Origin of the sequence: Thalassospira sp., from assembly GCF_048059015.1 — a bacterium.
Lineage (GTDB): Bacteria > Pseudomonadota > Alphaproteobacteria > Rhodospirillales > Thalassospiraceae > Thalassospira.
On record NZ_JBLLNT010000001.1, the window covers coordinates 57,672 to 114,181 of the forward strand.

The window sequence follows — 56,510 nt, forward strand, 5'->3', positions numbered from 1 at the left end:
GAAGGAAAACACCGGCCCCAAGGGGACGAAGTTCCCCATTGGGTAGATGGACGCCTGTTGCCAGGTAGATGGTCAGTCTATGTCCGTTTGACCATGCCGATGTTATCGACGTGCCTATATGTTGCGTAAACAACGATGCTGACAATCAGCGGTATAAGCCCGGTCGAGTATAGGTTTGGTACACCGCGCACCTAGCGAATTCGTAGAAACCGTGTGATTGGGTTTGGACGATTTTGAGGGGTGCTGCCGACGAGACTGGTGCTCAGTAGCAGTCATAAAGCCGCCCTACCCTATATTAAGGTACTGTCTCGGGGCGGAAACGGTCCCTTAAGGTTGAGACGTTTTTGGTTCGAAGTCGCAAATGTAGGCGGCCGCCCGTGAGGCCAGTGAGGCTGCACGGGAGAGTGCAGTGGGATCTGCGGTGAGACAGTGGAGCCAGCTGGCCAGATAACCGGCGTGATCTTCGCGTGGCGTCAATGTGATATCGAGATCGGCGCATAAGAACGCCGCGCCCAGCTCTGCGACGAGTTCTTCGATGGCGTAGCTGGTGATGTCACGATCGCACCGATGTGCTGCACCGGTCCAGTGTACGAATTCATGTAACTTCACCGCGTAGTAGCTCTCTTGGTCGAAAAAGCGCGTCTGTTCGGGCATGACGATGAGGTCCTGCGTGCGGTTGTAGAAGGCTCGGTCACCTCGATGTTCGACCTGGGCTTGGGTTTCATTCAGTAGAGATTCAACGCGGTCAATTGGGGTAAATGAGGTTGCTGTGGGGGCTTGGGGGAGCGTGTATCCCTCGACTTGTTCAGCGGCAAAGACACGACTGGTTCGGGCAATCATGAAGCGGTCGCGTTCTTCCGCGTCTTCAGTGGATGCGCGTTCGATGGGTTTATAGAAGAGGATCGGTACGCCACTTTCACCCCGCTGGACTTGGGCGCCGAGGGTTTGCCACTGTTTATAGGTTGCCCACTGGCCACTGCTGTAACCGAATTCATCGGCCGCCGCCCACAAGGTGAGGACGTTGATGCCACTATATCGGGCGTGGGTGTGTGCGTTGATGGGACGGTGTGAGACGCCATCTCGATACCAGGGGCAGTCCGCCAGTGTTGCACCGGCTTCGATCAGTGCGATGAGGTGTTGTGTGATTCGGCTATGACTTGGGTGTGAAGGGGCAGACATCAGATCCTCTCGGGCAGTTGTTGATGGCCATCCCAAGGGCTCGGGATGAGAGCCGGTCAGGGCGATTGCGCGGGCCGGGAGTTGGGGGCCCCCGACGGACTACACGAGCCTTGACGGGTGAGCAGACCGGGTCACGGTGTTGGACAGCAAGATTCAACGGCCGAAGGAACGTCGACCCCGAGGTTCACGCCTACTGCTTCGACGAAGATCACGACAACCGGGACGACGAGGCTGTCCTCACTGACGACTTAAGACGCAACGCGTGGCGCTGTCAGGGTCGACCTGCATCACATCGTTTTGGTCGACAAGAGGCGACAAGACGCACGACGAAGGGTTGCGAAAATACGTGGATTTATGTCGTATAAGTGGTCGTTAGGCGGCGACGAACTGCACGACGAAAGATCATAAGTAACTGTTTTTAATAGATATTTCCTTCGATATTTGCGTGTAAACGGCTTGCAGAAATAGTAGGATTTTGTCAGGATCCGCGATGAGCCAGTACCCTGGATGATGGTGTATGGATAAAGCCGCTGCAATACGCGCACAAGCCAAAGGTGAATTGGTGTATTGCGAGGCCGTGCCAGCGGTCATGTCTCATGGCTGGAATCTCCAGGTGGTCTATGAGGATGGCCGACGTGAACTCATCTTGGGGGCACGTGACGTTAAACCAAAATGGTTTGGCGATGCGATGACCATGTTGCGATTCGTACAATCACTGGGTTTTGACAACGTCAAAGTCCACGTGACGGGAGAGACGGTTGTGCCCCAGCGGCGCAAAGCGTCTTAGGTGTAACCAGGTTAATCGTCGAAGAAGGAGGTATGGCGAGCCAGATTGTATTGAAGCCCTGATTTTTCAGGATCCAAAAATGCGAACACCGCGTGTAGCGACGCGGTGTTCAGGGATCACCGAAGCGACCCTAGATTAGCAAGGCCGGTAAGCACTGCTTTATCTGAGCTAATGCTAGAGGACGGACACCTATTCTGCAAGCGTGGTAGCGCACATTTGCCTGGTGTTCTATTGCCTGTGATCCCCTGTACCAGAGGGGAACATCCATGACGGATATCACCATTGGGGACCCAACGCGTCCCTCCGGACTGCGCGGCATGTCGAGTGTGGCGCAACTCATGTCAGTCCAGGCTGACACTTTTGATGGCATCGGCGGTACGCGCAAAGGCGCGCTCTTGGCGACGTTTAAACAAGCCGCTCCAGCATTGGGGTTATCCGACAATGCCATGTTGTTGATCGATCAACTCATGGCCTTTTCTAAAGAGTGCGATTGGGAAGAAGGGCGGCGGCCGATCGTATGGCCGTCAAATGATTTCCTGCAAGATGCGCTGGGTAAAAGCCTGAGGAGCATTCAGTACGCGCGACGTGAATTGGAAGATGCGGGTGTTGTGGTCATGCGAGACAGCCCACAGGGGCGTCGCTATGGTCATCGTGGACCCGATGGTCACATTAAGGTGGCTTACGGCTTCGATCTATCTCCGCTCGCGCTACGACAAGGGGAATGGCAGGGTGTGGCAGACGACATCAAACAAGTGCGGCGGGAGCGACAAGCGCTTAAACGGCGTCGTACGATCGCGCTCAAAGCCACGCGCCAGATTATCGCAACCGCCTTAGAGATTGGCTTAGATGTGGCGGAGTGGACGCGTATGGGCGAGCAGAATGAACGCTTGATCGCAGGTACGCACCGGCAGCGGGATTTGTCGTTGTTACGCCCTCTGGTTGACCGTCTTGAACACCTAAAGGCAGATGCGGAGGCGTACTTTCTCGAGCAAGTGGCAGCACTCGATCATTTAGATGATGAACAAGAACATGCATCTCAGGGTGCAGAAGATTGCACCCTTAATACAACTACAACCGATCTTAAATCTAATGAATTAGATACCGTAGATTCTCGTAAAGAAGTTAACCAAATAAGTGGTAGCGAGGTGGAACCAGCGAGTAGTAGCTCCCCTCCTCCCGACGCCATCACGGATACGGTGGAGGACACCTTGGTGAAATACCAAATCAAACCGCAAATGGTGATCGGTTTATCCGAGTGGATGAATGAGCTCGGGCCTAAGGATCGGGCGGCGACGTGGGATGACGTCGTCCATGCCGGAACCCGGCTGAGGAAATTGACGGGTATTTCCGATGATGCTTGGCGCGATGCGGTGGACACTATCGGTGTGGCCGCGGCTTCAACAGCGGTCGCCATTGTCATGGCCAAACGCAGCGAGATTAAGAAACCCGGTGGTTATTTCCGTGGCATGGTGGAGAAAGCCAAAGTGGGTCAGTTGAATCTGGGTCCGACTGTTTATGGTCTGCTGGATAAGGACCGTTTAGGGGGCCAACCGGGTGAGGTGACGGTGTAGACTGACGTGGCTTTATTGAGCGGGACATCCTGCATCGCTGCCCTGGCAGCATTTAAGGCACCGCTGATTTATCAGCATATCGGTACAACGGACATTGGGTCTTGCCGAGCCCTCCTGGAAACAGGGTCCACTTGTCTAACCCCGCTGGGATTCATACTCCCAGTGGGGGTTGTGATTACTCAGCGGTTTCACCGAAAGGAGCAAACCATGAGTAATCTAGAAGACTTTGTTGCCGTCCAATGGACGTGCAGAACGATTGTGAGTTCGGACGTGGACTTGCAGATTCGCAGCATGGGGGGTCAAGTCGATCACCCAACGCTCCTCCAGCGTGCTGCAGAAGCAGTCGCGTCCTGTGCGCGCTATGAGCGTGACTTGAATCAAGTTGAGTTTTCGGCAACGTTCGAAAACTCGATGGGTCGCGAGGCGATTGGGTTGTGTGTTCGTTTCGATCTCACGCCAACGCCGCTGGTGGTCCTCTCACTCGGTCATGCCACAGAAGCAGCGTCGCCGTTGAGTGCTGGCGATTGTGTCGGGGATGGTCATCGAACGATGGTCATTAAATCTCAGGCGGTGCGGCATGAGCACGCATAAACCCACAAGCCGTGCCCGCTCGCTTAAACAACGAGCCGCATGGCTTGCCAATCGAAAGCTGGTGGCGGAGATCAAGCAGATCGAAGCTGAAACGGCGTTGATGCGAAAGCGTTATCGATTGGAGGTGGCTAAGGTCATGATTGCGGTGGGCGGATTATCCGCCACCGTGGTCACGGTCCTTAACGCACTCTTGGGTCCGTAAGGAGCAGATGAATGGATCGACACATCAAAGATGGAGGCTGGTTGGCGGATCTGACGTTTTATTCGGGCCTCGTTACCGGTTCACTGGTGATTGGGCTCGTTTTTTACGGTCTGTTTCAATTGGGGCTATCAACATAGTCGTTCGGAGGGGGTCTCTTTTCGGAGAGGCGCCCTCCCCTCCCCTTTTTTTGACAGTATTGGGCGCTCGTCAGTGGTGATTCCACCCCTTAATAATATAGTTAGTTTTATAACAAGAAAACAAACGCAGCCGCAGAGGAGGCCAGTCAGATAAAAATCGACCGACAAAAACCATTTTTGGGAGTCAAAATACAAAAAAACCAAAAAATGTAGACTTCGGCGAAAAAATGGTATATTTATGGCCGCACGGAAACGATGACAGGATGGGGCCATGGCCGAATCTACGGAGTTTCATGACGAACCCGTAATTGACAATGCAGTGTACCAGCAAAATGGGGTGGGTTTAGACGAACTCAATGACCTGGTCGATCGCTGTCAAGATACCCTCAGTGCCCTACGTTCTTTGGGCATGACCCCCAACAGCGAAAAGCGCCTCATGAAGCACTATCGTGCGCGCAAAGTGGCCGAAATGGTGGGCTTTTCGCGCACCAAGATCACCAAAGCCATCGATGATTTAGGATTGGAGCAAGACCTCGACCCGGAAACACATCGTCCGCTCGGTTACACCTTAACGCAGGTGAACCAAATCCGTGATGCGCTGGATGCACGTCCCGGTCGGCGGGTAGACGAAGCCCCTGTACGGCTGGCCGTGCAATCGTTTAAGGGTGGGGTGGCGAAGTCGGTGACCACGGTCTATATCGCTCAGTATCTGGCTGAAAAGGGCTATCGGGTGCTGGTGGTGGATTGTGACCCCCAGGCCTCTGCCACACAATCTTTTGGCTATGTGCCGGATCATGAGTTTTCCGAGCGGCATACGCTCTCCCCTGCCCTGCATGGCGAGGAAGACTCCCTGGACTATGCCATCATTCCGACCTACTTCGATGGCATCGACTTGGTGCCCAGTTGTTTGGCGCTAAATGAAGTGGATTTTGCGATCTATGATGCTGTCGCGCGGGCAGACACAGCCGAGCGCGACGCGTTTTATCATTTGGTCGAAGATGCCATCGTCACGGTCCAAGATCGATACGATGTGGTCTTGATGGACAGTGCTCCGAATCTGAGCATGATGTCGATTAACATTTTAGTGGCCGCCAACGCGGTGGTGGTCCCTGCCCCACCGGCCATCTACGATTTCTCCTCCACGAGCCAATACCTGCAGATGGTCTCAAAAGTGATGACCGGGATCGCGCCCGGGAAACGCTATGAATTTCTGAAGGTGATGCCGTCTAAGGTGGATCGCACCAAATCCAAGATGCTCGACTTTCTGAATATCATGCAGGACAAATTTGGCAATTTCTTGCTGGCTAAGCCCTTCTTGTACGCCAGTGCCATTCCGGATACCGCGTCGTATTTTCAGACCGTGTTTGATCAGTCGAAACCGGATTCACGTGTCCTCGGCATGCTCAACGCGGTGTTGGGTGAGATTGAGGTGGAAATTTGCAAGACCTGGCCCAGTCGGCACGAGTCGTTACGTGAGCGGGGAGTACTGCTATGAGTCCATCGCTGAGTGAGCGCCTCGCCGAACAAGAATCGAAAGCCAAAGAAAAGCCCGCTGAGACCCGCGCATCAATTGCCATCCCCACCGTGGATGTGGCCACGCATGGCACGCAATTGGGGGTCATGAAAACGCATAAGTACACAGAATTCGACGTGGCGCGATTGCGTCAGTGGAAATACCACAACCGGTCAGCCGGGTGGTTAGAACGTGATGAGCAACGCATGCTGGAAGCCTCGATCAAAAAACATGGGCAACACACGCTTGGCTTAGTGCGTCGCGTAGACGGCGAGGCGGGCATTGATGGCGAAATCATCTTTGGCTACCGACGTTCACAAGCCTGCTTGGCGAACGGTCTCCAGTTCAAGGCTAAAGTGGTCCCAGCGGATACACCCGATATTGAGTGCATGGAACTCATGCACACGGAAAACGCAGAGTCTGAAGATGTCAGCGAGCTCGAAAACGCGGTGATTTACGCGCGCTTACTGAAAGATGGGGTGTATCGGAGTCAACGAGACCTGGCCGCCTCCCTGAACGTCTCCCAGCCGTATATCAATCGTTTGATGAGCACCACAGCCATCTTTGACTATGACTGGCTCACGCCCGTTGTGATGCCGCTCCTACCGGATGTCAGCGTCCGCACGGCCAGCGCGTTAGCCGCTGGGTTAAAAGATCCGCAGACGCAGCGCTCCATGCGTGAGGCAGCGAGGCGAATCGTCCAAGACGGCGTTGAGGTGACTGCAGGCACCTTGCAGCGTGAACTGATTCCACCGACCAAGGGTCGAAGACAACGTAAGAAACAAAAAGATGTCTTGAGGAAAGTAGGGCGCAACAACGTCGTTTTGTTAGAACACGACGATGCGGGTAACGTGTCACTGACCGTGAAACCGTACGAGCAATCTGCGGACGAACGTACGCAATTGCTTACAGACATCATGAAGGCATTGGATCAACATATTAAAAAATAGGGACATCAATAGGGGGAGCTCGGAGAGGATCACATCCGAGATGGATAATGAGCTGGTGGGGGAGCCAACAAGACACTGAGATCGATCGGGCTCGCCCTGAGCACGACCCTCTGCATGATGTGTGGAAACTGACCGCACTCCCCCGATCGGAATTTGATTCGACTTACGTAGATTTATGGACTCGAACTACGAGTGTCGTCGACCGCGATCCCGCGGTTGATACCGAGACATTCAATACCGAATTAATGACTTCGACGCGTGCAACCATGCGTGTTCGTCAAAGCCAGATCCTTCCCCGACGTATTGCTACCGAAGAAGCCACCCGATTGTCCGAATTAATGACGTTCGTCGTGGCCTTCGCCTTGGTGTTGTATCGTGTGCGCGACATGGATTCGGTGGGTAAACCGCTGCTGGATTGGGGCTTGGACACCCTACTCTGTGACACGTCGTGCCGGTGGATTCTGGATGAACCGGTGGCCTATGAAGAACTACAGCGATTTTGTGACGGTGATGGGGACAGTGAGATCAGGGCACTGATCGAGCTGGCAGAGTCACGTCTGAGCACGTTACGAGCACCGGCGCCCGTGGCGGCGGCTTCTGCAGTGAAACCCAATCAGATGCCGGTGAACGCGCGCAAAGCCAAAGGCTGGCGCTTTGTCGCGTGGCTGCGGGCTGAGCTCGAAGCGGGGCACTTAACCGTGAATGAACCGAGCAGCCTGGTGCACACGTTACCCGGTGGAGAGGCGTTTCTGGTCGTACCGGTCCTGTTCGAGCAGTTTGCGCAGATCGAAGGTGAACCAGCGAAACGAATCCAAAACCAAGTGGCGCGGCTGGGGCTCCATCGCGTGGTCGAGGGCCACAACTTATTTACAGCGAATCTAAACGGTAAAACCGTTCGAGGGTTGATTTTAGGGACCGGTGCGGGGCTATGGACACACGTCCCTGCCCCAAACCATGTATTGCGTATGCGAGGGTCATGCGCAAGCTAGGGAGGTAATAATGGCGGATGGTGCGGATTTTCAACTCGACACCCTACTTTTTCTGAATCGATGTGTGCGCAATGGCCGTACGGATATCCTCGAAGATCTGGGGGTGGATGTCGAAACCATGCGATTAATCCATCAAATACCTGCACAAGGCATGGCATCGCCTAGGCGCATGCCGAAAATCGTTCGGAGTCTAGACATCGATCTTGACGCGCTCACGGAATTTAGTCGACAAGCGTGTTTGTTTCAGCAAGCGGAAGAGGTCATAGCGCGTTTATTGCAAGCCGGTGCAACCCAAAGATTGCTGAACCATTTTTTGGTTTGACCAAGCAAGATGTGTCCAATCGTCGCAAGTTGCTCAATATTGAATCGACCGTGGGTCGCCCAGCCATTCGACAGTCCACGTGTCGCCCTGATCAAGACCTGGTGTTGTTGGATCTGGTGGGTCAGCATATGCGCGTACACCCGCTGGATGAACGTCAGAGCGCACTGCACCAATGTGAAGCGTTACTGCGCACAGCGGAATACACGGATCTGTCGGTGGCGGTGGTTTGGGAAACGGTAGAGCAGGCGATTGTGCGTGGTGAATTCGCGTGGGACGGATAGAGGTCTGAGCCACCCCATACCGTCTTTTCGGACTCTGATAACCATGGTTATCAAGATGAAGCGGGCCGGTCGCTGGGGTTTGATAACCGTGGTAATCAAACTGGCAAACCTGGTGTCTCTACCCCCTTCATCCCGGATTTGATAACCATGGTTATCAGAAGCTTTTCAGGCTTAGGAGCTGCACCTTATTCTAATCCTCAGCTGCCGCACCCTAGATATCACTCATGCGCCGTGTCTGCGAATACTCCAGGAATTAATTGGAGCAAGTTCTCCTGTTTGGGCGCCTGCCCAAGGTACCTACGGATTTGCAGATACTTTACCAAGGGAGCCAGGATTTTATGCAACGCGCGCGTGCGATCTTGATACCCACGGATATCAAGCGTGCCAGATAGTCGATGCCCGAGGCTGGAGCGAGGGCCATTGTGACCTGTTGTGCGTCGCCATGCTGAGCAATTCCGGTGCTTTTGATAACCATGGTTATCAAAGAAAATAAGATCGCTTTACGATCGCCTGTCACTGCGTTCGCGTAGCGAAAATAAGTAGTGACAGGCGGGCATCCGCCTGTAAATAAAAGGCTATCAGCTATTTCTTAGAGTGATCGTTAGGTGACACCCAAAAAGCAATGTGCTAGGCTCGCGACCGCTGACTGCTGCTGATAGCTGCCTTTCGCGCGCAATTTGCGCGCGGGCAATGGGAGAGCGTCCATTGAGCTGACTCGACAGCATGAGGCGCAGAGCGGTGCGTCGTAGGTCTGACCTACATCGGGATCACTCCCATTGCATCCATGCTCTGCATGTCCGATCACGGTTGGGCGGCAGTTGTGAATCTGCCCATGGGGTTGAGTGCCTCATGGGCGCTCAACGTGCATTCATCTGGCGTTGAGAAAGGAGCAACAAATGCCACGTCGTCAGGCGTAACTGACATTGCACGTCACCGTGCACGTTCCGCCAAACCCTAGGGTGTTGGCTGACAAAGCAACGACCGCTACCCACAGGATATGTCGTTGTTGCCGGAAGACCGGCGACATAAAACGCTGTAGCCGTAACGTGCCTTCGGGGACGGGTTCGACAAGCTTGCTTGCGAATCGGCTATAAACACTGACCGCAGTTATGCCCACAGATGACTCCGGCCAACAACGGAACGAACAGGTGAACGGAGTGCCTTCGACGACGACAGGACGACGAAGGTGGACCAATGCACAGACAGACCCGAACGATTGTTCGGGTGCGGTGAATGTTCATGCGAGCATTGAATTTTGAGTTGATGAAACTCAACCAAAAGAACCGGGATGGGTCGTATGCCACGCGCGACGCCCGCAGTCGTATTTTGGCGCAGGCCGCCAATGAACTGCATGATCTTGGTTATCGTGGTCTCAAAGCGCGCGGTTTGAAGAGCAAACATGTCGAAGCATTGGTGCGGCAGTGGCAAGAGCAAGAGCTCTCCATTGGCACCATCAAGAACCGGATGGCGCACATTCGATGGTGGGCAGAGAAGGTGGGCAAACCGGGTGTGGTCCGAAAGGACAACGAAGCGTACGGTATTATGAAGCGCACTTACGTCACCAATGACGACAAAAGTCGGCGTTTGGGCGCGATCGTCCACCAGGTTCGCGACCCCTATGTGGCGATGTCATTGCGCCTTCAAGAAGCGTTCGGGTTTCGTCGAGAAGAAGCCATCAAGTTTCAGCCGACCTATGCCGATCGAGGCAATGTGGTGTGTCTGAAGGAAACCTGGACAAAAGGCGGTAAGGCGCGTGACGTCCCTGTGGTCAATGCACAACAGCGTACAGTCTTGGACGAAGCCCGCTTGTTGGCCGGGCGAGGCTCGCTCATTGCGCCAGATCGAACCTATGTGCAGCAGCTGCGGATCTACGAAGCCAACACCAGTGCGGTGGGGTTGAGCCGCATGCATGGTTTACGTCATGCCTATGCACAAGACCGGTACCAAACCCTGACCGGGTGGTCGTGTCCGGCCGTTGGCGGACCGCGCCGTCGCACATTGGCGGGTCCGATGGTGGACGAAGATCGCCAAGCCCGTTTACAAATCTCTCGAGAGCTTGGCCATGAGCGCTTAGAAGTGGTGGCCGTGTATTTAGGCAGCTGAAGGGCGCCGGGGCGACAGATGAGGCGGTGCGCGGTAGAATACGTGTCACGTGACACATATTTAGACAATGCCAGAGCCCCAAGTACAAAAGATGGGTCTAGAGCGGCTGGTGGTCAGCGCCGCTCGCCCGGACGGCGTGACATTAACGCCCAGTCGCGAGCTTCTAGCCAGCGTGCGACAGGTTGGGGTCGTCGTCCCGCTGGTGGTTCGATCCACGCACGCAGGCCGGTACGAAATCCTCAGTGACCCCCAGGTTTGGGTTGCGGCGGGTCGAGTCGGCCTGACGGAAGTGCCGGTGGTGGTGCGAGACGATTTTCCAGAGTCTCGCATCCGTCGCATTGTGGCCTTGCACTACACCGATGGTCGTCGCAATCCGATGCTTGAGGCCGAGGAATTTGCGGCGGAACTGGCCGATCAGGGCGAGACCAGTCACGGGGGGGTCAGTCAACTGGCGCGACGGCTGGGCCTGAGTCGAAGCTATGTTGCGCATGCCTTGCGACTGTTGCTCTTGCCGGTTTGGATCCAGGACAAAGTTCGGTCCGGTCGATTGAGTGGCGGTCATGCACGGGCCTTGGTGTCTGTGCCTGAAGCAGGGCAACGCCAGCTCGTGCACGACGTTGAGGTGGAACGGTTATCGGTGCGTGCCACCGAACAACGGGCGAAAGGGTTGCGTGAAGCGAATGCCCCTGAAGCGAGCGAATCCACAGACGACCCAGACACGCGCCGGTTACAGGCGGAAATGACAGAGTTGATTGGCTCGCCGTTCCGGCTTGCCGGTGGCAAAGTCGTGATCGATTACTTCGACGATTTAGATGTTTTACAAGGGATCTTAGTGCGGTTAGGATATATCGCAAAATAAACGTAAAATATACGTAAATAGTCCGTGAAAATTAGACGATTAGTCAATCTTTTGGCGCTTTACGAACACCACTAAGTGACTGATTATCCTAGCAATGTGCAGTTCTGCGCTAGGGACAATCTCCTACAACCGCCCAAAAAACTGCGTTTTAACGCCCAGCGGGTCCGTAGTTCATAGGCTATCTCATTGAATTTTAACGTAAACCTAGGCGTAAAAATCGTGTTGACGGTTTGTAACCTTTAATTTTGCGAATGTGTTGTAACGTGATCGACCCTCGCCATTTTTGGGGTGTTCGACATGAGGAAGGGATTGGGTGTATTGCAACAGGCGCCAGCGTGCCCGAATTGCGAAACGGGTTCGTTGTGGCGTACGACGAGCCTCCAAGCACCCTTCGGCAGCAAAAGCTGGGTGTGTTCAAACAATCCTCGGTGCGGCTATGTCGCGGACGATCATAACGGCGCGCCGCTGTCGCACTATGACTGCCCCCGCTGTGCTCGACCCCTCCAACTGATTCAATCGCTCAAGCGCACAAAGTGGCGCTGTAGCGGTTGGTTTCAGGACGACGAATGTACGGCTATTTTTGATGACCGAGGGGGCGTGCCGGTTTGGGTGGCTGAAAAGACTGCGAAATCGGCCACCGTCTTGCGACCCCGGCGCATGGATCGGAGTTCACTCGGGTGAGCGGACGTAGATTCCTTCTATTGGTTGTATCGTTAACGGCGGTGTCTGCGCTGGGTCAGGAGTTGCGCGAGTCGACGCGCACGGAGCATGCCTTTCAGGATCTCTCTCCGCAGGCTCGACAATGGCAGCTGACGGAACCGCAGTGGCGTCGATATCAAGAACTGATGTCTGGCGTGCGCGGTCTTTGGACACCCAACGCAGATCCCTTGTTGGTATTGGGGGCACATGCCAAGACGGCGCAAGAGCGGCGTCACTTTGCTGACCTGTATGTTGCGCGGGAATTCGAACGCGTGGAAGGGGAGCTGGCCTTCCAGCGAGCGGTGACCGCGGCGTGGGCGCGCAACTATCCTCAGCACAACCGAATCAACCCAATCGCCCAGGTCCATCCACGTCAGGATGCGATCAAGGCCTTGCTCGAACAAGGCCAAGTACAGCGCTATGGCATCGTGGTGGACTCGAACTGCTCGGCCTGCGACGACGTTGTGCGCGCATTTATTGCCAAAGCCACCCAGGGGCAGCATCCACCGGTCGATTTTTTCGTCCGAGACACCGGCGGCGACGGTCAAGTACTCACACGGTGGGCCACCGCGCGCGGCGTCCCGGTGGAAGCGACCGTGCAGGGCCGCATTACGCTCAACCACGGACACGATTACACCGGTGCGGTGCCACAGACGTTTGTCTTACAGGGGGATGGCCAGTGGCGATCGCTCGACTAGTCGTGTTGGCATGCTTGTTACTCATGGCGCGCAACGTCGCGGCAGAGTCTGTGTCGCGATTGATTGGCCAGGTGAGTGACTATTGCCGTGTACCGGCGGGGCTCCTGTATGCCGTCGCTCGAGTTGAAAGTGGTCGTTGGGTCGCCGGTTCGGTGCAGCCTTGGCCATGGACTTTGAATGTCGCCGGGGAAGCTCGTTATTTTGAATCGCGTGAAGCCCAATTCACGGCGCTCATGCAGGCGCTGCAAGCCGGGGAAGGGGTCGATATTGGTCCCATGCAACTCAATTGGCGATGGCAATTCCATCGATTGATCTCACCATGGCTGGTCACCGATCCGGTGTTTAACTTGGTCACGGGCTGCAAGATTCTCCGTGAGCTCTTCGATCACCCAGATTCAAAAGGGTCCTGGCATTGGGCCATCGGTAAATACCATCGTCGGTCAGATGCACCTAAGCATGTGGCCGCCGCCAATCGATATGCCGATCGCGTGGTGACGCTCTGGTCGGGGTCGGAATCGTGAGGCCTTGGGTATGGGGGCTGTGGATGCTCGCGGTGCCCGCCTGGGGGAGTCATCAGGGTGGTCCACCAAATGACCTGCTTGTGTTGTTCGACTCGGGCCAAACCATCTCAAGTACCCCCTACCTTAAGAAGATCAATGACGCCGTCGCAGAAAAAGAAGCCGCGCTCGCGCGCGCGCAAGCGCAATGGGTCGCGCCGGACATCAGTCAGATGCAGTTGAGCGAGCGAGATCTTTTCCCACTTCGAACGACTTTAAAACCCGGGGCGCCTGTGGAAATCACGGTGGCGGGGCTTACACAGACGCTCTATGTGATCGGAATGGATGCCCAATCGCTCGGATGGCTGACACAACAGTTCCCGCAACTGAAAGCGCGTGGTGCCGTGGGTGTGGTGGTCGCTGCCGAAGATCCAGAGGCCTTTGTCCGATTGCGGGCTGAACTTTTGTCTCACGGACTGCTGTTGGACATTGGGGTAGGGGATGCCATGGCCGAAGCCTATGGCTTGTCCAGTTATCCCGCATTGTTGGTGGCCCCATGATTCAATCGCATCCGATTGAAGCCTTGCTGCGTCCACCGGTGGAGTTGATGTGTGGTGTGGTCGCCATGGGCTGCGGCGTCATGGCGGCGCTGGGACCACAATATTTCATGATCACGCCAAGTGTGGGGGTGGGTGCCGGGGTTTGTTTGTTGCTCTTTGGCGGTTGGTGGATCGGCAAAGGCCTGCACATTGTTCGCTACCAACGGAATTTGCGTCGGTTACCCCATTTCGGCATGACCCCGAAGCGCATTCCAATCAGTAAACGATGGTTGTATCTGGGTCGAGGCTTTGCTTGGGGTGAGCGCCACACGCAACGGTTACACGACACGCGGCGGTCCAAGTTTCGCCGATTCGTACAACCCAACGCCTTATGGCGGTGGGTGCGCGCGAACGAACCGCAATGGCAAGACACCTGGCTTTTCAAACTGACGTCTTGGGACCATTGGCTGAATCCTGTTCGACCACTGCCTGCAGTGGGCGGCACCCCCCATTTGCACGGTGTGGAACTGCGCGAGTCGGACCTTCATATGCCATTGGCGGACCGGACAGGCCATACGTTGGTCTTGGGTACCACGCGGGTCGGCAAAACGCGTGCACTGGAAGTCATGGTGACCCAGGACATTCGTCGCGGTGAAACGGTGATTGTTATTGATCCGAAAGGCGATGCAGATCTGTTGCGCAGTGTCTATACCGCCTGTGAGTTGAGTGGGCGGGTGGGGGACTTTCAACTCTTCCATCTCGGTTATCCAGAAATTTCGTCCCGTTACAACGGCGTGGGTCAATTCAATCGCATCACGGAAGTGTCGACACGGGTGTCCTCTCAACTGAGCGGCGAGGGCCAAAGCGCGGTGTTCCGCGAGTTTGTCTGGCGGTTCACTAACATCGTCGCTAAGGCGGTGGTTGCCTTAGGCCAACGACCCGATTATCGGACCATCCTTCGACACGTCACCAACATTGATGATCTCTTTGTGCGTTATGCCGAGGCGTTTTTCGACAACGATGAAGCATCTCTAGTGCGTGTCGCGGATATTGAGGCCACGGTCAATCCCGAGCGGCAACCGCGGTTTTTGCAGGGACGCCCCAAACGGCTGATCGCGTTTGAAAGCCTCATTGCAGAAACGGGACGCACGGATGACGTGTTAGAAGGACTGCGTTCTGCCTTTAAGTACGAAAAATCCTATTTCGACAAGATTGTCGCGTCTCTGTTGCCGCTCTTAGAAAAGCTGACGACGGGGCGCGCTGCAGAACTTTTAAGTCCGGACTATTTGGATCTGGAAGATCCTCGTCCCATCTTCGACTGGCGGCAAGTCGTCAATCAATCGAGCGTGGTCTATATCGGTCTGGATGCGCTGACGGATTCTGCGGTGGCCTCTGCGGTCGGCAATTCAATGTTTGCCGACCTCGTGTCCTATGCCGGGGAACGATACAAGCATGGCGATGGACATGGCTTTCGGGCCGAACACGACGATCACCAGCAGCCGATCGTCGTGCACCTGGACGAATTTGCCGAACTTATGGGCGATGAGTTTATTCCCATGATTAATAAAGGGGGTGCGGCCAACCTACAAATCACGGCGTACTCCCAAACCTATGCGGATATCCACGCGGGGATTGGCTCGGATGCAAAAGCGAAGCAAGTGGCGGGTAACTTCAACAACCTCATCATGTTTCGGGTCAAGGACATCGAGACGGCGTCAATTTTGACCGATCAGTTGCCCGAAGTGAGTGTGCATGACATTACATTGATTGCGGGCTACAACGATTCCAGCGACCCCAACACAGATATCGATTTCACTTCGCGGCATGAGGATCGAATCACCTCGAGTCGTACCCCAATGGTGGAAGCGCATGATGTGGTGCGCCTGCCGAAAGGGCAGGCCTTCGCGCTGTTGGAAGGTGGCACCTTATATAAGCTTCGTTTGCCATTACCGGCACAGCCGCGGACCGGCTCCTTTCATACCGCGTTTGAACGCATTACCGAGGACATGGAGGAGCGGTATCGCACCAGCAGTCATTGGTGGATGGCGGACGGCAGTGCCCGCGAGGGGGTGAGCTAGTTGTGGCTACGCTCGCCGACCAACATCCCGCCAATGCTCATACGCATGAGGGCGCACCTCGCCGTCGCGCTTGGCCGATGCGCTTGCTGGGATTTCTGCTTCTGTCGCTGTGTGTCTCGATACTGATGGAATGGATCGGCATGGCGTTTGTGTATGACCAGCCGTCCGCGACGCATTCTGAAGCAATGGTGATTCAAGAGGTCACCTACCTACACGCAGATTTTCGGGAGGCCGCGTTTGGTAGCGACCCCGCCGAACTGATCACATGGGTGGCCGGTCAGGCCTACTACTACGTCATGGTCTGGACGCACCTCGAACGAGGATTGGCGTGGTTGGCGCAGCAGATCGGGTTTCAGCCCTATTTCATGGCGGTCATGAATATGGTGCAGCTGTTCTTTATTCGGGTGGGCATTTTAACCTTTTCCCTCCCGGTCTTTGTGCTGTTCGCCATCGTGGGGGTAACGACGGGGTTGTCCATGCGTGACATTCGTCGTTGGAGTGGTGGGCGCGAGTTTGGCGGGGTATATCACATTGCCAAACGTTTTGCGCCAAAGGCGTTGCTGGTGGCGTGGTTTGTCTATCTCACCGTCCCGATTTCGATGCATCCCAATTTCATCATTTTGCCGTGCGCCGTTTTGTTTGGCGTCAATCTCCTAATCGTCACCGCCAGTTTTAAGAAGTATCTATGAAGGGAGCGGCGAAGAGAGCAGCGCTGTGGACCCTATTACTCGGCATTGGGTGTTTCACACCCACCTGGGCGGCCGACAACGAAATGTTCAGTGAACAGCGCAGTGCGTTTCAGTCGGCCAATGCCGGGTCTGCGCAGTTTGACCACACAGATTCCATCGCACTCATCAGTGCCACAGTCGTGGTGTTAGCCATGATGTGGTTTGCCTGGGTGGTACTCAATGCTTACAGGGCGTGGGGGGCAGGTGTGTCCGAGGGGATGGATGCAGGCAGCCAGGTACTTCGTGCCCTGTTTGTCATGCTCATCACGATGCTGATCGTAAGTTACTAACCATGACTCAAAAGGAGTTCAACATGAAACAACGTCTGATTCGTCGATTCGCAGGAGCATTCGCGCTCCTGGGCATCTACCAGACCTCGTTTGCTGCATTGCCGACAACGGCACCGCCCTCACGCGGTGATGGTGGGGGAAACTTCATCACGCTGCTACAGAACTATGCGTTCGACATTGCCATCTTCGGTGGATTGGCGGTGGCTGCGGTGCTGTTTTTTGTCGTGTCAAAAAACGTCATCGGAACGTACTCGGAAATCTCAGATGGTCGTGCGACCTGGGGTGCGCTGGGTATGCAGTCGGTGGTCGGGGTGTTGTTGTTGGTGTTCATCATCTTCCTGATGGCACAAGCAGCGACGGTGCTTTAGGTCTGTTGGCGTGAGCTCCGAAATCGAATTCATTCCAGACCGACTCAATCAAGAGCCGGTGATCTTTATTGGAATGACCGATTCGGAGCTCCGCTTAGGCGCCGTGGTGTCCGTCTGTTTTTGGTTGCCGGTGTGTTTGGTGTTAGCGGCCTTGTTAGGACAAGCGATCTTGGGGATTGCGGCAGGTGTAGTCTTGGCGTTAGCCAGTATGTGGTGGATGGGGCGCAAGCTGCGTGTCCTCAAGCGTGGGAAACCGCAAGGATTTCATGTGCTCGCGATTACCGCGTTTTTTGAAGATGCGGGCTTAAAAAGCAAAACCATGATTAGAGAAAGCCGCAGCTGGGATGTGCGGAGGACAAAACGATGAGTACGAAATACGAAAATTTGTTGGCCGGTAAGAACGAAACGATTCGCGCCCTATGGGCAGCTGTATTTATTGGATTTGGACTGGCCGTCGTTATGGGTGTGGGCTGGATGTTGGCACCCAGCCAACTGCGCATTCATGTGCCGCCAGATCTCAGCCACGGCGCCGTGTTGCGCGTGGATGAAGCGGGGCAGTCCAATGTGTATGCCTTTGCTTACTACATTTGGCAGCAGCTGTACCGATGGCCGAAGGATGGTGAGACCGATTATGAAGACCGTATTCATATGCTGCGTCATTACCTGACACCGGGGTGTTTTCAAGATCGCCTCGATGATTTTTCGACCCGTCGACAGCGCCGAGAACTGAATGGACGAGAGCGAGCCGTCTGGGAAATACCAGGCCGAGGATTTAGCCCGGAGCGGGTCGTACCGCTGGGCAATGGCAGTTGGCGAGTGTATTTGGATTTATTGATCGAAGAAACGATGTTGGGGGAGCCGATCAAAACGCGCGCGGTGAATTATCCGTTGAGCGTGGTCCGTTACAACATTGATCCAGAACACAATGCGTTTGGGATGGCCCTGGACTGCTTGGCAGATACCCCGATGGCGATTGAGTTAAGCGAGGGGCAGGAGCAAGTGTTATGAGGGGATTTCGATGGTGCGTGGTCGTGGGCGCGTTGGTGTCGAGCCAAGTCACCTGGGCCATTCAAACGGTGTCTTGGGACAAAACGGCGATCGAAGTGGAATTGACCGTCGGTGTCGAGCAGATGGTGCAATTCGAGGGTGCGGCGGATGTCGGGGTCAGCGGGGCGATGGCGAGCCCTGATGTATTCCGTCACTTATTTGTCGGTAATACCGCGTATTGGACCGCGCTACAGCCGTTTGAGACGCATCGGGTACAGATACGACTGCACGAAAGCGGTGAGTTTGTGCTGTTTGATGTGCGAGCGATTACCCGACAACAGCCACCGAAGTCCGTGGAGCCGCTGCGTGTGGTCACCGCGTCCCTGAACGCCGTCGCAGATGAGCCGGTGGTCAGTCGTCAAGCCGCCACGCCAAATCGGCAGTCGGCAACGATGTTTGATCTCATTCGTTACGCCGCCCAGGTCGACCATTCGCCACAAAGGGTCGTCGAGCCCGTCGCTGGCGTCCGGCATTTGGACGTCTTGGTGACCTCAGAACTCAGTCGGCTGTACAACCACCCCGACGCGCCCAAGGTCGATATGTTCGCGGTCAGTGGTTGGTCGGGGACCGATTTATATGTCACCACGATCGAGATTCACAATCGTACCGCAGACGCCATCGTGATTGATCCGAGCCGGTTGCAGCACACTGTACGTAAACCCATGAATGGGGCATCCCACCACTTTATTGCCAGCGCGATGGTTCGACCGACTTTGGCCCCGCGGGGTGAAACGGGGGATCGCACTCGGGTCTACATCGTGACGGACAAACCGTTTTCAGCGGTTGTGGACTTATAGGAGCGATTATGCCGTCAAACATCATCATCAAAGTGATTGTCGGGGTGGTCATTCTCGGCGTCATCATGGTTTGGGTGTTCAATCGAGACGCCGGTGAGGCGGTTCCCTCGAGTGAGCCGGCGGCGCGCGTGGGCGGTCAACCGTTAGACGAAGAGACATTGGCCGCGATCGGCGTAGAAGGAGATACCCCAGAGGATGTCGTTCGCACATTAGTGTCGAATGTACGTGAGCAAAACCGACGCTATGAGGAACTTGCGACGGTGAATGAGCAGTTACGCGCAGACAACGCCGCGCTGCTCAATATGCAGGACACGATTTGGCAACGTTTGAGCAGCGATGTGCGGGGGCTCACCAATACGCTCGCGCGTGATCAGCAGGCGGAATTGGTGACGACGCGCAATGAGATGCAGCGCTTGTTGGATCAAGCACGGACCCAGTCCCACGTGGTGAATTCCGCAACCGTCCCCGTTATTGATACATCAGGGATCACCTGGTTGTCGCCGTTAGACGGGGGCGGGGAAGACAGTGCGTCTACAGCAGGACGCTTTAACGTGCCCTGGTCTGATGAGTCGTCGGTGCCTTCCTCTTTGTCATCTTTGGGTGGCGGAGGTAGCGCGGATGAATATCTGACACCCGCGTATACGATCGCGAAAAATTCTACGTTGGTCGGCGCGACCGCCTTTACCGCGTTGATCGGCCGAGTCCCGGTGGGCGACAACGTGGTGGACCCATACACCTTCAAGGTGCTCATTGGCCGCGACAACCTCATTGCGAATGGCCAAGAGGTACCCGAATTTGCATATGCCGTGGTCAGCGGCAAAGCCGTGGGTGATTGGACGCTCGGGTGTGTGTCAGGGGATGTATTTTCGATGACGTTTGTTTTTCCAGACGGGCGCATCACGACAATTCCAGAACCTAAGGACATCCGTGATGGGGCGACCAACACGCCAGATTTGAAGATTGGGGAATTGTCGGATGATGTCGGCAACCCGTGCGTGGTGGGGAAAAAGATCAGTAACGCGCGGAAATATTTAGTGCAACGCGTGGGTGCGGTGGCGGCTGGTGCAGCGGCTCGAGCGGCCGCCGCTGCAGAAACAACCACCACGCTCAACTCTGTCGGCGGCATCGGGGTCGGTGGGACCACCATTGTGACCGGCGATAAGAGTGAGTTCGTGTTGGATGAAACGTTAGCGGGCGCCGCCCTCGAAGCAGCGCAATGGATTAGAGACCGTCAAGCGTTGGAGTTTGATGCGATCTATGTCGAACCGGGGGCCAAGGTGGCCATTCATGTCACAGAGGAGTTGCGCATTGACTACAACGAAGTGGGTCGAAAAACGCATCACGCAGGTTTTTTTCAGAGAGGAGCGTTTCGTGAATTGGATTAACTGGATGAAGGGACTGGGCGTCGTGATGGTGGCAGGCCTACTACTTGGCTGTGCTCAGACTGGCAGCAACGGCAGCCCGCTCCCCACGGATGGTAAGAAGATGGTCGACATCTACTATGGTGCGGCGGGGTTGGATGAGAAAGCAGTGAACCCAGATGAGCGGGTCGAGACGTTGTGTCGAGGCTTGGAGACGCGGGAAGCGCGTCGATCGTGTCAGCAGCGTGCGGAAGGAATGGGTCTGGTAGTCGATGAAGCAGCGCTACTGAGCGATGCCCCGCTCGGTGAAAAAGTGGTGGGCACACAACCGCCGCCACTCTATGTGGATTACAACCGCACCGCCGAGAACGAGGTGCGCAATCTGTTTCCGAGATTGCCGAACCCAGACATTGGGATCTACATCTATCCGCACTTGGCCACGAAACAGGAGGTTCCGATTCCCGGCTACGCCACGGTGATTCCGTTGTATCAGAAAGTACAGTACGCGCTCCCCGGTGAATCGACCGAACCGTTGGTACCGTAACGATGGCAGAACAATCTTTCTCGATTTTAGATGCCTTTCGCCTGAACCGACGTACATCTGATTCCGCGGTTGACTTGGACGATGTGGTGATTCTGGAACCGGCGCCACGGACGAAAAGAAAAGGCGCGCCTCGATCGGTAAGTCGACACTTATACCGGCCGGATCGATCGTTTGTGGATCTGTTGCCTTGGGTAGAGGCATTGGAAGGTGAGCGCGCCATTTTGCTCGAGGATGGTCGGTCGGTGGGCGCAGTGTTCGATGTGCAAGCCCGCGGCACTGAAGGCCGTACCGAAGAGTTTCTGGTGGATGTCCGCAATGGTTTGGCGGAAGCGCTCGGTGATGTCTTTGATGAACACGACAGTGCCCCGTGGGTGATTCAGACCTACACATTCGATGAACTGGACTTGTCTGCATTTGTGGACGAGGTCGAGGCCTACATCAAACCCAACCTTCGTGAGACGCCCTATACCCAAGCGTATATGGATGTGTTTCGACGTCACTACGAAGGGGTATGCCGCCCGGATGGGCTGTTCGAGGATCGGGTGGTGACCCATGAAATGTGGTCGGGACGAAAACAACGGACCTATATCGTTATCTATCGACGTTATCCGGCCAATTGGCGTCCGGCGGAATTTGAAGCGGAAATCACCCCGCTTGAAGCCCTAAACGAGGTCTGTGAAAAGTACTTTAACGCGGTAGGTCCGTTAGGGATTCGCCACCGTCGTCTGACCGGGGCTGAGTTTCACCGCTGGATGACACGATGGTTCAACGCCTACACCGATCAATCGATCACGGATCCCATCGCCTTTTCGAATTTGGTAGAGACAGAAGACGGGGGACTTCCGTTTGGCGATGAGTTTGCGGAGTCCATGTTGTTCTCGCATCCCCGCTCCGATCAGGCGGCGAGTGCCTGGTGTTTTGACCAGACGGTGAGTCGGTGCATCGCCGTGGAGGGCATACGTAAACGACCGCGCATTGGGCATACGACCGCGGAAGTGCGTACGGGAGATGCGATTCATACCATGATGGATCAGATGCCGGAGGGGACTGTCATGGTCTCCACGGTTGTGGTGGTGCCACAAGATTCTGTCGAGGCTCACATTGAGCAGGTGGGTCGGGCGGCGAAAGGGGACTCAGTCGAGGCGACACGCACCCGCGAAGATTGTGAAACCACAAAACAAATCATGGGGGATCGGCACAAGATGTATCGCGCAAGTTATGCGTTTTACATTCGCGGGCGATCCTTACGCGAACTTAATCAACAGACGAACGAAGCGCGAGCTGTTCTGTTGCGGTATGGCTATCGAGCGATTGCACCCCAGGATGACGTGCGCGCCTTAGATCGATGGTTGGTCTATCTGCCGATGAACTACAACCCCAACCACGATCGAGCCGAAGGTTGGCGTAACACGCAGCTGATGTGGGTTGAGCACATCGCCAATATGAGTGCCTTGATGGGTCGCTCGATCGGCACTGGGCACCCCGGGATTTGTCAATTCAATCGAGGCGGTGAACCGCTGATCTTCGATCCGTTAAACAAAGAAGATCGAGTTAAGAACGCCCACATGATGTTGATTGGCCCGACGGGTGCTGGGAAGTCTGCATCACTGGTGGGGATATTGAGTCACGTGATGGCCACGCGCCGTCCGCGCCTGTTCATTATAGAAGCCGGAAACTCGTTTGGCTTACTCGCGGATTGGTTTCGGTCGTGTGGCTTGACGGTTACTGAGGCTTCGATGAAACCGGGTTCGGCACCGCCACTACCCACGTTTGCGGATGCCGCACAGTTACTGAACCGGTCAGAGGATGATTTTGAGCTATCTGATGCGGCGGAATCCGACAACGACACCGATGACGATGAGGATGTGGAACGTGACATTCTGGGTGAAATGGAAATCATCGCCACGCTGATGATCACCGGGGGGGAAGAACGAGAAGCCGCGCTCTTACGTCGTGCAGATCGACGGGTTATTCGGGATGCCATTCTTTTAGGGGCGCGCAAGGCGGCCGCCAAGGATGAAGTGGTGCTGACAACGCATGTCCGTGAAGCCTTTTATGAGATCGCACAAGATGAAATTCGGCCGCACGAAGCGCGCCAGCGTATCCGTGATATGGGCGATGCCATTGGGCTTTTTTGTGATGGGTTTTCCGGCGCCGTGTTTAACCGTCCTGGGGAAGTCTGGCCGGAGGCCGACGTGACCCTGATTGACTTGGCGCATTTTGCACGGGAAGGCTATGAAGCGCATTTGGCCATCGCGGTGATCTCCTTGCTCAACACCATTAACAACATCGCGGAACGAGACCAACACACGGCCAGGGAGATTGTGGTCACCATTGACGAGGCGCATGTGATTACGACGAATCCGTTGCTCTCTCCTTATCTCGTCAAGATCGTGAAGATGTGGCGCAAACTCGGGGCATGGCTGTGGTTGGCCACGCAAAATCTGGATGACTTTCCCGGTTCGGCGAAAAAGCTCCTCAACATGATTGAGTGGTGGGTGTGTTTGGTGATGCCCAAGGAGGAGGTCGATCAAATCCAGCGGTTTAAACAGCTCACCGATGAACAAATGGAAATGCTCCGATCCGCCTCTAAAGCAGACCGTCAGTATACGGAAGGTGTCGTTTTGGCGAAGAATCTCGATGTGTTGTTTCGCGCAGTGCCACCCTCTCTCATTCTAGCGCTGGCGATGACAGAAAAGCATGAAAAGGCAGAACGTCTTGGGCTGATGGAGTCCGATGGCTTATCCGAAGTGGAAGCCGCCCATCGTGTCGCTGCCTCGATTGATGTCGCTCGGGGGATCGCATGAAGGGGTTAGGTCTGATCGTGGTGTGTGTGTCCATAGTGCTTGTCGCTGAATCTGTTTGGTCCGAGTCGATCGAGGACGTGGTGGTGTTTACCACAAGCGCCTTTCCTATTCAGGACCCGAGCCAGCGAGCGTCGCAGGTGTATGAACTGGATGCGACGGTCGGGTCGTTGGCTGCATTGGGTGAAAACTTGCCGAAGGATCCGCAACGTGCGCACGCAGAAGTGATGCGCCGACTGAATGATGAAACCTGGCGAGACCGATTTACCGCCGTGCAACACGCCTTGGAGGGCGTGTCAGAAGCCTGGATGCACAATATTCAACGACTGCCTGCCGTGTTGGTCAACGATCGTTATCTGATCTATGGGGTCACCGATATTGATCGGGCGCTGGCTTGGGTGGAAGCCCGATGAAAGTGTTCGGTGGACTACTTGTCTGGTTGATGAGTTCTGTCGTGCAGGCCGCCATACCACTGGGGGAGACCACCAGTGGACCCCAGATACTGACACAGAGCGCCAACTTTTTGTGTCTTCAGTATCGTCCGGTGGGCGCGTGTTTGTGGATGACCTGTACCCCGTTTGGGTGTGACTTTGATTGGTCGGTCAAAATTCGGCACAACATCCCAGATGCGGTGGTCACCGCCTATCACGTCACCGGTGGCAGTCCGTGGATAGAAACCCGGGGCTATGCATCGCCCAATCCGCTCGCCCAGGATGGTGGTACAAATTCCGAAGGTGCCACGGTCATCAATGAAACCGCCCTGCGGTTTAAAAATGTCGATGTCATTGGATCCCCTGGCACGGCTTGGATCGAGGCACTCCAGCAGACGGGTTACTTCTGCAATCCAACGACCACGCCTTATCAGCCATATTTTCTAAGCACGCTGGATCCCAATTGGCGTTCGCCGTTGATCGAAACCCCATGGACCTTGCGTCATATCTTGCGTTACGTGCGGTCGGGTTTGTTAGGTGGGTCCACTTGGGGCCCGGTGTATCCCAGAGTTGGATTTGTGCACACGGGGCATGACTACAAAGCGGGTGCGGTGGCCGCGCAACGGGCAGCCGATATCGTCACGCGTCGTCTACAACCGCATGTGTACTGGCCGATGCTCAATCGGGGTCGTGCGGGCCAATGGCCGCCGGGTGAGGTCATTGAAGGTGATGCGGATACCCATCTTTGGCAGCAGTTGATTCCAGCCGCGCAAGCGACCTCATGTCGTGTGTTTGCCGACCAAGGAGACCAAGCGTCAGGCCCGTTCGATCCGTTTTCCAACCGGCTCTCTCAGAACACCGGCTATGCGTTCAATTTGTGGCGGCCCTATCGCTGTTGTGAGCGAGAGGGCGCCTCACTGATTTTTCATTTTGGGGAGTAGCATGAAATTTTCCAAGATTGTGTTGATAATTTTGTTATGTGTGTTGGCCAGTGAGCGATCATGGGCGGATACCGAACTCTTGTATCGATTGGGTGGTGGGGTGCCGATCGGGTCCGGACCGACGAATCGGGCGCAGACGCTCACGGTGGGTGCTGGGGTTAGCTGGAATGCGGATCTGACCTGCGGGAACTTTGACATCAACACCAGCATTCAGAATCAGTTAAATGGGGTGACCGGTGCCTTTCAGAACATGATGTCGAACATCATCAATGCGGCGTCAGGGGTGGTGGCCTCGCTGCCAGCGTTGGTCATTCAGCGACTGAACCCTGCACTCTATGATCTGTTGCAAAATGGCATGCTGCAGGCCTCCGAAGAGTTTCATTTAGCCGAAGTCTCCTGCGAGAACATTGTCGAAAAGATGGGCGATACCGTTGAACAGGAAGGTTGGGCGGGATTAGCAGAAGCGCAGTGGTGGCGGGCCGAGTCCAATGCGGGGACCGACATTCTGGAAGCCAAGGACAATGCCGAGACGGCGGGTCTAGATAACGGCGTGACATGGGTGGCCGGATCGCAGGCTGGCGGTGCTGGACAAGGGGCGATTGATTTGCACGCCGATACATCGGTGGCGGGTATGAACTTAATTTTGGGGCGGGCCGCCGATGATGTGAGTGCGATACCCGATGGCGTGTGTGCTGGTGCGCGCATCTGCGAAACCTGGACGTCCCCGCCGCTCATGGCGGCATGGTTGGTGGACGTGATTGGGGAAACCCAGATTCAGACCTGTCAGGGTTGCGCCAAAATGACAACACGCGCCGGGATGGGTTTACAACGCAAGTACGATCAAGAACGGCAAGTGATTTTGAATGCGTTAACCCCGGTCGTCACCGCAGGCACCAACCCGAATCAGGCCACGTTGGATGCGTTTGCTGGCGGTGAGGGGTTTGTGCTGACCCGTGAAGTGATCGAAGCCATCCGACAGGAAGACCGACCAGGTCCCATCATCGAACGATTGTCTGCAGAGCTTGCGATGAGCCGCACGATGGAGCGCGCCATGATGGTCAGGCGCGCGATGCTCGCGGGCATGAAAGAACCCAACATCGCAAACAATGAAATCGCGCTCGCCTCGCTGACGGCGTCGGTCGATGAACTCAACACGGAAATCGAAAACATGGTGTTTGAGTTAGAGGTGAACCGATTGCTGGCATCTAACACCACGGTGCAGCTGCTGGCGCGGGCACGGGTTCGTCAACAATCGCCAGTGATCGAGCGCTTGCCCAGCAATGACATTCGGGAAGGAGCGACGAACTAGTCATGGTCGAACCGCAATCGCTGATGACACGACAGACTCGTTCGGGGCGCTGGCTGCGTCGATTTGTCTGGGCGCTTATGTTTGTGGGGTTGCTCATTATGCTGTTTGCGCTCGTGTTGCCGAATGCAGAGTTCGTGTTCGGTGCGCAATCGGTGCTCGCCAACTATGCGATGGGGCTTATGGTGCTGCGATTAGCGGTGATTGGTGTGGTGTGGATGTATTGGGCGCACATTTGTCGATGGCTGTATCAAGATCGAGCGGCGCCACGTGACTACTTGATGAAGCGCCGCCACTTCTTTCTGGGCGTCTTCTTAGCCATTGAGTTGCTCTTAATACAGAATGTGCTGGGGCGCTTGTGGAGTGTTGTGGCAGGGGGGCCAAGCTAGTGGGTGTCTCCAGCTATTTTGAGTTTGTCACCACGCTCTTTGGGTGGATCGTGTACGACGCTTTTTGGCGAGTGTTGGCCGACTCCGGCATTGTCTACATCCCCTTTCTCATCATCCTCTTTACCAACGTAGTAAGTAGCCGTCGAGCCGGTGACGACGAAGGCAGTGCGGCCGTTCAGTCGTTGAAAAAGTCTGAAACGGACATCGTCTTGGCCATTGCCGTGTTGTTTCTCGCCGCAGTACCGTTTAGCTCGGTTAACTTGGCCGAGATGCAGTACGTCCGACCGCAACTCGATTGCGCGGTACGAGATGCGATCGCCAACGGTGAACCCGGTGTGGTGAGTGGGGCCAATACCAACACCACGTTTGATGAAACCTTACAGACCCTCAGTGGGCGCCAAGGGCGTATTCCCATTTGGTGGGGATTTGTCCACGTCCTCACGAAATCGGTGGTGTCGGCCAGTATTGCTGGTATTCCCTGTACGGGGGATGTGGCGGCGGTAGAACTGCGGCTAGAGAATGACCACATTGAGGATCCGCGTCTGCAGAAAGAGCTCAACGAGTTCATGATGGATTGCTACATGCCCTCGGTGTCTCAGTTCTACCGATTGGATCAAGGGGTGCTCACGCAACCGGAGCTCGACTCCATTGGCTATCTGGGGTCGAGTTACTTTGTCAACACAGCGGCGTACTACCCCACGTTTTACTCCAAGAAAGCCCGTCCCGGTTGGGCGTTTGATCCGGTACGCGATGCCGGGTATGAATTTGAACAAGCCGATGGCGGTCACCCGACGTGTGATCAATGGTGGGGGAGTGCGGCGAATGGGTTGCGTACGCGACTGTACGCCTCAATCGATCAAGAGACCCGTGAAGAGTACGTATCGTCACCCAATGCGTTGATTCGCTTATTTTATCCCGCACTGAATCAAGCGCAACGCGAAGATGTGCTCTTAAGAAAATTTCTAGCGATTAAGAACACGCAATCGAATGTGTCGGGCTTTAACAACCATGCGGTGTCGTATGAACCTGCTTTTGGTGAGGTCTATCGGGCTAACCGTCAGGATGGACTCGGCATGTTTCGTTCGTTTGATCTCGCGACAGGTGACTTGGTCGCGGACATGGGTACGAATGCCATGGCGGGATTAGGGACGTTGATCAGTGCACCGGGTCACATTGCCGCGGGTGTTGCGGCCAGGGAAGGCTCTACGATTTTCCTTTCCCTCATCCTATTGGTGTTTGTCTCGGTGCTCCCGTTTTTGATGGTGTTTTCGCTCTATCGCTTGCAGAAGCTCATGACCTTTACGGTGGTGTTCTTTGGGTTGCACTTCTTTTATGTGTTGTGGGGTCTCGCATTCTGGATCGACAACCACATCATCACGGCGCTCTTAGATGGTGGCTTTGAACCGATCTACAACCCCATTCAGCAAACAATTGTGGTGTGGTCCCAACGCTTGCTCTATCTCGCGTTCCCTGTGTTTTGGATTTCCGCCGTAGCGTGGACAGGCGTCTACATTGGTGGTGGTGCGACCCAGGCAATGGGATCGATCGGCGGCGCTTCAACCCAAGCGATGCAGGCTGGCGGAAGTATGGTGGGTAGTGCGGCGACGACTGTTGCCAGCAAGGGTGCGGCTCGTGGACTGCGGGCGGTTAAGAAATGAACTTAGTCGCGCAAATGCGGGGGCGGGTCCGCAATGTCGATCCCATGAGGCTCGAAGTGGGGCTCCAATTTGTCCAAACGCGTGCCCTCATGGTGACCCACAAACAATTCTTCATCGCCGGTAGCGTTCTCGGACGATGCATCCAACTCTTTTTGCGCCGCGCCACCCAGCGCTTCCAGAAAATCTGCCAACCAATTTCGAAACGACATGACGGGCCTCCGTCGCGTTATTGCCTCTTCATAGTATCACGGGAGGCAAAAACCGCACATGAGGCCCATCGAGGTACTCGATGGTGTGATCCAGATCACACGTTGGGGTCGGTGTAAGGAGTACACAACGATGGCACAGACGGATCTGACCCGTTACTTCTTAAGCCAGCAACTCACGGCGCTGGGTGTGAGTCGGTATGAGTTTTGCTTGGTGGATGCCAACTCTGGGCGGGCAGAGCGACACTTATGGTCGGCGTCCCATGCCTTGTCGCGTTTGGGCTGGTTGAAACATCGCAATGCTAACGAGTGGCACATTTATTTACGTCCTGAAGCGCGAGAGCCGATCGTGCTGGTCGATGATTTATCGGAAGCTGGGGTTGAATCCATGCGCGCAGATGGTCTTGGGGCGCTATGTGTGGTTGAAAGTAGCCCTAACAATTTCCAGGCTTGGGTTCGCATTGCCGAGTCTCCGATCCCGCATGAACTGGTGACGGGCATCGGTGAGGTGCTGGCCACCCGATATGATGCGGACTTACGGGCGAAATCCTTTAGACAGCCAGGCCGCGCAGTGGGCTTTACGAACGTAAAACCAAAACACAAACAGGACAACGGCCTGTTTCCTTTCGTCCGTCTGACAGAAGCCAGCGGTTTGAGGGCAGAACATCCAGAGGCGTTGGTGGATGCGGCCCGGACGCTCCTGCAAAAACGGCGTGCCAGTCGGGCACAAGTCCGGAATCGTTACCTCAAGCGCAGTAAGCGCGTGGGGTTAGAAGACCCGAGATCGTTCTTTGAGAATGCGGTGGCTTACATTTGCCAACAATATGGAGCGGACACCGATCTCAGTCGAGCGGACGCTGCGGCCGCACGCCGAATGCTCACTCAAGGTTACGCGCCCGCAGATGTGGCGGATGCCATGCTGCGTTCGAGCGCCATACACGAGCGTCGAGGTTGTCGAGCGGCCGACTATGTCGATCGAACGGTGGCCTGGGCGGTGGACCATGTGGGTTAAAAAGAAGGGGAGTAAAACTCCCCTAGATGTTGCGGCTCTAACGTTTCCGACTTACAGCGCGGGTTTCGCTTTCACGAGGGTGCGCCTGCGGAGGCAAGATCACCAATGGACCGGAAACGGATACCCCGTTGGTAATGTGGACATGAAAGCCCTCACCCCGATCTCGAGGAATGGCAATACCCACTTTGGTATGTGCCTTCCGTTTTTCCAGCTGCCCTTCTGCAATGAGTTCGTCAACGACAAACACCTCCAGATAGCTCGATTGGTTATCAGACATGTCGATCTCCTAAGTGATGATCGACCCGTCAGAGCACACGTCCCATCGAGGGCAAAAGCCCTGATAGGTCGTGTTAAACAACGTGCTTATGCAGCAAGCTGCGATCCGATTAACTCGGAAATAAGCCTGTGTACGGTGGCACATCGTTTTAGATATATCAACAAAAATACTGGGTTTCTGTGTTATGACAGAAACTAACAATATAAATAAGTGGTGCTTTGAGGTACGCTGCGGCGTGTGTGGTGGTGACTATGTCTTTAAACAACCCTGGTGGGCGTACGGCGGTTCTAAAACCTCGACCGATCTGACGTGGGGGTATCTCGTACACTGTGCCAAGGGGCACTTTCATTGGTATCGAGCGGCGTTAACTGCCGCAGAGATTGAGGTTGGACGGGCGCGATTTCGCGAGATTCACGGGCAATCTGTCCCTGAGCAGGCGCCGGGGCTTGTGCAAGAGCGGTGGTCTGCATGAATACGCACGTGGATGCCGTGATAACAGAATGTGATCGGACCATGCGCACGTCGAAGGCAGGGGTCGCTGCGGCGCGAGGGGTCGCTCACCCCAATGTGTTATTGTTGGTCGAAGGGGTGATCAGTATCTCCCTTCAACTCCTCGTGATGCGCCAACTGGTCCCCTTCGTCGGCAGTTCGATCAACGTGACCAGTATTGTGATCACCGTGTTTCTGGCAGCCTTGGCCATCGGTTATTGGGCGGGTGGACGCAGTGCACAACCGAGTCATCACATCAATCGCAATCTGATGGGGTTGTGTTTGAGTCTACCGGTGTTTTTTAGCTATCCCTTTGTCGAAGGGTTTTTCAACATCGGATATGCCCTGCACTTACCGCCGCTGGTGGTGGCCACGCTTTATTGTCTGTTGTGTTTGAGTCCGGTGGTGTATCTCCTGGGTCAATTTGTGGTCTTACTTGTGAACTTCAAAGCGGGCGAGGGGGCTGCTGCCAAGGCGGGGGATACGTTTTATGTGAGCACCGTTGGCAATGTGGTCGGTGGCTTGCTGACCACACTCGTGATCATGTACTACTTTGGCATGGCGGTTGCGCTCGCGTTTATGACAGCCCTGGTGTGCTTGTGTGTTTGGATGTCGAGTTTGGATCGTGTGCAAAAAGGGTCAGTGATTTTCCTGGCCTTTAGCACGGCGTTCGTCGGGGTCCTCTATGAACATTTGTCGTTCCTACGCACCACAGCCTATGCAAACTACTATGTGGTACCGGCAGAGGATTCCCGTTTCCTGGTCGTTAACGGCCAGAACGCCAGCCGGTCGGACGTGGACGGTCGGGGACATGGATACATCGAATGGATGGAGGATCGCCTTGAGAGCCTGTCAACCTCTGGGGAGCCGTTACAAGTTCTGGTGTTGGGTGCGGGGGGATTTACCTTAGGCCAAGGGCGTGACTTAAATGTCACCTGGCACTTTGTGGATGTAGATGCGCATTTGCCGGACATGGCCGAGGTGTTTTTGCAGAACCCTGTCGACGATGAACGCTTCAGTGCGACTGATGCGCGGGCTTGGTTAGCACAGACTTCGGCGCGATTTGATGTGGTGGTCGTGGATGTCTTTAGTCATCGGACTTCGGTGCCGGATCATCTACTGACGTACCAGTTCTTTGAGTTGATTCGAACTCGACTGAAAACGGATGGGCGCCTACTCATGAACGTGATTGTTCGAGATGAGCCTTCGCGATTTGCGCGGGGGTTTGAAAATACGGTGCGGTACGTGTTTGGCGATTGTGAGCGTACGCGTCTTGAGAGTTCAACACCGTTCCATAATCGCTTGTTTGATTGTGGCAGGAGTGCTTGGGATGGCTATCACCAGGTCTACAGCGACCACAATACCCGAGGATTGGTGGACGGATCGGAACGTTGACGCGTGCGAGGTGTGTTGTCGATTAGTCGGATGGAAAAAGTTTGGTGATCGAAACGTCTAGGGCTTTGGCCAGTTTGACCACTTCACCGTCTGTCACTCGCCGACTTTGGGACTCAATTTTGGCGTAGGTGCCACGGCTGATCGACCAGTCGAGCAGGTTACATTTTGCGGTAATGACATCCTGTGTCATTCCTTTGGATAGACGAATGGCTTTAACTTGCGGCCCAACTACATTCACAAAGTGCTCCGAAGATGGAGCTAGATTTTGGCAGTCGGACGTGGAAATAATGCTCCGTTAACGGAGCAACACAGAGAAAAGATGATCGAAAGCAAAGAGGTTGATCGAGCGCTGAAACGTGCAGTGATACATGATGGAGAGCACGATTTATTGGGCGCATACCGACTCGTTGACTGTGCATTGCGGAACAATCGAGCGGTGAATGTACGGGAATTGGAGAGTCTAGAACGCGTTCAAGCGATTATGGGTTTGGTCATCTACGCGGCGTTGAAAGCCATCCCGACCGAAGAATTGGATCCGCAGATGCAGGCAGCCGCACAAGCAATCCAACAACATGGACTGACTCGATTTGTCCACGCCGCCGGAAACCAGACCGGTTAAACCTAGTTATCTCGGAGATCCGTAGCCGCCGTCCATGACGAGTGTTTGTCCGGTGGTGAAATTGGATTCATCACTGGCGAGATAGACCGCAAGGTGCGCCAATTCGTCGATGGTGCCGAATCGACCGAGCATCTGTCTTGCTGTGGCGGCGCGGCGCGCACCCTCCGCATCCCCCGTGGCATCAAATTGTTTTCTCGTATTGGGTGTCTCGATGACGCCAGGGCAGATGGTATTGCATCTAATACCGTGTGCGCCGTAGTCAACGGCGATGGACTTCGACAATCCAACCAGTGATGCGTTTGCGGCGCTGAAAGCACATCGATTTTGGATGCCGACGGTGTGACCGGCGATGGAACTGACCAAGGTGACGGCACCGCCTCCAGAATAGATCAAGGTGGGTAAGAACGTACGTATGATATGAAACGCGGTATGAACTATACGCGAGAACATCGTTGTCCAATTATCGGGATCGCAGGCCAACAAGGTACCGATTTCGATATGCTGGGCGGTGTTGATGAACATAGCGTGCAGGGGTGTGATGGCGTCTGCCAAGGCTTTTAGCGAATGCTCATCGCCTAGGTCGATCTCATGAATGTCGACACCCTCGATGGCTGTCGATTCGGATTTGTTGAAAGTCAAAGCGATCACGTGCGCGCCTTCGTTGCGAAAACGTGTACAGACCTGCCGCGTGATGGGATCGACTGGGTCCACTACGAGGATGTGTTTTCCATTCAGTCTGGATGAGAGTGTCGACATGTCCGTGTCCTTAATAGATCCGCGGGCCGCTCGGAAGTGTTGGCCTTCTGATTAGTTCGCTTCCTTCTCGGTCAGCGATTTTACTGATAAATGGAAAGAGCGATAGGCTGGCATTATTGGCTGCGTTGCCTCACATGTTTGCGAATTACGCGCTCGGCTTTGCTTAAACCGGTTCTTGCGTTTGCGAGAGGTTTAGCTTACGGATATATATCTTTAAAAAATAGAATGGCTAGAGTTGAAGGGCACTTTACGGGTGCCAGCTGATAAAACACACTCAGACAACGAACAATGTAATTCAGCGTCGGGCACATCTCCCGGTTTAGTAAACAGCCAATGTCTACCTCCCGAAAGTTTGCTCGAAGCTCAGGATTCATAATCCTGAGGTCGGGAGTTCAAGTCTCCCCCTAGCTACCATTTAAAAGGACCCTCTGGGTTATTACCTACTAACTTACATATATCTCGCTACCATGGTGCTACTGCGAGACCCGTTTGTTTACTCAAACATTTGTAAGACTTTCCTCGAGAACTTGCTATCGGTTCAGGTAGGCGTCACGGCAGAATTGTAAGGTTTCCAAAAAGAGTTTCACCAGTGGTGTCTCTTTCGCTTCCGTTTTGAATAGGCAGGCACTGCGCCATTCAGCACAAGGGAGCCCAAGCACTTCTCTAAGGCTTCCCGAATCTAATTCTGTACGAAACACTTCGCGTGGACCGCCGCATATGTAGTCCGTGCTAAGGGCGACTTTCTTCAGAAGAGTGTAGTTATCAGAAACGAGGCGAGGGCGATCTGACGAACGCTCAATGGACGTTGCCATCGTACCCTGTAGAGGTGGTGATGCGTAGGGGTAGTCGAAGAAGTTAGGTTCATTAGCCTTCAGGATCGGGTGTTTCTTGCGAACGACGTTGATCGTCCGTTCTTGAATAAGGTCGATGGACTGGATGCCATCCTCCTCAAGTGTGCCCGCCTCGGTCCCGAAAGGACCAGCAATGACATCGAGATGCCCCGACTTCAACTGGTCGATCAACACTGTAGCGTGTTCGGTGAGTACGGATACGCGCACATTGCCCGTGTGTTGCCTGAGTCGGATCAAAACGTCCGGTAGGAGCACCTGTTCAATAATTGGTCCGACCCCGATACGCAGTTCGCCTTGGTCGTGCATCAGGATACGTTCAACATGACGCTCTATACCGGCGATCTGGCTCTTCATCGGACTCGCGCTTTCTATTAAGTAGAGAGCAATAGGTGTTGGCGTGAGCCCCTTTGAACCTCGATGGAACAAAGTGGCGCCGAGTTGAGTCTCTAACCGGGCGAGACGCTTGGTGAGCGTAGGCTGCGAGATGTGCAGTTCATCAGCCGCTTTCGTGAGGCTGCCCATTACACAAATTGATTCGACCATTGTAATGTCTGAGATATCAATCACGGGCGGCTCCTTTACCAACTATTCCAAAAGTTTAGCGAACCACCCAAATCAATTCATTTCATTTCCATCCGTATGGTTCGTAGGATCGCTGTAAATAGAGAGCGATACGTTAGGAGTGTTCATGGTTGACGAGTCACGCATGCAGATTTGGGGGGCGGGTACCACGCGTACGTTTCGCCCCATCTGGGTGGCGGAGGAATTAGGGTTGGATTACGAGCTCTTACCCATCGGACCGAGGACCGGAGAAACCCAAACTCTGGAATACACCACCCTTAACCCGAAACAAAAGGTGCCTTACTTCAAAGACGGCCATGTTCGTTTGTCGGAAAGCATCGCAATCAGCCGCTATCTCATCGAGCGCTATGGCAGCTGGGCAACACTTTCCGCTCCAGATTGTATTGAAGCACGCGCGAAAGAAGATGAATGGGTCTGCTACCTATACGGTGAACTGGATGAAACCAGTCTCTATGTGATGCGTCGTCATGGCGACTTAAAGTCAATTTATGGTGAGGCACCGGCAGCAGTGTCCTCAGCCAAGACGTACGCTGAGAAACACTTCGCAGTTGTCGATCAACACATCCAGAAATCAGAATTTGTTTTGGGAGATCGATTGGGGCTCGCCGATATTGTTCTGATGTCTTGCTTGGATTGGGCCAAGGCCTACGGTTTCGAGTTGCCTGATGGATTAATGTCATATAAATCTCGACTCAGCGAGCGACCCGCGTATCGACGCGCAATTTCCATTAATTACAAACAATCATAGGAACGCCAACATGGGAGCATTGAACAACGTTAAGGTGGTGGATCTCACCAGTATGGTTTCTGGACCAGTGGCTGCTGGTATGTTGGCTGACCAAGGTGCGACGGTCATAAAGGTCGAACCACTTCGCGGTGAGCAGATGCGGTTCTTGGGACCATCACAGATCGGTACGCCGCCGACGTTTTATTCTTGTAATCGTGGAAAGCAGTCCATTGCGGTTGACCTTAAGGCAGAGGCAGGCAAAGAGATTCTTTGGCGCTTGATCAAGGAAGCAGATGTACTCATTCAGAATTTTAGGCCGGGTGCGATGGCTCGTATGGGCTTTAGTGATGAGGACATTCGAGCCGCAAACGACAAGATCATCTATGTGTCGATCAGTGGTTTTGGCGATTCTGGGCCATATGCGGACCAGAGGGTTTACGATCCTGTAATACAAGCATTGTCAGGCGCGACGGATATTCAATCCGATCGACAGACGGGTAAGCCAACCATGTTTCGTGTGATTGTGGCAGACAAAGTCGCATCGCTGACAGCGGCGCAGGCGATTTCCAGTGCTCTCTATCATCGCGAACGGACTGGGGAAGGCCAAGACATAAAGCTCTCGATGTTAGATGCAATGCTGTCTTTCTTCTGGCCAGAAGCGATGGGTGGGTTGACCTTTGCGGACAATGAATGGGATCCCTCGTCCGTAGCAGCTTCGATGGATTTAGTTTTTGAAGCCCAAGATGGCTACATCACAGCAGGGGCTATTTCGGACAAAGAGTGGGCAGGGATGTGTCGCGCGCTCGATCGAGAGGACCTAATTGAGGATGAACGATTTGCCACGGCTCGTGGTCGCGGTATCAATGGCGACGAACGTAAACGCATTACCGGTGAAGAAATTGCGAAGTGGCCTAGAGACGAGATCTTAGGACGGATGCGTGAGCATGAAGTGCCCAGCGCACCGCTCCTAAAGCGCATGGAACTCATGTACAACGATCAAATTCTCGCCAGCGAGTCGATATCGCGTGTTGAGCACGAAGGATTTGGTGAGGTTCGTCAAGCCGCACCTGCAGCCCGTTTTAGTAAGACACCCAGTGAGATTCAAGGGCCAGCACCAACATTAGGACAGCAAACCGATGGGATCTTAACAAGCTTGGGTTACTCAGAAGCAGAGCGAGTGCAGTTGCTCGATCAAGGCATTGTTAAACAGTAAGGCATAAGACAACTAGGGAGACTGAAATGAAACCAGTGTGTTTAGTAATCGGCGCGGGAGCCGGGATTGGAGGAACTGTCGGTAAGAAATTCGCCGCGGAGGGATACCATTCAGTCCTTTGTCGTCGTAGTGATGAAGAAGGACTCCAAAAGCTTGTTGCCGACATACAAGCTGACGGCGGAGAAGCTACAGGTTATTTGTTGAACGCGATCGATGAGGGTGCACTTGAAGAGCGAATTCGACTTGTTGAAGAAGAGATTGGACCGATTGAGGTTGTGCTCTTTAACCTCGGTGCGCAAATCGGGAATCGTCCGCTTGAGGAACTGAGTTACAAGCACTTCGAGTTAGGGTGGCGCATGGCGACGTTTGCGCTGTTCCGAATTGCGAAAGAATTGTTCCCAAGGATGGAAGAGCGTGGTGGTGGTACGTTTTTGGTCACCTCAGCCACCGCAGCTGTACGCGGTAATGCAGGGCAGCATTCACACGCAGCCGCGATGGGAGGGCGTCGAATGTTGTGCCAGACGCTTAATGCAGAATATGCGCCGAACGGAATTCACGTCGCCCATATTCTAGTAGATGGAGCAGTTGATGCGCCTGATACCTTAGGAAAAATGTTGGGAGAGGAAGCGTTCCAGAAGTTACGCGAGGAACGTGGTCAAGAACATGACGGTTTAATGCTGCCAGAAAAGATGGCTGAGACTTACTACCATGTTTCACAACAGCATCGGTCTGCATGGACACACGAACTGGACCTTCGCTCCTTCTCCGATTTGGCTTGGTGGAATCACAGATAGGAAACCGGTATGACTACCAAGATTGAATTTCTATACGACTTTGGGAGTCCGAATGCGTATTTGAGCCATTGTGTGATCCCCGAAATTGAGGCTCGCCACGATGTTGAGTTTGAGTACATCCCAATTCTTTTAGGCGGCATTTTTAAAGCGACCAACAATGTGTCCCCCGCTGTATCGCTGCAGAACATTCCGAATAAAGCTGCCTATATGCACTTAGAAACTGAACGGTGGCTTGCTCGATATCCAGTGGAGACGTTTGAGAGAAATCCACACTTCCCTGTGAATACGTTGATGATCATGCGTGGCGCAACCTACGCGCGAGATAAAGATTTCTATCGTGATTACGTCGATGCCATGTTTACTGCAATGTGGGCTAGTGGGAAGAAGATGGACGACCCAGAGGTTGTGGTTCAGACGCTGAATGAAAGCTCGCTTCCTACTGACGATATAGTTAATGGTGTGCAGGATCCCGATGTAAAGGGTGCATTGATTGCTACGACAGATGAAGCAGTAAACCGTGGTGCCTTTGGCTCGCCAACGTTCTTTATTGAAGGTGACATGTACTTTGGTAAGGAAACGCTGCGCGATATCGAAGAGCGATTAGGATAAGCGCGACCGTGAGTGAATCAAAAGATGTCGCTCTGATTCTTGCAGCCGGTGACGGGATTGGTGCCGCAATCGTTGAGCGATTTGCTGTAGGTGGTTATCACACGATCATCGTGCGTCGTGAAGCCGAAAAGTCTCTGCCTCAGATAGAGGCACTAGAAGCGCAAGGTTGCCGTCTGACGGCGCTCAGTGCAGATGTTCGAGATGAAGACAGTGTCTCGGCCTTATTCGAAGAGGTGGAACGCAAGATCGGCGCGATAGAAGTCTGCGTATATAACGGTGGTGCAAATACCCAAGCGCTATTGGAGGATACGACCGGGAAGCTTTTTAGCAAAGTTTGGGAGCTGTGTTGTTTCGGCGGATTCTTAGCTGTTCGAGAGTCTGCCAAAGTGATGAAACCCCGTCAGCGCGGCACGATCATCATTTCAGGCGCGACGTCTAGTATACGGGGAAAAGAAGGATTGACGGCTTTCTCTAGTGGCAAATTTGGTTTGCGTTCTATTGCCCAATCTGCGGCAAAAGAACTCGCTCCGGATAAGATTCATGTCGCTCATGTGATGATCAATGGCGCCATATTTTCTGAGGATATTGGTCGTCTGTACCGGGAACGTAGCGATGTAGACATCAATGAGCTGGATCGAGATCGCTTCATCGACGCGCAAGCGCTCGCAGAGGCCTATTGGTATCTGTCCCAACAACCTCCGACATGCTGGACGCATGAGTTGGATATCCGTACTTATCGTGAGCGTTGGTAGTGGCGTGATTCATCGCGTTTGATTAGGAGACTATATGACTAAAACAGTATTGATTTTGGGGGCTGGGACGCCGGACGGTGTTGGTGGTGCCCTAGCAAAGCGCTTTGCAGCTGAAGGTCGCCATGTGGTCGTGTCTGGTCGCACCGAAGAAAAGGTTCGAGCAACAGCGGAGGCTGTTGCTTCTGATGGCGGCAGAGCTGAGGCTTTTAAGGCGGACGTGACCTCACAAGATGAATTGGAAGCGCTCTTCGAGCATGTAAGCAATCTAAATCAGCCGCTTGACTGCGTGATATTCAATGCCGGTAACAATCATCCGATTCCCTTCAGCAAGCTGAGTCCTGAAGAATTTGAGCAGTATTGGCGAGTCGGATGTATGGGTGGTTTTCTCGTCGCTAAGCTCGCGCTACCGATCCTGGCTGAGCAGGGGGAAGGGTCATTGTTGTTTACCGGCGCATCAGCGTCGCTAAGGGGCCGGCCTATGTTTTCGCACTTTGCTTCTTCGAAGGCAGGATTACGCAACCTGGCGCAAGCGCTTGCACGAGAATTTGGTCCGCAGGGAGTGCACGTGGCGCATGTTGTCGTTGATGGCGTCATCAATGGTGAGCAAGTACGCGGACGATTTGCAGAATACCTGGATCAACTTGGTGAAGACGGTGCGCTAGATCCTGAAGCGATTGCGGATGCATTCTGGTGGCTTCACAACCAACCCCGATCCGCGTGGACCCATGAATTGGATGTGCGTCCATTCAAAGAAAACTGGTAACAGCACCTTGCTACTAACAAAACACACGAACAAAACTAAGGAATAATGATGATTAAGCTCTACGGCCTCCGAATGAGTAACTACTACGGTCTGACGAAAGCGCTACTGATCGAGAAAGGTATTGACTTTGAAGAGGTGAAGGCGCCACCGTCACAAGAGGAAGACTACTTGGCGCGATCGCCAATGGGTAAGATGCCGTCAATCGAGGTAGACGGTCAGTTTCTTTCGGAATCCATCGCCATCTTCAATTATCTGGAGCAGTTAGTCCCTGGCCTGTTGCCGAAAGATTCTTTTGCGGCTGCGAAGGCCATGGAACTCGTGTGTCACCTAAAGCTCGATGTTGAACTGGTTGCTCGGCGTTGTTTGCCTGAGTTGTTGTTTAATAAGCCGGTGAGTGACGAGACCAAAAAAGAAGTAAGTCGCGATTTGGTTAAAGGGATGAAAGCCGTAAATCGTCTAGCGGTTTGTGACCCCTATGCGTGTGGCAGTGAGCTTAGTATTGCGGACTTCTATGTATTCTTTTGTCTTGGGCTGGCGACGCGCTTGGCTGAAGTGGCTGGTGTTGAACTTATGAAGGACAGCCCAGAGCTCGTTGCTTTGCTGCAAAGGCTTTCGGATCATCCGAGTATTGCGCAGGTCACCGCAGAAGCGGCAATTTAGATAAGGGGGCGGGCAATCATCTGTAGGATGAAGGTGAGCGCCCCGTCCATCGCCTAAACGCTTTGCGGAAGTTGGAGATGTCTTGGTACCCGCAACGAGACGCGATCTCTTCAATGCGCATATTGGTATTTCTTAGATACTCAACTGCTACGGATTTCCGAATATTGTCAGAAAGCGTTTGATAGCTAATGCCTTCGTCCTTGAGCTTTCGATAGAACGTACGGGTTGAAAGATTCAGCGATTGCGCCACTGAGATCGCGTCGAAGGACCCCGATTCGAGACTGCGCGCGCAAGCCCTTAGCACCTCCTTTTGGAAAGCGCTTTTACCACCACTGCTCTTAACAAACTGGTCGCAGTATGTTTCGCATAACCTTGCGGTTGCGGGATCGGCATGGGCACAAGGTTCGTCTAGGACTCTGGCGTCGAACGCCCATTCCATAGCGTCGCTATTGAAAGTGATAGGGCACCCAAAAATTTTCTTATATAGGCTGGCGTGTCGCGGTGCTGGATAAGGAAAGGTCATATAGGTGGATGGAAACTGACGGCCAAGAATCAACGAGAAAACTCGGGTTTGAGAGCTTCTCCAAAACTCTGCGACAAACGGAAGCATGTCGCCAAGAGATTGTGGGTTGTGGGATCGCCATACGCCAGTTCTGCCATCGATGTCCAACGAAATCCGGAACACTGATCCTGACATGGAGAAAAACTCTCCGCCCAGTCGCCATGCATCTTGCAGCGTTTCACTTGTTGCGAGGGCGTAGCCATAGGCACCATAGTTTTCGATTTCTTGCCGCTGCCCAGCATGTAGCGCCGATTTTGGGTCTTTGGCATGCGCATAAGCTGATCTAAGAAGGGCGACTCGCTCGTGATAGTTGAGATCGCTGGTTGCATGGTCAATGCCCGTGTCTTTGAGTAGATCGTTCTTTGAAATGCCGTGCGAAGCGAGTTCATCGAAAAGAGCGCGTAGCCCGTATTTCTCAAGCGATGGCAATTCAGTGTGGTGGACAATGGTCTTTGGCATGGAGCCATTGTGGCATAGATCCACTTGTAAAATGGCACAATATCACCTTGATGGAAGTGGGGAGGGTATTAAAATAGCCGCATTAAATTAATGGTAGAAGTGCGATGGCTGCAATCAATGTAGAACCCACAGATCAGGCTTGTGGCGCGTATGTGACCGGCGTTGATCTTTCTCAACCGCTATCTCCTGATGAGGTAAGTGAGATTCGTGCCGCTTGGTTAGAGCATCATGTCCTCGCGTTTCCTAATCAGAAGCTTGATGGTGATCAGCTCGAACGGTTTTCTCGGCAATTTGGTGAGCTAGCTGAAGATCCATTCTTTAACCCGATACCGGGTCGAAAGTACATTGCGGCTGTGAAACGCGAAGCAGAAGATACAAACCCCATCTTCGCGGAATATTGGCATTCTGACTGGAGTTTTATGCCGAGTCCTCCAAGTGGCACAGTACTTTATTCACTCGATATCCCGCCACATGGCGGCGACACCCACTTTTCAAATCAACACCTGTCCTATGAATCTATGCCCGACGACATGCGGGCGCGGTTTGAGGGTCTTCAAGCCATCCACTCGCCTGCGAAAGGCTATTCCCTAAAAGGTGCGTATGGGGACACAAGTAAGAATGGTGCTATGGACATTCGCCCGTCTGCTGAAGCGGAACACATGCGTCACACCCACCCGGTAGCGCCGAAGCATCCGGAAACGGGCCGACAAGGGTTCCTCAGTGGCATATCCTATATTGTGGGGTTTGAAGGACTTAGCGACGACGAGGCTATGCCTTTGATTAAGGAGCTTAACCGCTGGCAATCTCGGGAAGAATTCATGTATGTCCACAAGTGGGAAAAGGACATGCTTGTTATGTGGGACAATCGCAGTGTGATTCACAAAGCGACGGGCGGATTTGAAGGCTATCGTCGAGAACTTCACCGAGTGACGGTGTACTAGAGGAGTTACGCCGTATGACGATCTCAGTTGTTCCAAGTGGTGAATCTTGCGGGGCTGAGGTCACTGGTGTCGATTTAGCTGCGCCTCTTTCGACAGACGAAGTGGCTCAGATTCGTGCAGCATGGCTGGAACACCATGTATTGTCGTTCAGAGATCAGGTGCTGGATGACGACCAACTCGAGCGAGTAGCGCTCTATTTCGGTGAGTACGGGGATGATGGTTTCTTCGGACCAATTGAAGGCCGTGAACATATCGCAGCAATTCGGCGAGAAGCGGATGAGACTCAGCCTATCTTTGGCGAGATCTGGCATTCAGATTGGAGTTACCAACCTGAGCCTCCCGCAGCCACCTTTCTCTACGGGATTGATATCCCACCAGTAGGCGGGGATACACTTTTCGTAAACAATCATCTAGCCCTAGAACGAATGCCTTCCGACTTAAGGTCGCAGCTTGAAGACAAGGTAGCCATTCACTCAGCTGCACTTGGTTATGCGCCAGATGGTACATACGGGGACGAGAAGCGAAGAGGCAGTATGGACATCCGTCCGTCGGACACCGCATATGCAAGGCAAACTCATCCGTTGATCAGGCCGCACCCTGAATCTGGCAAACTCGGTATCTTCGGCACTTCCTATCGATATATTGTCGGCTTTGTAGGATTTACCGACGAGGAGTCGAAACCTCTACTCGATCAATTACTCGCCTGGCAAGACAGAGAAGAATTTGTGTTTACACACAGATGGGAAAACCACAACTTGTTAATGTGGGATAACCGAAGTGTTCTTCATAGAGCGAGTGGTGGGTACGAGGGTTATCGTCGGGAGCTACATAGGATCACCATCAACTGATCTAAAAAAATTCACTACAACCGCTCTGCCACCCTGCGATGACATACTTTGAATACGTTTCTATAGCAATCTCCTTGATTTTCGCTTTTGCGACTACGGATATCCTAAGATCGTTGATACCTTCCATGTCCGTGGGTAGAAGGTATTTCCCACACTACATTTGGCTCGTCTCGACGTTTACGCTAATAGTTTATGTTTGGACGTACCTCTGGCGAGTTCAGCCAATAGAATGGACGGGCCCCATTCTTTTTTACGCCATGATAAACCCAGCAATCACCACGATCATGGCAAGGTTGTTAACGACCCCTTTGCCAGAAGAGGTGCAGTCTTTTCGTGAACACTTTCATGAGGTGAGGAAAGCGTACTTTTCCCTCTTAATGGCGTTCGGCGTGAACGCCTTTGTTTTTGACTGGGTTATTGGTCAGACGCCCTGGGGGACGCTAGGCGAAGCTCAGTTTGGAGCCCTTTTTGGCATCATGGTGTGCATTCTAGGCGTCAGTGTCCGAAAAGAAGCAGTGCACCATATTCTCGCACCAGCTTTTTTGCTGATGCTCGCGCTACTTGTCGTCCAAACTCCAGCCTACTCTTAGCAGAGTTGAGAGGTCTGCCTCATTTGCTGCTGACCCTCTGAGTGAAGATTCACGAATTATGTGGAAAGCTTGCCGCGAACGTTCACTAAGAAATACACACTGACGACAATTCCAATAGTCATAACGCTACACATGTAGGCGTTCCAAGCATCTGCGTTGATGATCAAGTGCAATTGGGCTGTATTTGAAACTGCAGATTCTAATTCTGACAAGATGAGAAGATTGACCGCAAGCGTACCCACGCAACTCAGCGCCGCAAATATGTATAGACCGGTAAGCGTAGCCGCTTGGAACAAATTCATTTTGTTGCCTGTGAAATATGAAGCGGTTAGGTATGCGAACGTGACGGAAAGGTAGACGCTAAAAGCTGTCATACAGTTTCCTATGTAGAGCGCTATTAGCTCAAGTTCGTCAGGGCTTCCCATATTGTGCGATTTACCTCACTGCTAACAACGGCGTAATTAGCTTCAAATCCAACTGATGCGGCGTGATTGTGTATGGCTCATATTGAACACTAGATCTCACTCAATCCCATCTAAGAACTTTTCGTACTCCTCATCCTTGATAGTGAATCCATACTTGTTCGTTGGGAACTCACCATTCAGTACTTCATTTTTGTAGGTCGTTAAGTGCTCAACCGATTGTTTATGGAATTCCATGTACACCTTTGAGTGTTTTGGAATATGAAAGGTCTGGAGACCTAGCGTGTCGAGATGGACTTGGACTTCACCGTCGCAGTCTGGTCCGCTCCCTATACCAATAATTGGTATCCCTACCCGCTTTGTGATTTCTGCGGCGACTTTGTACGGTACACATTCTAGCTCTATCCAATTGGCACCAGCCTCTTCTACTCGCTTTGCATCTTTGAAGATTTGGATCGCGTCTGCAGCTTTTTTCCCTTGGCATTTAAATCCGCCTATCCAAGTTGTAAACCTGGGCATCAAGCCTAAGTGACCTCCTACCGGTATGCCTTCGTCGGTCATGGCTGTCATTTTCTTTAACTTAGTGTCCGTCGCGCCCTGAATTCGTATGGCGTCGGCACCTGCCCCGAGCAAAGTTGCGCCCATTTTCAAGCTCTGATCGATCCCATTAAACTCGTCAGCAAAGGGCGGCAACATGAAGATAAATGTGTTTGGAGCACCATTACGCACGCCTTCGAGTGCCATGAGCGCATCTTCCATGGTGTCATCGTTAGCAGCAGGCCTTCCGCGAACAAAGTAGTTTACGAATGAACCTGCAGTACCAACTGCATCCATGCCAGCGGCCTCGCACGCTCTTGCATTGAAAAAGTCGAATGAACTGCACATGGCAATCTTCCGCTTACCTTTGAGTTCCCTAAGTTCCTTGATGGTCAGTTTTGGCATGGTCTCCCCTCAGTTATTTCATTTTTGTTGTAATTTCAAACGCTCAGAATTTCCCCTTCTGGCATTCTGTTGATTCATAATGCAGCCAAGAGTCCACTACTTGATCAAGTATCGAGCATGGTGGTCAAGATGATCATCGACAAAGCTCTGGATAAAAAAGTAACCGTGGTCGTAACTTGGGTGAAGCCTAATCGTTGCAGATTGACCAGTTGTCTCAACAGCCTTCTGCAATAGGTCCAGTCCGAGTTGCTCGGTAAGGAAAGGGTCAGCCTCTCCTTGGTCAATTAGCATAGGTGGACACTTATAACCCTTCTTAATCAGCTCAACAGCGTCGTGGTTCGCCCAAACCGTTTGGTCGGTTCCAAGATATCGGCTGAATGCCTTTTGACCCCAAGGGCAATTGGTTGGTGAACAAATAGGGGCGAATGCGGAAACGCTCTTGAAAACTTCAGGGTACTTTAGAGCGAGCGTCAGTGCGCCATGGCCACCCATACTGTGGCCCCAGATGCCGACTAAATCGTTTTCTATGGCAAATTTGGTTGAGACGGCAGGGAGCAACTCACGTACAACGTAGCTTTGCATTCTGTAGTGATTCGACCATGGCGGTTGCATAGCATCGATGTAGAATCCAGCGCCACTGCCAAAGTCCCAATCGTCGTGCTCGTCAGGTAGATCTAACCCGCGCGGGCTCGTGTCAGGCATAAGAAGAGCAAGCCCTAATTCGGATGCTCTGCGCTGTGCTCCAAGTTTTATTGTTGCCGTTTCCTCTGTGCACGTTAATCCCGCCAGATAAACCAGTAATGGTGGTGACTCTCTTGGAGGGAGAAAAAGAGAGAATCGCATCACTGTCCCAGTTTCATGACTATCATGGGTGTAGGTGGCTTGTTTCCCATCAAAACAATGGTGTTCTTCTACTAATTCCATGATCAGTACTCAACAACAGCCCGGATACTTTCACCTGAGTGCATTAGGTCGAAGCCTTTGTTGATATCTTCAAGAGAAAGTTTGTGTGTAATGAGATCATCGATGTTTATTTTTCCATCCATATACCAATCCACGATTTGAGGGACTTGTGTTCTGCCCTTAGCGCCCCCAAATGCTGTTCCGCGCCAAACACGCCCAGTGACAAGCTGAAACGGCCGAGTTGAGATTTCTTGTCCGGCACCTGCAACCCCAATGATGATGCTCTCGCCCCATCCTTTGTGACAACACTCCAAAGCTTGTCTCATCAATTCGACGTTACCGACGCATTCAAAGGAGTAATCGGCTCCTCCATTGGTTAACTCAACAAGGTATGGAATCAAGTCATCGTCAAGCTCGCTAGGATTAACGAAGTCAGTCATTCCAAACGATTCAGCTAAGCTACGCTTAGATTCGTTGAGGTCAACGCCGATTATGCGGTTCGCTCCCACAAGACGAAGGCCCTGAATGACATTTAGACCAATCCCACCTAAGCCGAACACGACGCAGTTCGCACCTGGCTCAACCTTCGCTGTGTTAATTACTGCGCCGATCCCCGTGGTGACGCCACAACCGATGTAGCAGACCTTGTCAAAAGGTGCGTCCTCACGGATCTTTGCTAGAGCGATTTCAGGTACTACGGTGAAGTTCGAGAACGTGGATGTGCCCATGTAGTGATAGATGGGTTCGCCCGCTAAGGAGAAACGGCTACTACCATCCGGCATTAGCCCTTGTCCTTGGGTAACCCTAATCGCTTGGCACAGGTTTGTTTTTCCACTGACGCAGTACTCACATTGTCGGCATTCGGGTGTATAGAGTGGGATGACATGATCTCCCGCCTTGAGACTGTGTACCCCCTCGCCGACTTCGACGACAACGCCTGCGCCTTCATGACCAAGGATTGCTGGAAAGACACCTTCGGGGTCATCCCCGGAAAGAGTGAATGCATCCGTATGGCAAATCCCGGTTGCTTTAACTGGTTTGGCCCCGGAATAGTGAACACCTTAGTTAAGCGCCATAATGGCGTGGGAGGTGTTTATGGGAACGAGAAGAAAGTACTCGCCTGAGTTCAAACGGGAAGCGGTTGAGCTAGCGAGCCAACCCGGCCAAACAGTTGCCGGGGTGGCTCGCGATCTGGGCATCAGGCCCAATATTCTGAGCCGCTGGAAACGGGAAAACACTCGACATGGCAACAAAGCATTTGTTGGCCAGGGTGTTGCCCGGGATGAAGAGCTAATGCGTCTGCGTCGGGAACTCGCTCAGGTCAAAAAGGAACGGGATTTTTTAAAAAGCGCGGCGGCATACTTCGCCAAGGAAACGAAGTGAAGTATCAGTGCATAGCGGATCACCGCGATGAATTGCCTGTAGCCATGATGTGCCGCCTACTCCATGTCAAACCCGGCGGCTTCTATGCCTGGCTGCGCCGACCGCCCAGCCAACGCTCGATGGATGATCGGCGGTACAAGAAAAAGGTCGTCGAGATCTACGAGGAGTCTGATGGTGTCTATGGCAGCCGCAAGGTAAGAGACGGCTTCCTGGATTTGGGCTTCCACATTGGCCGCAGGAGGATCGCCAGGCTTATGCAGGAGCTGGGCTTGAAGGGTTGTCCAAAGAAGCGCTATCGAGTCACCACGCAGTCGAATCATGGCTTCCGCGTCGCTCCCAACCAGCTGGATCGGGAGTTCACTGCTGAAAAGCCCAATCAGCGCTGGGTCGCCGACATCACGTATATCCGTACCGGCGAGGGCTGGCTTTATCTGGCCGCAGTGATGGATCTGTACTCGAAAGCCATCGTCGGCTGGTCGATGAGTGAGAGGCTGAACCGGGACCTCGTGATCAGTGCCATGATGATGGCGATCTGGCAAAGGAAGCCTGGGAGTGATCTCATGCATCACTCTGACCGTGGCAGCCAATATGCCAGTGATGACTTCCGTTCTTTGTTGGATGACCATGGCATTGAATGTTCGATGAGTGGCACAGGCAACTGTTACGACAATGCAGCTATGGAGAGTTGGTTCGGGCTTCTAAAGCGGGAACGGGTGTATCGCCGCCGATACCGCACCCGAGCTGAAGCAAGAATGGATGTGTTCGATTACATCGAACGCTTCTACAATCGACGTCGGCCCCATGGGTCGGCAGGCAGGATGAGTCCACTCAAATATGAGCAAATGACTCTAAACGAAACTGTTCACTAAACCGGGGCCAAACCAAACCTCGACGACCACTTCTCCCGCTCTGGGACCTTCAAGTTGAACGGTTTCAATGCTAAGGGGCTCTCCAGCTTTAAACGCGACAGCAGCGCGGGTATCGATCATGTTGTCTCCTTGATGACGTAACAGTTTTTGTTCACGGGTTTAGTTAGGTCTCAATTTTTGAGACGAACTCATCGATCAGCCCATCGGGTGAGCTAATCACATGCTTTGGCGTGGGAAACGACCCACTTGTGACATCTTCGATGTAGTCTTTGAACGCGCCCACCCGTTCTTCCTGCATGGCGATCTGCATAGCATGTAGGTCGCGATATTGCTTTGAGTGACGCGGATAGGGTGGGGCATGGTTTCCCAAGATATCGTCCGCGAATAGAAACTGAATGTCTCCGCCACTACCAGCACCAATTGATGATGTAACGAGCGATGTTCGTTTAGAAATTTCTTCGAGAAGTTGTTCTGGAATGAGTTCTACTTCAACGGCCCAAGCGCCAGCTTCTTCGATTATCTTGATCTGTTCATAAACCCAAAGGGCTTCATCTATGGTCTTGCCGACAGCTCTAAGACCACCCGTCCAGGTACTCCTGCGAGGCACCATCCCAGCGTGCCCTTCCACAGGAATGCCAGCGTCTGTCGCAGCTCTGATTAAGGGAGGGCTCCATTGGCACATGATGCCGTCGGCACCGATGTTCATGGCGTCATAACCGAGCCGAACAGCTTCCGTTTCATTTGCTGCAGCAGTCAGTGCGACAGAAAAAGACATGAACGTGTTAGGCGCCGCCCGGCGGATTTCTATGGCACTCTCTGGCTTTTTAGGATCAAACCGAACCTTCATGGTATCGATACCTGCTTGTTCTGCGGCTCGAGCTTCTTCAGGTGTGAAAGGAAGGGTTTCAGTCAGCTTCCTTTTTCCCTTCAGATCTCTGAGGTCTTTGACCGTGTAGTTCCGAGTGTCAAATGCACCGCCGCCCGTTACGATCCTTTTTAACCCCCTGTCTGCAGCATCTCTAGGTGGGATAATGCCGTCTCCCGTGGTGTGGTCTGTCATCTTGTCTCCCCTCAAGCGATAGTTGGCCTCAACTTCTCTTTTATCTGTTGATCTTTGTTTGTTAACCGCCTCGATTACGGAACCGTATGTTGTCGCGATTCAGTTGACTGAGTTCTGTGACACCCATCAGCTTCATGTCGCGCTCTAGTTCGGTGCGCAGATTTCCGAGCGCCCGCTCGACCCCAGCTTGACCTGCTCCCGCCAAGGCATAGAGATACATACGACCACCCGAACACGCTTTTGCACCTACCGATAGCGCCTTAAGAACGTGCGTCCCTCTTTGAATTCCGCCCTCGCAGATAACGTCGATCTGATCACCGACGGCATCCACGATCTCAGCGAGTTGATCGAACGGGCTTCGGCTGCCGTCCAACTGACGACCGCCGTGATTGGATACCATGATGCCGGTGCAACCGATGTCGACGGCGCGTTTGGCATCTTCAACACTCATGACTCCTTTAAGCGCAAACTGCCCGCCCCATTGCGCGCACAACTTTTCTGCATCGTTCCAATTCATAGATTGGTCGAGCATGCTCGAGAAGTAGTCGCCTACTGACACCGCGAGATTTGTGCCTTCGCTGACATGTCCAGATAGGTGTGGCATGTCGAACTTTTCCTTTGTGAAGAAATTCCATGCCCAGCTTGGATGAGTCGCAAAACTCAATAAGGACGACATGCTGAGTCTGGGTGGTGAGGTAAATCCGGTTCTTAGATCTCGTTCGCGATTGCCGCCGGTAATGGTGTCGACGGTCAGCGCGAGTACATCAAATTTTGCCGCTTTCGCCCTCTCCAGAAGGGCATCGTTGAGGCCGCGATCTTTGTGAAAGTAAAACTGGAACATCTTTGGAGTGTTCGTAATGGCAGCGATCTCTTCAACGGTGACAGTCGCAAGCGATGAAACGCCAAACATCGTCCCATAGCGAGCCGCAGCTTTTGCGACGGCGCGCTCGCCTTCATGGTGAAAGAGCCGCTGTAGTGCTGTCGGTGCACAATAGATGGGTAGGTCTAACTTTTGCCCCATGACTTCGACCGAAAGGTCGACGTCTTCAACACCGGCCAGAACGTTAGGTATGAGATCGCATTCCTCGAACGACTTTGTGTTTCTTTGGTATGAGACTTCGTCGTCTGCTGCGCCATCAATATAGTGGAAGATAGGTGAGGGCAGTCGGGACTTGGCTAGAGAGCGAAAATCATGAAAGTTATGGCATTGGCTGAGTCGAGTCATTGTTGGCAGGTACTTGTTCAGAATTTCATGCAGATGTCACCCGTTCAGGATGGCAGTAGACATTGAGTCTGGATTCGCCGAGGAATCCTACGAGTGTGATTTGTTCTTGTTCAGCCAGTTCTATTGCTAGGTTGGAAGGAGGGCCGACGGCACAAACAAGTGGAATTCTAGCCAGAGCAGCTTTCTGAATGAGCTCAAAGCTTGCCCTGCCACTTAGGAAAAGCCCTGAGCTATTTAGTACGGAGAGACTCGACCTAACGTTAGCACCCACGACCTTATCGACAGCGTTATGGCGCCCGACGTCCTCACGGACCAGCTTGACCTGTCCGTTCTGCTCAAACAGGGCAGCAGCGTGACAACCGCCTGTTTGGAGGAAAGCTGACTGCAAAAGGCGCACCTCTGATGGAAGTTTGTGTAACGCTTGAGCCGAGATCTGAAAGTTGCTTTGGCTTTGCTCCGGAATCTTGATGTTTACGGCATCGAGTGATGTTTTGCCGCAGACACCACAGCTCGACGTGGTGTAGAAGTGGCGATCCAGTAAATCAGGATTGAGTGAAGCATTTGGACCAAGGCTGACTTTCACGACATTTTTGAACCCTTTGTCGGGGCTGGGTGGTCCACAGTGTTCGACTGTAGTGACGTCTTCTCGTCCGTGGACAATGCCCTCACCGTGCAGGAATCCAACAGCTAGATCTAGGTCGTCTCCTGGGGTGCGCATCGTGATTGAGAGTGTTAGTTCTTCTCCCTCATCTCCGAAACTCACTCTTATCTCTAACGGCTCTTCAACGCAGACTTGATCCTGCTCGCTGATAGATCCGGCTGATGAGATTTTCTCTATCGATACTCGTGTGACGCCACTGTCCGCCTCACGAATTGGAATTTCGCGTTCGTCAGTCATGCTTTTCTGTCACTGGGAGTAGATCCCATTGCTGTGTGTGCGCGCTTTGGTGATCCTTCTGCCACTCAGACAAGTGATTGGCCGGTTGAACTTGGACGGCGGTAACTTTGTACTCAGGACAGTTGGTTGCCCAATCAGAGAGCTCAGTGGTAATGACGTTCGTGCCAGTTTCTGGGTGATGGAATGTTGTATAGACCACACCCGGAGCGACCCTTTCACTGATCTTTGCTTTCAGTGAAATTTCGCCCACTCGGCTGCTAATACTGGTCCAATCGCCAGTTCGAATCCCACGTAGCTCAGCATCAGAGGGGTGAATCTCTAGTACGTCTTCTGCCAGCCACGCAAGGTTGTCGGTTCTGCGAGTTTGAGCGCCGACGTTGTATTGGCTCAAGATCCTTCCTGTCGTCAAAAGGAGCGGGAACTTTCGGTTTGCTCGTTCCTCGGTGGGTTGGTAATCGGTCAAGACGAATAGGCCCTTACCGCGAACAAATTCATCGACGTGCATGATTGGAGTTCCTGCAGGTGAGTCATCATTGCAGGGCCATTGCACGCTCCCGATTTCGTCCAAGAACTCGAAAGAGACGCCACCGAACGTGGGTGTAAGGCTCGCGATTTCCTCGAGTATCTCGGCCGAACTTTCGTAGCGCATGGGGTAGCCCATTGCATTGGCGAGCGACTGTGTAACTTCCCATTCAGACAGGCCTGTTTGTGGCTGCATTACCGGTCGGACTCGATTTATTCGACGTTCGGCATTAACAAAGGTGCCGTCCTTTTCTAGAAACGAGGTGCCTGGGAGGAACACATGTGCGAACTTTGCCGTTTCGTTTAGGAAGAGGTCTTGGACGATCACGCAATCCATTGCCCGCAGTGCGGACTCAACGTGTTTTGTGTTTGGATCAGATTGAGCGATATCTTCGCCCTGAATGTAGATACCTCGAAAGTTACCGGCACAGGCTTCGTCCAACATATTAGGGATTCTGAATCCCGGTTTATCGTGTAGTTTCACGTTCCAATGGTTTGAAAACGTAGCGCGAGTGGATTCGTCGCTGACGGGTCGATAGCCAGCCAACTCATGCGGAAAAGAACCCATGTCGCAAGAGCCTTGCACATTGTTTTGACCGCGGAGCGGGTTAACGCCGACACCCGACCGGCCAATGTTTCCAGTCGCCATGGCTAGATTCGCCATCGCCATGACCATGGTCGAACCTTGGCTGTGTTCAGTGACACCAAGACCATAGTAAATGGCAGCATTGGATGCACTGGCATAGAGCCTTGCTGCTGCTCGAATACTTCTAGCGTCGACACCAATGTCGTCTGCAATTGATTCTGGCGCATGCTCAGGTCGCTTAGCGAAAGACTCCCAGTCTTTAAATGATTCGAGGTCGCAGCGGCCTTCTACGAAATCCTTGTCCATTAACGATTCAGTTACCACCACATGAGCGAACGCATTCATGAGCTGAACATTCGTACCTGGCTTAAGGGGCAGATGATAATCCGCTTGGATATGCGGTGACCTAACGAGATCGATGGTTCTGGGGTCAACGACGATCAGTCTTGCCCCTTCTCGCAGTCGGCGTTTCATTTGCGATGCAAATACGGGGTGTGCTTCCGTTGGATTCGCGCCGATGACCATTACAAGATCAGCGTCTGCGACAGAATCAAAGTGTTGTGTACCGGCCGATGTACCGAATGTCTGTTTCAACCCGTAGCCCGTTGGCGAGTGGCAAACCCTCGCACACGTGTCCACGTTGTTGTTACCAAAGGCGGTACGAACTAGTTTTTGTACGACCCAGACTTCTTCGTTCGTGCATCGAGAGGAAGTAATACCTCCGATCGAGAACCGGCCGTGCTCTTGTTGAATAGCTTTCATTCGGTTGGCAGCGAAAGCGATGGCTTCGTCCCATTCCACCTGGCGCCATGGATCTGCAATGTCGTCACGAATCATGGGCTTGGTGATGCGTTCGGCGTGGTTGGCGTATCCCCATGCGAATCTCCCTTTTACGCAGGAGTGACCGTGATTTGCGTCACCGTCCTTGTAAGGCACCATGCGTATGACTTCATCGCCTTTGAGTTCCGCTTTGAATGAGCACCCGACGCCGCAATAGGCACAGGTTGTCACAACGGTCCGATCAGGGACGCCATGATCGATGACGGATTTCTCCATCAACGTAGCGGTCGGGCAGGCTTGAACGCAGGCGCCGCAAGAGACGCACTCTGATGAGAAAAAGTCTTGCCCGCCGGTCGAGATTTTAGAGTCGAAGCCGCGTCCTTCAACCGTCAGTGCGAAAGTGCCTTGTACTTCCTCGCATGCGCGAACACACCGAGAACAGACAATGCATTTTGAGGGATCAAAGGTGAAATAGGGGTTTGATTCATCTTTGGGTGCATCTAGATGGTTAGAAGGATCGTGATAGCGAACATCCCGTAAACCCACGACGCCTGCCATATCCTGCAATTCACAATCACCGTTGTCTGCGCAAGTCAGGCAATCCAAAGGGTGATCGGAGATATACAGTTCCATGACCCCCTTGCGGAGTTTGGCGATCCCTTGCGACTCAGTACGCACCGACATTCCTTCTTCGAGCGGTTGCGTGCAAGACGCGGTGAAACCCCGGCGACCTTCAATCTCGACCAAACATAAGCGACAAGATCCGAACGCATTTAAGCTATCGGTGGCACATAATTTTGGGATGGAGACGCCTGCTTCTGATGCGGCGCGCATAATGGAAGTGCCTTCTGGCACCTCCACGGACTGGCCATTGATCAATGCGCGAACGTTTTGCGTTGCGGTTGAAGGCGGCGTGCCGTGATCCATTTCTTTCAATCGCATAGTTACGTCACCTCAATGGGTTGGAAATCATCAGGGAATCTGCTGAGGGCGCTACGAACCGGGATAGGCGTCATGCCGCCCATCTGGCATAGGCTTGCGTGTTCCATGAGGTCGCAGAGTTCGGACAACAGGTCAAGATCCCCAGATCCTTGCATCGTTTCGCGCATGAGCTCCTCGCCCCTAACGGCACCAACTCGACAAGGTGTGCATTTGCCGCAAGACTCCTCGGTACAAAACTCGAAGGCGTATCGTGCTTGTTCCGCCAAATTGACAGTGTCATCAAAAAGGACAATGCCACCATGCCCCACACCAGCACCAAGCTGCGCAATCGCTTCGTAGGTGAGCGGCGTATCGAACTCGTCGGGAGACAAGTACGCCCCGAGCGGTCCGCCGATCTGTACGGTCTTTACCGGCCGACCCGACTGGGTGCCACCGACACGATCGATAAGGTCACGGATCGTTATGCCAAATGGAAATTCAAACAAGCCACCACGAGCGACATTCCCACTGATTTGGAAAGGCATCGTGCCGGTTGATGGGCCCACGCCAAACTCGGCATAAGCTTCGCCCCCATGCTGAACGATCCAAGGGACAGAGGCCAACGTAATGACGTTGTGAACAAGCGTGGGTTGTCCGTAGAGCCCCGCGATCGCAGGAATGGGAGGTTTTGCGCGAACTTCGCCGCGCTTTCCTTCAAGGCTTTCCAGTAAAGAAGACTCTTCACCACAGATGTATGCACCTGCACCAATAAAGAGATCGATGTCGAACGGCGTATTGTGACCAATTACCGAATTCGCCCGCGCGTTGTCTAAGGCGCGCTCTAGCACGGCAGCAGCGACTGGGTATTCTGAGCGTAAATAGATTACGCCACGGCTTGCGCCGGTCGCCTGACCGGCAATGATCATCCCTTCTATCAGACGGTATGGGTCACCTTCCATTAGCATCCTGTCAGCGAAGGTGCCAGAGTCGCCTTCGTCGGCGTTGCATACAATCCACTTCTGATCCCCTGGAGTGTTAGCGACGGTGGACCATTTGATGTGTGCTGGAAAACCTGCACCACCGCGCCCACGCAGGCCAGATAGCTCGATTTCTTTGATGATGTCCTGTGGTGAGAAGCGAGTAGGTTGGAATCCGCCTTGCGAGCGATATTGATCTAGGGACAGTGGGTCAATTAGTCCGCTGTTGGAGAATACGAGTCGAGTCTGATCCCCGATGAGTTGATCCACGAGATCCAAAGGTTCAAGTCCCGCAAATGCTGAATCACCGGTATTTATCGCCTCTGTGGTCACGTTTGCATATAACAATCGCTCACCGAGCAGGGTTTCGATTTCTATGCATGGTTCGGCCCAAGACAATCCGCGTGAACCAGTGCGTACAACCTCGACGTCTCGAGCTTCGAGTGCATCTACGATGTCATTCGCACCCAAGGCAATTGCGATTGAATCCATAGAAACGTAGGCGCGAGATACTTCCGTCATTGCTCAAGCCTTTCGAGGATAGAATTCGCGTCTGAGCAATGTGCCACCAGTTCGTCGTTAATCATGGCGACCGGACCCCGAGGACACAGTCCGAGGCAGACCACAGGTTCGTGTTCGACATAGTCGGGGCCTTTTGATTGGTTGAGCGCCTGGCTTTTCGCCATAAAATCGGCCGTTAAGCCACGACTTCCGACGGATTGGCAAGCTTCGCCCTGACAGATACGGACTATGTGTTTGGCTGGCGGACTTGTGCGTAGGTCTGCTTAGAAACTGACGATGCCGCGCACCTCTGCGCGGCTAAGGTTAAATACGTTCGCCACGTTAGAGATGTGGTTGTCGTTGATGAACCCAAATTGAGCAACGATGGCTCGTAGAGCACGGATAGGACCGCCGATCGTATCCTGATAGATCAGCGCAAGGTCATTCGCAGAAACGTCTTCATCGGATTCGATCAGCGTGCTCATCTGCTTATCCCCTAGTTTACATCTACGATGCAGTGGCCAGCTTAGGCTCGGTTTGAACGTCCGAGACATCCGGCAGCCCCGGTCCCCCAGCGGAGGTAGGGTTAAGGCGAACATGCCTTGCTTTGATCATCTTGCTGGTTTCTCTCGAACCATCATGACTCCAGCCCGGTGGTTTGAACATATAGTTCAACCGCTGTCGCAATGAAAGACCCGGTCTGACTACGTCTTTTGCGATACTTGCCCATTCATGAAAGGCAACGCGAACCACATTG

60 protein-coding genes and 2 pseudogenes (1 of these 62 only partly in view) are annotated in these 56,510 nt (G+C 53.5%); 43 read left to right on the forward strand and 19 right to left on the reverse strand.

The features are described from left to right. Positions 1–327: 327 nt before the first annotated feature. The gene (locus ACMZ66_RS00290) at positions 328–1,179 is read right to left on the reverse strand and encodes an ArdC family protein (protein ID WP_416933353.1); all 852 of its coding nucleotides are present in this window, start codon (positions 1,177–1,179) and stop codon (positions 328–330) included. 517 nt (positions 1,180–1,696) lie between these two features. Here ACMZ66_RS00290 and ACMZ66_RS00295 point away from each other — a divergent pair. The 29 genes from ACMZ66_RS00295 (at position 1,697) to ACMZ66_RS00435 (ending at position 28,659) form a co-directional block, all read left to right on the forward strand. Continuing rightward, positions 1,697–1,966 (forward strand): hypothetical protein, encoded by a 270-nt coding sequence (locus ACMZ66_RS00295; protein ID WP_416933355.1) that lies wholly within the window; start codon positions 1,697–1,699, stop codon positions 1,964–1,966. A gap of 266 nt (positions 1,967–2,232) precedes the next feature. After that, positions 2,233–3,537 carry a plasmid replication protein RepC gene (gene repC, locus ACMZ66_RS00300; RefSeq protein WP_416933357.1) on the forward strand — a complete coding sequence of 435 codons (1,305 nt, stop codon included), beginning with the start codon at positions 2,233–2,235 and terminating at the stop codon, positions 3,535–3,537. 207 nt (positions 3,538–3,744) lie between these two features. Next, positions 3,745–4,128 carry a hypothetical protein gene (locus ACMZ66_RS00305; protein WP_416933358.1) on the forward strand — a complete coding sequence of 128 codons (384 nt, stop codon included), beginning with the start codon at positions 3,745–3,747 and terminating at the stop codon, positions 4,126–4,128. Then, the gene (locus ACMZ66_RS00310) at positions 4,115–4,330 is read left to right on the forward strand and encodes a hypothetical protein (RefSeq protein WP_416933360.1); all 216 of its coding nucleotides are present in this window, start codon (positions 4,115–4,117) and stop codon (positions 4,328–4,330) included. Before ACMZ66_RS00305 ends, ACMZ66_RS00310 begins: the two co-directional genes overlap by 14 nt. 408 nt (positions 4,331–4,738) lie before the next feature. Continuing rightward, positions 4,739–5,962, forward strand: a complete 1,224-nt coding sequence (locus tag ACMZ66_RS00315; RefSeq protein WP_416933362.1) for an AAA family ATPase — start codon at positions 4,739–4,741, stop codon at positions 5,960–5,962. Further along, complete coding sequence (locus ACMZ66_RS00320) at positions 5,959–6,930, forward strand: ParB/RepB/Spo0J family partition protein (RefSeq protein WP_416933364.1); 972 nt, start codon at positions 5,959–5,961, stop codon at positions 6,928–6,930. The genes ACMZ66_RS00315 and ACMZ66_RS00320 overlap by 4 nt, the downstream gene beginning before the upstream one ends. Before the next feature lie 47 nt (positions 6,931–6,977). Further along, positions 6,978–7,919: a conjugal transfer nickase/helicase domain-containing protein gene (locus ACMZ66_RS00325; RefSeq protein ID WP_416933366.1), complete on the forward strand. Its 942-nt coding sequence runs from the start codon at positions 6,978–6,980 to the stop codon at positions 7,917–7,919. A gap of 10 nt (positions 7,920–7,929) precedes the next feature. After that, a complete protein-coding gene (locus tag ACMZ66_RS00330; protein ID WP_416933368.1) occupies positions 7,930–8,241 on the forward strand; it encodes a hypothetical protein in 312 nt (103 codons plus the stop codon). Beyond that, complete coding sequence (locus ACMZ66_RS00335; protein ID WP_416933370.1) at positions 8,238–8,522, forward strand: hypothetical protein; 285 nt, start codon at positions 8,238–8,240, stop codon at positions 8,520–8,522. The genes ACMZ66_RS00330 and ACMZ66_RS00335 overlap by 4 nt, the downstream gene beginning before the upstream one ends. A 1,239-nt stretch (positions 8,523–9,761) precedes the next feature. Further along, entirely contained in the window at positions 9,762–10,625 is an 864-nt protein-coding gene (locus ACMZ66_RS00340) for a phage integrase N-terminal domain-containing protein (RefSeq protein WP_416933372.1), read from the forward strand. Between the two features lie 109 nt (positions 10,626–10,734). After that, positions 10,735–11,484 carry a ParB/RepB/Spo0J family partition protein gene (locus tag ACMZ66_RS00345; protein WP_416933374.1) on the forward strand — a complete coding sequence of 250 codons (750 nt, stop codon included), beginning with the start codon at positions 10,735–10,737 and terminating at the stop codon, positions 11,482–11,484. 677 nt (positions 11,485–12,161) lie between these two features. Next, the gene (locus ACMZ66_RS00350) at positions 12,162–12,881 is read left to right on the forward strand and encodes a TIGR03759 family integrating conjugative element protein (protein WP_416933376.1); all 720 of its coding nucleotides are present in this window, start codon (positions 12,162–12,164) and stop codon (positions 12,879–12,881) included. A gap of 23 nt (positions 12,882–12,904) precedes the next feature. Further along, entirely contained in the window at positions 12,905–13,402 is a 498-nt protein-coding gene (locus ACMZ66_RS00355) for a hypothetical protein (protein ID WP_416933377.1), read from the forward strand. A 23-nt stretch (positions 13,403–13,425) separates the two neighbouring features. Next, entirely contained in the window at positions 13,426–13,938 is a 513-nt protein-coding gene (locus ACMZ66_RS00360) for a DUF2859 domain-containing protein (RefSeq protein ID WP_416933379.1), read from the forward strand. Then, positions 13,935–15,995 carry a type IV conjugative transfer system coupling protein TraD gene (gene traD, locus ACMZ66_RS00365; RefSeq protein ID WP_416933381.1) on the forward strand — a complete coding sequence of 687 codons (2,061 nt, stop codon included), beginning with the start codon at positions 13,935–13,937 and terminating at the stop codon, positions 15,993–15,995. Before ACMZ66_RS00360 ends, traD begins: the two co-directional genes overlap by 4 nt. 2 nt (positions 15,996–15,997) lie before the next feature. Then, positions 15,998–16,684: a TIGR03747 family integrating conjugative element membrane protein gene (locus ACMZ66_RS00370; RefSeq protein ID WP_416933382.1), complete on the forward strand. Its 687-nt coding sequence runs from the start codon at positions 15,998–16,000 to the stop codon at positions 16,682–16,684. Continuing rightward, entirely contained in the window at positions 16,681–17,013 is a 333-nt protein-coding gene (locus tag ACMZ66_RS00375; RefSeq protein ID WP_416933384.1) for a DUF3262 family protein, read from the forward strand. The genes ACMZ66_RS00370 and ACMZ66_RS00375 overlap by 4 nt, the downstream gene beginning before the upstream one ends. Positions 17,014–17,036: 23 nt before the next feature. Then, positions 17,037–17,381, forward strand: coding sequence for a TIGR03745 family integrating conjugative element membrane protein (locus tag ACMZ66_RS00380; RefSeq protein ID WP_416933386.1), 345 nt, complete (start codon positions 17,037–17,039; stop codon positions 17,379–17,381). A gap of 10 nt (positions 17,382–17,391) precedes the next feature. Next, positions 17,392–17,748 (forward strand): TIGR03750 family conjugal transfer protein, encoded by a 357-nt coding sequence (locus ACMZ66_RS00385; protein WP_416933388.1) that lies wholly within the window; start codon positions 17,392–17,394, stop codon positions 17,746–17,748. Beyond that, a complete protein-coding gene (locus tag ACMZ66_RS00390; RefSeq protein ID WP_416933390.1) occupies positions 17,745–18,389 on the forward strand; it encodes a PFL_4703 family integrating conjugative element protein in 645 nt (214 codons plus the stop codon). The genes ACMZ66_RS00385 and ACMZ66_RS00390 overlap by 4 nt, the downstream gene beginning before the upstream one ends. Before the next feature lie 35 nt (positions 18,390–18,424). Then, entirely contained in the window at positions 18,425–19,225 is an 801-nt protein-coding gene (locus ACMZ66_RS00395; RefSeq protein ID WP_416933392.1) for a TIGR03749 family integrating conjugative element protein, read from the forward strand. Between the two features lie 8 nt (positions 19,226–19,233). Continuing rightward, positions 19,234–20,610: a TIGR03752 family integrating conjugative element protein gene (locus ACMZ66_RS00400; RefSeq protein ID WP_416933394.1), complete on the forward strand. Its 1,377-nt coding sequence runs from the start codon at positions 19,234–19,236 to the stop codon at positions 20,608–20,610. Continuing rightward, on the forward strand, positions 20,597–21,130 hold the full coding sequence (locus ACMZ66_RS00405; RefSeq protein WP_416933396.1) for a TIGR03751 family conjugal transfer lipoprotein: 534 nt from the start codon (positions 20,597–20,599) through the stop codon (positions 21,128–21,130). Before ACMZ66_RS00400 ends, ACMZ66_RS00405 begins: the two co-directional genes overlap by 14 nt. A 2-nt stretch (positions 21,131–21,132) precedes the next feature. Beyond that, positions 21,133–23,937, forward strand: coding sequence for a conjugative transfer ATPase (locus tag ACMZ66_RS00410; RefSeq protein WP_416933398.1), 2,805 nt, complete (start codon positions 21,133–21,135; stop codon positions 23,935–23,937). Then, positions 23,934–24,347, forward strand: coding sequence for a TIGR03757 family integrating conjugative element protein (locus tag ACMZ66_RS00415; protein ID WP_416933400.1), 414 nt, complete (start codon positions 23,934–23,936; stop codon positions 24,345–24,347). Before ACMZ66_RS00410 ends, ACMZ66_RS00415 begins: the two co-directional genes overlap by 4 nt. Next, positions 24,344–25,306, forward strand: coding sequence for a TIGR03756 family integrating conjugative element protein (locus ACMZ66_RS00420; RefSeq protein WP_416933402.1), 963 nt, complete (start codon positions 24,344–24,346; stop codon positions 25,304–25,306). The genes ACMZ66_RS00415 and ACMZ66_RS00420 overlap by 4 nt, the downstream gene beginning before the upstream one ends. Before the next feature lies 1 nt (position 25,307). Continuing rightward, on the forward strand, positions 25,308–26,615 hold the full coding sequence (locus tag ACMZ66_RS00425; RefSeq protein ID WP_416933404.1) for an integrating conjugative element protein: 1,308 nt from the start codon (positions 25,308–25,310) through the stop codon (positions 26,613–26,615). 2 nt (positions 26,616–26,617) lie between these two features. Then, positions 26,618–27,001, forward strand: coding sequence for a hypothetical protein (locus ACMZ66_RS00430; RefSeq protein ID WP_416933406.1), 384 nt, complete (start codon positions 26,618–26,620; stop codon positions 26,999–27,001). After that, complete coding sequence (locus ACMZ66_RS00435; protein WP_416933407.1) at positions 27,001–28,659, forward strand: conjugal transfer protein TraG N-terminal domain-containing protein; 1,659 nt, start codon at positions 27,001–27,003, stop codon at positions 28,657–28,659. The genes ACMZ66_RS00430 and ACMZ66_RS00435 overlap by 1 nt, the downstream gene beginning before the upstream one ends. A 2-nt stretch (positions 28,660–28,661) precedes the next feature. On the opposite strand, the gene ACMZ66_RS00440 is transcribed toward ACMZ66_RS00435, so the two are convergent. Continuing rightward, positions 28,662–28,868 (reverse strand): hypothetical protein, encoded by a 207-nt coding sequence (locus tag ACMZ66_RS00440; RefSeq protein ID WP_416933409.1) that lies wholly within the window; start codon positions 28,866–28,868, stop codon positions 28,662–28,664. Positions 28,869–28,998: 130 nt separating this feature from the next. Between ACMZ66_RS00440 and ACMZ66_RS00445 the strand changes: the two genes are divergently transcribed. Continuing rightward, entirely contained in the window at positions 28,999–29,877 is an 879-nt protein-coding gene (locus tag ACMZ66_RS00445; RefSeq protein ID WP_416933411.1) for a DNA-primase RepB domain-containing protein, read from the forward strand. A gap of 37 nt (positions 29,878–29,914) precedes the next feature. Here the strand turns inward: ACMZ66_RS00445 and ACMZ66_RS00450 are convergent, their stop codons facing one another. Continuing rightward, complete coding sequence (locus ACMZ66_RS00450; protein WP_416933413.1) at positions 29,915–30,154, reverse strand: hypothetical protein; 240 nt, start codon at positions 30,152–30,154, stop codon at positions 29,915–29,917. Positions 30,155–30,622: 468 nt separating this feature from the next. Here ACMZ66_RS00450 and ACMZ66_RS00455 point away from each other — a divergent pair, with 468 nt between their 5' ends. Beyond that, positions 30,623–32,038, forward strand: coding sequence for a fused MFS/spermidine synthase (locus ACMZ66_RS00455; protein ID WP_416933415.1), 1,416 nt, complete (start codon positions 30,623–30,625; stop codon positions 32,036–32,038). Positions 32,039–32,060: 22 nt separating this feature from the next. Here the strand turns inward: ACMZ66_RS00455 and ACMZ66_RS00460 are convergent, their stop codons facing one another. Next, complete coding sequence (locus tag ACMZ66_RS00460) at positions 32,061–32,276, reverse strand: helix-turn-helix domain-containing protein (protein WP_416933417.1); 216 nt, start codon at positions 32,274–32,276, stop codon at positions 32,061–32,063. An 81-nt stretch (positions 32,277–32,357) separates the two neighbouring features. Between ACMZ66_RS00460 and ACMZ66_RS00465 the strand changes: the two genes are divergently transcribed. Beyond that, positions 32,358–32,657 (forward strand): hypothetical protein, encoded by a 300-nt coding sequence (locus ACMZ66_RS00465; RefSeq protein WP_416933419.1) that lies wholly within the window; start codon positions 32,358–32,360, stop codon positions 32,655–32,657. A gap of 6 nt (positions 32,658–32,663) precedes the next feature. Here the strand turns inward: ACMZ66_RS00465 and ACMZ66_RS00470 are convergent, their stop codons facing one another. Together ACMZ66_RS00470 and ACMZ66_RS00475 are read right to left on the reverse strand one after the other, a co-directional pair. Further along, positions 32,664–33,413 carry an SDR family oxidoreductase gene (locus ACMZ66_RS00470; RefSeq protein ID WP_416933421.1) on the reverse strand — a complete coding sequence of 250 codons (750 nt, stop codon included), beginning with the start codon at positions 33,411–33,413 and terminating at the stop codon, positions 32,664–32,666. Positions 33,414–33,943: 530 nt separating this feature from the next. Continuing rightward, the gene (locus tag ACMZ66_RS00475) at positions 33,944–34,831 is read right to left on the reverse strand and encodes a LysR family transcriptional regulator (protein ID WP_416933423.1); all 888 of its coding nucleotides are present in this window, start codon (positions 34,829–34,831) and stop codon (positions 33,944–33,946) included. Positions 34,832–34,952: 121 nt separating this feature from the next. On the opposite strand from ACMZ66_RS00475, the gene ACMZ66_RS00480 reads away from it, so the two are divergent. From ACMZ66_RS00480 to ACMZ66_RS00510, 7 genes are read left to right on the forward strand one after another with little or no spacing between them, the layout of a single operon-like run. Then, entirely contained in the window at positions 34,953–35,594 is a 642-nt protein-coding gene (locus ACMZ66_RS00480) for a glutathione S-transferase family protein (protein ID WP_416933425.1), read from the forward strand. A 10-nt stretch (positions 35,595–35,604) separates the two neighbouring features. Next, a complete protein-coding gene (locus tag ACMZ66_RS00485; RefSeq protein ID WP_416933427.1) occupies positions 35,605–36,786 on the forward strand; it encodes a CaiB/BaiF CoA transferase family protein in 1,182 nt (393 codons plus the stop codon). Between the two features lie 26 nt (positions 36,787–36,812). Then, a complete protein-coding gene (locus tag ACMZ66_RS00490) occupies positions 36,813–37,580 on the forward strand; it encodes an SDR family NAD(P)-dependent oxidoreductase (protein ID WP_416933429.1) in 768 nt (255 codons plus the stop codon). 9 nt (positions 37,581–37,589) lie between these two features. Then, positions 37,590–38,189 carry a 2-hydroxychromene-2-carboxylate isomerase gene (locus ACMZ66_RS00495; protein ID WP_416933431.1) on the forward strand — a complete coding sequence of 200 codons (600 nt, stop codon included), beginning with the start codon at positions 37,590–37,592 and terminating at the stop codon, positions 38,187–38,189. Positions 38,190–38,197: 8 nt separating this feature from the next. After that, positions 38,198–38,941: an SDR family NAD(P)-dependent oxidoreductase gene (locus ACMZ66_RS00500; RefSeq protein ID WP_416933433.1), complete on the forward strand. Its 744-nt coding sequence runs from the start codon at positions 38,198–38,200 to the stop codon at positions 38,939–38,941. 34 nt (positions 38,942–38,975) lie between these two features. Further along, on the forward strand, positions 38,976–39,704 hold the full coding sequence (locus ACMZ66_RS00505) for an SDR family NAD(P)-dependent oxidoreductase (protein ID WP_416933435.1): 729 nt from the start codon (positions 38,976–38,978) through the stop codon (positions 39,702–39,704). Between the two features lie 48 nt (positions 39,705–39,752). Further along, on the forward strand, positions 39,753–40,364 hold the full coding sequence (locus ACMZ66_RS00510) for a glutathione S-transferase family protein (protein WP_416933437.1): 612 nt from the start codon (positions 39,753–39,755) through the stop codon (positions 40,362–40,364). Positions 40,365–40,380: 16 nt separating this feature from the next. On the opposite strand, the gene ACMZ66_RS00515 is transcribed toward ACMZ66_RS00510, so the two are convergent. Beyond that, entirely contained in the window at positions 40,381–41,385 is a 1,005-nt protein-coding gene (locus tag ACMZ66_RS00515) for an AraC family transcriptional regulator ligand-binding domain-containing protein (protein WP_416933439.1), read from the reverse strand. A gap of 104 nt (positions 41,386–41,489) precedes the next feature. Between ACMZ66_RS00515 and ACMZ66_RS00520 the strand changes: the two genes are divergently transcribed. After that, positions 41,490–42,326, forward strand: a complete 837-nt coding sequence (locus tag ACMZ66_RS00520) for a TauD/TfdA dioxygenase family protein (RefSeq protein WP_416933440.1) — start codon at positions 41,490–41,492, stop codon at positions 42,324–42,326. 14 nt (positions 42,327–42,340) lie between these two features. Then, complete coding sequence (locus ACMZ66_RS00525) at positions 42,341–43,174, forward strand: TauD/TfdA dioxygenase family protein (protein WP_416933442.1); 834 nt, start codon at positions 42,341–42,343, stop codon at positions 43,172–43,174. A 646-nt stretch (positions 43,175–43,820) separates the two neighbouring features. Here the strand turns inward: ACMZ66_RS00525 and ACMZ66_RS00530 are convergent. The 4 genes and pseudogenes from ACMZ66_RS00530 to ACMZ66_RS00545 all read right to left on the reverse strand — a co-directional run. Next, positions 43,821–44,138 (reverse strand): hypothetical protein, encoded by a 318-nt coding sequence (locus ACMZ66_RS00530; RefSeq protein WP_416933444.1) that lies wholly within the window; start codon positions 44,136–44,138, stop codon positions 43,821–43,823. Between the two features lie 147 nt (positions 44,139–44,285). Next, complete coding sequence (locus ACMZ66_RS00535; RefSeq protein WP_416933446.1) at positions 44,286–45,128, reverse strand: 3-methyl-2-oxobutanoate hydroxymethyltransferase; 843 nt, start codon at positions 45,126–45,128, stop codon at positions 44,286–44,288. A gap of 96 nt (positions 45,129–45,224) precedes the next feature. After that, positions 45,225–46,052, reverse strand: a complete 828-nt coding sequence (gene fghA / locus ACMZ66_RS00540; RefSeq protein WP_416933448.1) for an S-formylglutathione hydrolase — start codon at positions 46,050–46,052, stop codon at positions 45,225–45,227. A gap of 2 nt (positions 46,053–46,054) precedes the next feature. Beyond that, a pseudogene (locus ACMZ66_RS00545) lies at positions 46,055–47,065 on the reverse strand (S-(hydroxymethyl)glutathione dehydrogenase/class III alcohol dehydrogenase); the annotation flags it as partial. A gap of 61 nt (positions 47,066–47,126) precedes the next feature. Here ACMZ66_RS00545 and ACMZ66_RS00550 point away from each other — a divergent pair. Further along, positions 47,127–47,414, forward strand: a complete 288-nt coding sequence (locus ACMZ66_RS00550; RefSeq protein ID WP_416933450.1) for a transposase — start codon at positions 47,127–47,129, stop codon at positions 47,412–47,414. Beyond that, on the forward strand, positions 47,411–48,283 hold the full coding sequence (locus tag ACMZ66_RS00555) for an IS3 family transposase (RefSeq protein ID WP_416933452.1): 873 nt from the start codon (positions 47,411–47,413) through the stop codon (positions 48,281–48,283). Before ACMZ66_RS00550 ends, ACMZ66_RS00555 begins: the two co-directional genes overlap by 4 nt. A 163-nt stretch (positions 48,284–48,446) precedes the next feature. Here the strand turns inward: ACMZ66_RS00555 and ACMZ66_RS00560 are convergent, their stop codons facing one another. The 8 genes and pseudogenes from ACMZ66_RS00560 to ACMZ66_RS00595 form a co-directional block, all read right to left on the reverse strand. After that, entirely contained in the window at positions 48,447–49,343 is an 897-nt protein-coding gene (locus ACMZ66_RS00560) for a 3-methyl-2-oxobutanoate hydroxymethyltransferase (RefSeq protein ID WP_416933454.1), read from the reverse strand. 61 nt (positions 49,344–49,404) lie between these two features. Beyond that, positions 49,405–50,568 (reverse strand): alpha-hydroxy acid oxidase, encoded by a 1,164-nt coding sequence (locus ACMZ66_RS00565; RefSeq protein WP_416933456.1) that lies wholly within the window; start codon positions 50,566–50,568, stop codon positions 49,405–49,407. 25 nt (positions 50,569–50,593) lie between these two features. Then, on the reverse strand, positions 50,594–51,466 hold the full coding sequence (gene fdhD, locus ACMZ66_RS00570) for a formate dehydrogenase accessory sulfurtransferase FdhD (RefSeq protein ID WP_416933458.1): 873 nt from the start codon (positions 51,464–51,466) through the stop codon (positions 50,594–50,596). Further along, a complete protein-coding gene (gene fdhF / locus ACMZ66_RS00575; protein ID WP_416933460.1) occupies positions 51,459–54,296 on the reverse strand; it encodes a formate dehydrogenase subunit alpha in 2,838 nt (945 codons plus the stop codon). Before fdhF ends, fdhD begins: the two co-directional genes overlap by 8 nt. Positions 54,297–54,298: 2 nt before the next feature. Continuing rightward, on the reverse strand, positions 54,299–55,774 hold the full coding sequence (locus tag ACMZ66_RS00580) for an NADH-ubiquinone oxidoreductase-F iron-sulfur binding region domain-containing protein (RefSeq protein ID WP_416933462.1): 1,476 nt from the start codon (positions 55,772–55,774) through the stop codon (positions 54,299–54,301). Continuing rightward, positions 55,771–56,016: pseudogene (locus tag ACMZ66_RS00585) on the reverse strand (NAD(P)H-dependent oxidoreductase subunit E); the annotation flags it as partial. The pseudogene ACMZ66_RS00585 and the gene ACMZ66_RS00580, both read right to left, overlap by 4 nt. 21 nt (positions 56,017–56,037) lie before the next feature. After that, positions 56,038–56,238: a hypothetical protein gene (locus ACMZ66_RS00590; protein WP_416933246.1), complete on the reverse strand. Its 201-nt coding sequence runs from the start codon at positions 56,236–56,238 to the stop codon at positions 56,038–56,040. Between the two features lie 22 nt (positions 56,239–56,260). Then, positions 56,261–56,510, reverse strand: partial view of a sterol desaturase family protein gene (locus ACMZ66_RS00595; RefSeq protein ID WP_416933248.1) — the final stretch only. The gene runs 719 nt beyond the window's last position; the window shows 250 of its 969 coding nt (coding positions 720–969); its start codon lies beyond the right edge, outside the window; its stop codon occupies positions 56,261–56,263.

Coding starts and splice junctions, on each gene's coding strand:
- ACMZ66_RS00290 (WP_416933353.1), bottom strand. CDS start 1,179: ATGTCTGCCCCTTCACACCCAAGTCATAGCCGAATCACACAACACCTC.
- ACMZ66_RS00295 (WP_416933355.1), top strand. CDS start 1,697: ATGGATAAAGCCGCTGCAATACGCGCACAAGCCAAAGGTGAATTGGTG.
- repC (WP_416933357.1), top strand. CDS start 2,233: ATGACGGATATCACCATTGGGGACCCAACGCGTCCCTCCGGACTGCGC.
- ACMZ66_RS00305 (WP_416933358.1), top strand. CDS start 3,745: ATGAGTAATCTAGAAGACTTTGTTGCCGTCCAATGGACGTGCAGAACG.
- ACMZ66_RS00310 (WP_416933360.1), top strand. CDS start 4,115: ATGAGCACGCATAAACCCACAAGCCGTGCCCGCTCGCTTAAACAACGA.
- ACMZ66_RS00315 (WP_416933362.1), top strand. CDS start 4,739: ATGGCCGAATCTACGGAGTTTCATGACGAACCCGTAATTGACAATGCA.
- ACMZ66_RS00320 (WP_416933364.1), top strand. CDS start 5,959: ATGAGTCCATCGCTGAGTGAGCGCCTCGCCGAACAAGAATCGAAAGCC.
- ACMZ66_RS00325 (WP_416933366.1), top strand. CDS start 6,978: ATGAGCTGGTGGGGGAGCCAACAAGACACTGAGATCGATCGGGCTCGC.
- ACMZ66_RS00330 (WP_416933368.1), top strand. CDS start 7,930: ATGGCGGATGGTGCGGATTTTCAACTCGACACCCTACTTTTTCTGAAT.
- ACMZ66_RS00340 (WP_416933372.1), top strand. CDS start 9,762: ATGCGAGCATTGAATTTTGAGTTGATGAAACTCAACCAAAAGAACCGG.
- ACMZ66_RS00355 (WP_416933377.1), top strand. CDS start 12,905: ATGGCGCGCAACGTCGCGGCAGAGTCTGTGTCGCGATTGATTGGCCAG.
- ACMZ66_RS00360 (WP_416933379.1), top strand. CDS start 13,426: ATGCTCGCGGTGCCCGCCTGGGGGAGTCATCAGGGTGGTCCACCAAAT.
- traD (WP_416933381.1), top strand. CDS start 13,935: ATGATTCAATCGCATCCGATTGAAGCCTTGCTGCGTCCACCGGTGGAG.
- ACMZ66_RS00375 (WP_416933384.1), top strand. CDS start 16,681: ATGAAGGGAGCGGCGAAGAGAGCAGCGCTGTGGACCCTATTACTCGGC.
- ACMZ66_RS00380 (WP_416933386.1), top strand. CDS start 17,037: ATGAAACAACGTCTGATTCGTCGATTCGCAGGAGCATTCGCGCTCCTG.
- ACMZ66_RS00390 (WP_416933390.1), top strand. CDS start 17,745: ATGAGTACGAAATACGAAAATTTGTTGGCCGGTAAGAACGAAACGATT.
- ACMZ66_RS00400 (WP_416933394.1), top strand. CDS start 19,234: ATGCCGTCAAACATCATCATCAAAGTGATTGTCGGGGTGGTCATTCTC.
- ACMZ66_RS00410 (WP_416933398.1), top strand. CDS start 21,133: ATGGCAGAACAATCTTTCTCGATTTTAGATGCCTTTCGCCTGAACCGA.
- ACMZ66_RS00415 (WP_416933400.1), top strand. CDS start 23,934: ATGAAGGGGTTAGGTCTGATCGTGGTGTGTGTGTCCATAGTGCTTGTC.
- ACMZ66_RS00420 (WP_416933402.1), top strand. CDS start 24,344: ATGAAAGTGTTCGGTGGACTACTTGTCTGGTTGATGAGTTCTGTCGTG.
- ACMZ66_RS00425 (WP_416933404.1), top strand. CDS start 25,308: ATGAAATTTTCCAAGATTGTGTTGATAATTTTGTTATGTGTGTTGGCC.
- ACMZ66_RS00430 (WP_416933406.1), top strand. CDS start 26,618: ATGGTCGAACCGCAATCGCTGATGACACGACAGACTCGTTCGGGGCGC.
- ACMZ66_RS00440 (WP_416933409.1), bottom strand. CDS start 28,868: ATGTCGTTTCGAAATTGGTTGGCAGATTTTCTGGAAGCGCTGGGTGGC.
- ACMZ66_RS00445 (WP_416933411.1), top strand. CDS start 28,999: ATGGCACAGACGGATCTGACCCGTTACTTCTTAAGCCAGCAACTCACG.
- ACMZ66_RS00450 (WP_416933413.1), bottom strand. CDS start 30,154: ATGTCTGATAACCAATCGAGCTATCTGGAGGTGTTTGTCGTTGACGAA.
- ACMZ66_RS00455 (WP_416933415.1), top strand. CDS start 30,623: ATGAATACGCACGTGGATGCCGTGATAACAGAATGTGATCGGACCATG.
- ACMZ66_RS00465 (WP_416933419.1), top strand. CDS start 32,358: ATGATCGAAAGCAAAGAGGTTGATCGAGCGCTGAAACGTGCAGTGATA.
- ACMZ66_RS00470 (WP_416933421.1), bottom strand. CDS start 33,413: ATGTCGACACTCTCATCCAGACTGAATGGAAAACACATCCTCGTAGTG.
- ACMZ66_RS00480 (WP_416933425.1), top strand. CDS start 34,953: ATGGTTGACGAGTCACGCATGCAGATTTGGGGGGCGGGTACCACGCGT.
- ACMZ66_RS00485 (WP_416933427.1), top strand. CDS start 35,605: ATGGGAGCATTGAACAACGTTAAGGTGGTGGATCTCACCAGTATGGTT.
- ACMZ66_RS00490 (WP_416933429.1), top strand. CDS start 36,813: ATGAAACCAGTGTGTTTAGTAATCGGCGCGGGAGCCGGGATTGGAGGA.
- ACMZ66_RS00495 (WP_416933431.1), top strand. CDS start 37,590: ATGACTACCAAGATTGAATTTCTATACGACTTTGGGAGTCCGAATGCG.
- ACMZ66_RS00505 (WP_416933435.1), top strand. CDS start 38,976: ATGACTAAAACAGTATTGATTTTGGGGGCTGGGACGCCGGACGGTGTT.
- ACMZ66_RS00510 (WP_416933437.1), top strand. CDS start 39,753: ATGATTAAGCTCTACGGCCTCCGAATGAGTAACTACTACGGTCTGACG.
- ACMZ66_RS00515 (WP_416933439.1), bottom strand. CDS start 41,385: ATGCCAAAGACCATTGTCCACCACACTGAATTGCCATCGCTTGAGAAA.
- ACMZ66_RS00520 (WP_416933440.1), top strand. CDS start 41,490: ATGGCTGCAATCAATGTAGAACCCACAGATCAGGCTTGTGGCGCGTAT.
- ACMZ66_RS00525 (WP_416933442.1), top strand. CDS start 42,341: ATGACGATCTCAGTTGTTCCAAGTGGTGAATCTTGCGGGGCTGAGGTC.
- ACMZ66_RS00530 (WP_416933444.1), bottom strand. CDS start 44,138: ATGACAGCTTTTAGCGTCTACCTTTCCGTCACGTTCGCATACCTAACC.
- ACMZ66_RS00535 (WP_416933446.1), bottom strand. CDS start 45,128: ATGCCAAAACTGACCATCAAGGAACTTAGGGAACTCAAAGGTAAGCGG.
- fghA (WP_416933448.1), bottom strand. CDS start 46,052: ATGGAATTAGTAGAAGAACACCATTGTTTTGATGGGAAACAAGCCACC.
- ACMZ66_RS00550 (WP_416933450.1), top strand. CDS start 47,127: ATGGGAACGAGAAGAAAGTACTCGCCTGAGTTCAAACGGGAAGCGGTT.
- ACMZ66_RS00560 (WP_416933454.1), bottom strand. CDS start 49,343: ATGACAGACCACACCACGGGAGACGGCATTATCCCACCTAGAGATGCT.
- ACMZ66_RS00565 (WP_416933456.1), bottom strand. CDS start 50,568: ATGACTCGACTCAGCCAATGCCATAACTTTCATGATTTTCGCTCTCTA.
- fdhD (WP_416933458.1), bottom strand. CDS start 51,466: ATGACTGACGAACGCGAAATTCCAATTCGTGAGGCGGACAGTGGCGTC.
- fdhF (WP_416933460.1), bottom strand. CDS start 54,296: ATGCGATTGAAAGAAATGGATCACGGCACGCCGCCTTCAACCGCAACG.
- ACMZ66_RS00580 (WP_416933462.1), bottom strand. CDS start 55,774: ATGACGGAAGTATCTCGCGCCTACGTTTCTATGGATTCAATCGCAATT.
- ACMZ66_RS00590 (WP_416933246.1), bottom strand. CDS start 56,238: ATGAGCACGCTGATCGAATCCGATGAAGACGTTTCTGCGAATGACCTT.